33 protein-coding genes and 1 pseudogene (2 of these 34 running past the window's edge) are annotated in these 57,671 nt (G+C 65.7%); 27 read left to right on the top strand and 7 right to left on the bottom strand.

Translation table 11 applies throughout. From position 1 onward, the window contains the following. From METLW3_RS26525 to METLW3_RS0123715, 16 genes are all read left to right on the top strand, one after another. Positions 1-185, top strand: the end of a protein-coding gene (locus METLW3_RS26525; RefSeq protein WP_198022897.1) for a HAMP domain-containing sensor histidine kinase. It extends 568 nt beyond the left edge of the window; the window shows 185 of its 753 coding nt (coding positions 569-753); its start codon lies beyond the left edge, outside the window; its stop codon occupies positions 183-185. Between the two features lie 525 nt (positions 186-710). Beyond that, positions 711-2,984, top strand: coding sequence for a TonB-dependent siderophore receptor (locus tag METLW3_RS0123790; protein ID WP_024882224.1), 2,274 nt, complete (start codon positions 711-713; stop codon positions 2,982-2,984). 10 nt (positions 2,985-2,994) lie between these two features. Next, entirely contained in the window at positions 2,995-3,258 is a 264-nt protein-coding gene (locus METLW3_RS0123785) for a hypothetical protein (RefSeq protein ID WP_024882223.1), read from the top strand. Positions 3,259-3,260: 2 nt separating this feature from the next. Then, positions 3,261-3,545 carry a hypothetical protein gene (locus tag METLW3_RS0123780; protein ID WP_024882222.1) on the top strand — a complete coding sequence of 95 codons (285 nt, stop codon included), beginning with the start codon at positions 3,261-3,263 and terminating at the stop codon, positions 3,543-3,545. A gap of 9 nt (positions 3,546-3,554) precedes the next feature. Next, positions 3,555-5,216, top strand: coding sequence for a PepSY-associated TM helix domain-containing protein (locus METLW3_RS0123775; RefSeq protein WP_024882221.1), 1,662 nt, complete (start codon positions 3,555-3,557; stop codon positions 5,214-5,216). Next, a complete protein-coding gene (locus METLW3_RS0123770) occupies positions 5,209-5,418 on the top strand; it encodes an MbtH family protein (protein WP_024882220.1) in 210 nt (69 codons plus the stop codon). Before METLW3_RS0123775 ends, METLW3_RS0123770 begins: the two co-directional genes overlap by 8 nt. A gap of 56 nt (positions 5,419-5,474) precedes the next feature. Further along, positions 5,475-12,656, top strand: a complete 7,182-nt coding sequence (locus METLW3_RS0123765) for a non-ribosomal peptide synthetase (protein ID WP_245267498.1) — start codon at positions 5,475-5,477, stop codon at positions 12,654-12,656. Between the two features lie 47 nt (positions 12,657-12,703). Then, positions 12,704-13,999, top strand: coding sequence for an enterobactin transporter EntS (gene entS / locus METLW3_RS0123760; RefSeq protein ID WP_024882218.1), 1,296 nt, complete (start codon positions 12,704-12,706; stop codon positions 13,997-13,999). 122 nt (positions 14,000-14,121) lie between these two features. Then, on the top strand, positions 14,122-15,309 hold the full coding sequence (locus METLW3_RS0123755) for an isochorismate synthase (RefSeq protein WP_024882217.1): 1,188 nt from the start codon (positions 14,122-14,124) through the stop codon (positions 15,307-15,309). Beyond that, a complete protein-coding gene (locus METLW3_RS0123750; RefSeq protein WP_024882216.1) occupies positions 15,306-16,922 on the top strand; it encodes a (2,3-dihydroxybenzoyl)adenylate synthase in 1,617 nt (538 codons plus the stop codon). Before METLW3_RS0123755 ends, METLW3_RS0123750 begins: the two co-directional genes overlap by 4 nt. A gap of 20 nt (positions 16,923-16,942) precedes the next feature. After that, a complete protein-coding gene (locus METLW3_RS0123745; protein ID WP_024882215.1) occupies positions 16,943-17,812 on the top strand; it encodes an isochorismatase family protein in 870 nt (289 codons plus the stop codon). Positions 17,813-17,840: 28 nt separating this feature from the next. Next, positions 17,841-18,611 (top strand): 2,3-dihydro-2,3-dihydroxybenzoate dehydrogenase, encoded by a 771-nt coding sequence (gene dhbA / locus METLW3_RS0123740; protein ID WP_024882214.1) that lies wholly within the window; start codon positions 17,841-17,843, stop codon positions 18,609-18,611. Between the two features lie 763 nt (positions 18,612-19,374). Further along, positions 19,375-20,976, top strand: coding sequence for an efflux transporter outer membrane subunit (locus METLW3_RS0123730; RefSeq protein ID WP_051465613.1), 1,602 nt, complete (start codon positions 19,375-19,377; stop codon positions 20,974-20,976). A gap of 2 nt (positions 20,977-20,978) precedes the next feature. Next, positions 20,979-22,319 carry an efflux RND transporter periplasmic adaptor subunit gene (locus tag METLW3_RS0123725; protein ID WP_024882211.1) on the top strand — a complete coding sequence of 447 codons (1,341 nt, stop codon included), beginning with the start codon at positions 20,979-20,981 and terminating at the stop codon, positions 22,317-22,319. Between the two features lie 44 nt (positions 22,320-22,363). Then, the gene (locus METLW3_RS0123720; protein WP_024882210.1) at positions 22,364-25,486 is read left to right on the top strand and encodes a multidrug efflux RND transporter permease subunit; all 3,123 of its coding nucleotides are present in this window, start codon (positions 22,364-22,366) and stop codon (positions 25,484-25,486) included. Continuing rightward, on the top strand, positions 25,483-28,746 hold the full coding sequence (locus METLW3_RS0123715) for an efflux RND transporter permease subunit (RefSeq protein ID WP_024882209.1): 3,264 nt from the start codon (positions 25,483-25,485) through the stop codon (positions 28,744-28,746). Before METLW3_RS0123720 ends, METLW3_RS0123715 begins: the two co-directional genes overlap by 4 nt. A gap of 66 nt (positions 28,747-28,812) precedes the next feature. Here the strand turns inward: METLW3_RS0123715 and METLW3_RS29215 are convergent. Continuing rightward, positions 28,813-29,055, bottom strand: a pseudogene (locus METLW3_RS29215) (ATP-binding protein); the annotation flags it as partial. Between the two features lie 373 nt (positions 29,056-29,428). Between METLW3_RS29215 and METLW3_RS0123700 the strand changes: the two are divergent. The 4 genes from METLW3_RS0123700 to METLW3_RS0123685 are packed head-to-tail and all read left to right on the top strand — an operon-like array spanning position 29,429 to position 34,541. After that, the gene (locus tag METLW3_RS0123700; RefSeq protein ID WP_198022893.1) at positions 29,429-31,726 is read left to right on the top strand and encodes a TonB-dependent receptor; all 2,298 of its coding nucleotides are present in this window, start codon (positions 29,429-29,431) and stop codon (positions 31,724-31,726) included. A 22-nt stretch (positions 31,727-31,748) separates the two neighbouring features. Further along, positions 31,749-32,759: an ABC transporter substrate-binding protein gene (locus METLW3_RS0123695; RefSeq protein ID WP_024882206.1), complete on the top strand. Its 1,011-nt coding sequence runs from the start codon at positions 31,749-31,751 to the stop codon at positions 32,757-32,759. Further along, positions 32,728-33,762, top strand: coding sequence for an iron ABC transporter permease (locus METLW3_RS0123690; protein ID WP_024882205.1), 1,035 nt, complete (start codon positions 32,728-32,730; stop codon positions 33,760-33,762). Before METLW3_RS0123695 ends, METLW3_RS0123690 begins: the two co-directional genes overlap by 32 nt. Further along, positions 33,759-34,541 (top strand): ABC transporter ATP-binding protein, encoded by a 783-nt coding sequence (locus METLW3_RS0123685; protein ID WP_198022891.1) that lies wholly within the window; start codon positions 33,759-33,761, stop codon positions 34,539-34,541. The genes METLW3_RS0123690 and METLW3_RS0123685 overlap by 4 nt, the downstream gene beginning before the upstream one ends. Here METLW3_RS0123685 and METLW3_RS0123680 read toward each other — a convergent pair. Then, positions 34,520-35,488: an LLM class flavin-dependent oxidoreductase gene (locus METLW3_RS0123680; RefSeq protein WP_245267497.1), complete on the bottom strand. Its 969-nt coding sequence runs from the start codon at positions 35,486-35,488 to the stop codon at positions 34,520-34,522. The genes METLW3_RS0123685 and METLW3_RS0123680 overlap by 22 nt on opposite strands. Positions 35,489-35,731: 243 nt before the next feature. On the opposite strand from METLW3_RS0123680, the gene METLW3_RS0123670 reads away from it, so the two are divergent. Further along, positions 35,732-37,873: a DNA topoisomerase gene (locus METLW3_RS0123670; RefSeq protein WP_024882202.1), complete on the top strand. Its 2,142-nt coding sequence runs from the start codon at positions 35,732-35,734 to the stop codon at positions 37,871-37,873. 17 nt (positions 37,874-37,890) lie between these two features. Here the strand turns inward: METLW3_RS0123670 and METLW3_RS0123665 are convergent, their stop codons facing one another. The 3 genes from METLW3_RS0123665 to METLW3_RS0123655 form a co-directional block, all read right to left on the bottom strand. Further along, a complete protein-coding gene (locus METLW3_RS0123665; protein WP_024882201.1) occupies positions 37,891-38,388 on the bottom strand; it encodes an RES domain-containing protein in 498 nt (165 codons plus the stop codon). A gap of 8 nt (positions 38,389-38,396) precedes the next feature. After that, positions 38,397-38,747 (bottom strand): antitoxin Xre/MbcA/ParS toxin-binding domain-containing protein, encoded by a 351-nt coding sequence (locus METLW3_RS0123660; RefSeq protein ID WP_024882200.1) that lies wholly within the window; start codon positions 38,745-38,747, stop codon positions 38,397-38,399. Positions 38,748-38,832: 85 nt separating this feature from the next. Then, a complete protein-coding gene (locus METLW3_RS0123655) occupies positions 38,833-40,188 on the bottom strand; it encodes a glycosyltransferase family 4 protein (protein ID WP_024882199.1) in 1,356 nt (451 codons plus the stop codon). Between the two features lie 565 nt (positions 40,189-40,753). Between METLW3_RS0123655 and METLW3_RS0123650 the strand changes: the two genes are divergently transcribed. The 6 genes from METLW3_RS0123650 to METLW3_RS0123625 all read left to right on the top strand — a co-directional run bounded on the left by METLW3_RS0123650 (position 40,754) and on the right by METLW3_RS0123625 (position 54,294). Beyond that, positions 40,754-48,229, top strand: a complete 7,476-nt coding sequence (locus tag METLW3_RS0123650) for a type I polyketide synthase (RefSeq protein WP_024882198.1) — start codon at positions 40,754-40,756, stop codon at positions 48,227-48,229. A gap of 37 nt (positions 48,230-48,266) precedes the next feature. Further along, the gene (locus METLW3_RS0123645) at positions 48,267-49,520 is read left to right on the top strand and encodes a 3-oxoacyl-[acyl-carrier-protein] synthase III C-terminal domain-containing protein (RefSeq protein WP_051465609.1); all 1,254 of its coding nucleotides are present in this window, start codon (positions 48,267-48,269) and stop codon (positions 49,518-49,520) included. 11 nt (positions 49,521-49,531) lie between these two features. Beyond that, a complete protein-coding gene (locus METLW3_RS0123640; protein WP_024882196.1) occupies positions 49,532-51,256 on the top strand; it encodes a polyketide synthase dehydratase domain-containing protein in 1,725 nt (574 codons plus the stop codon). Positions 51,257-51,395: 139 nt separating this feature from the next. After that, positions 51,396-52,526 carry an ABC transporter permease gene (locus tag METLW3_RS0123635; protein ID WP_024882195.1) on the top strand — a complete coding sequence of 377 codons (1,131 nt, stop codon included), beginning with the start codon at positions 51,396-51,398 and terminating at the stop codon, positions 52,524-52,526. Then, positions 52,523-53,245, top strand: a complete 723-nt coding sequence (locus tag METLW3_RS0123630; protein WP_024882194.1) for an ABC transporter ATP-binding protein — start codon at positions 52,523-52,525, stop codon at positions 53,243-53,245. Before METLW3_RS0123635 ends, METLW3_RS0123630 begins: the two co-directional genes overlap by 4 nt. Then, entirely contained in the window at positions 53,242-54,294 is a 1,053-nt protein-coding gene (locus METLW3_RS0123625; RefSeq protein ID WP_024882193.1) for an efflux RND transporter periplasmic adaptor subunit, read from the top strand. The genes METLW3_RS0123630 and METLW3_RS0123625 overlap by 4 nt, the downstream gene beginning before the upstream one ends. Before the next feature lie 40 nt (positions 54,295-54,334). Here METLW3_RS0123625 and METLW3_RS0123620 read toward each other — a convergent pair whose 3' ends face one another. Further along, positions 54,335-55,732 (bottom strand): TolC family outer membrane protein, encoded by a 1,398-nt coding sequence (locus METLW3_RS0123620; protein ID WP_024882192.1) that lies wholly within the window; start codon positions 55,730-55,732, stop codon positions 54,335-54,337. A 218-nt stretch (positions 55,733-55,950) separates the two neighbouring features. Next, positions 55,951-57,671, bottom strand: the final stretch of a protein-coding gene (locus tag METLW3_RS0123615; RefSeq protein WP_024882191.1) for a type I polyketide synthase. Its footprint extends 9,355 nt past the window's final position; only the last 1,721 of its 11,076 coding nucleotides appear in the window; its start codon lies beyond the right edge, outside the window; the stop codon is at positions 55,951-55,953.

Below are 57,671 nucleotides of genomic sequence, written 5' to 3'. Positions count from 1 at the left end.
ACTCCACGCCGGGGGCAGGCCTCGGCTTCGCGATCGCTGAAGAGCTGATTCAGGCGCATTGCTGCCGCATTTGGATGGAGCCCACGGAGGGGGGCGGAGCGACCTTCAAAATATCGTTCGATTCATGCGGCGCTCAGGATGACGAGGCCCGGAACAAAGACGGCGCTCTGAAGATCGTTGGATAGATCAACTACCGGTTTCGACGTTCGGTCGCTCGACGCCGAGAGGATGTCGTGCGTCGTCGTGATCGCCTCTGCCGCTTCCGGCTTTGTGGGCTATCAGGAGGCGCGATGAGCGCCTCGAGGATCGATGCAGCCGGTGGGGCTTGCTCGATCGGGATCTCGCCGACCTCCTGACTGCTAAGTCGGTCGCGGCGGGGATTTTCCGGGCCGCCACGAGAGACGCTGGCGAGTCGCGTCGCAGACGCCTGCCGAGCTCGAGGATTGCGATTGTTTGGAAGCATAACAATTCCACTTTTAGCTACCGATACAGCATACGGTGTTGTTTTATATATATAAATCGCTATTTGCAAATGTTTCAATATAGGCGTCGCCGCGATTGACCTTCTATGCCGCAGTTAATACTATAAATATAGTAGCAATATATGAGCAAAAAAGGTATATATCGAAATGCGCAGCCCTCGCTTGCCCCGGACATCAAGTCGGTCTCAAGTAAAAACGTGGCCTGATAGCCGTATAGATGGGGGCAGATTGCTGGGCGCCGCCGCGCTTCTGCTTCTCGGCGCCGATGGCTCCGCACATGCGGAGCCGGGCGTCACGTCTTTGCCTGCTGTTGCAGTCGATGCGCCCAAAGAGAAGCCGCGGCCGGTCGTTCGCCAGAGCGCGGCCGCCGCGCATGTCGGGCGAGCGCGAGCACGTGCTGCGACAACGCCCGCGCAGAGGCGCGCGCCTTCGCCTTCCGTCGGCGCGACGCTATCTGCGGCGCCAGTGCTGGTTCCGGCTCCATCGCAAGCCGAGCTCGGCAATCTGCCGAAGGAATTTGCCGGCGGTCAGGCGGCGCGCGGCGCGCGTCTCGGCATGCTCGGCAATCGCGATTTTCTCGACACGCCCTTCAATGTGACGAGCTACACGTCGAAGCTCATCGAGAACCAGCAGGCGCGCACGCTCTCCGACGTGCTCGAGAATGATCCTTCCGTGCGCTTCACCGTCTCCTCCGGTCAGGTCCGCGAGAATTTCCGTATCCGCGGCTTTTCCGTTCTCGTCAGCGAGACGGCGCTCAACGGACTCTATGGCGTCGCGCCGGACGGCCGCGTGCCGACAGAGTTTCTCGAGCGCGTCGAAGTGCTGAAGGGGCCGGCTGCGCTGTTGAGCGGCATGGCTCCTTATGGCGCCGTCGGCGGATCGATCAATCTCGTCACCAAGCAGGCCGGCGACACGCCTGTGACGAGCGTCACCGCCGATTATACGTCGAACTCGCAATTCGGAACGCATATCGATGTCGGCAGGCGCTTCGGCCAGGACAACGCCTTCGGCGTTCGCTTCAATGGCGCCTATCGCGGCGGCGACACGACGCTCGATTATCAATCGCGCGAACGTGGGCTCGAGGCGCTCGCGCTGGACTATCGCGGCGAGAAGCTGCGCATCGCGCTCGACGCCTATTTCAACCAGGAGATCGCGCGCGGCGGCGTGCCGATGATGGCGAGCTTCACCGGAACCGGCGTCGCCGCCGCGCCGGATTCCAGCAACAATATTTTCCGCGGTCTCTCTGGTCGAATGAACAATTCCGGCGCCATGGGGCGCGTGGAATATGATCTCGCCGACAATGTCACTCTGTTCGCGAGCGCCGGCGCGATCGACGCGCGCTTCAACGGGCTGACGAACTCGACCGTCGCGACCAATGTCAATGTCCTCGGCCGCTACAGCGGAACCTCGATCGATCTGCGCGGCTATACCGACACGATTTCGTTTCAAGGCGGCCTGCGCGCCGACTTCCGCACTTTCGAAATCGGCCATCGATTGTCCTTGAGCGCGGCCAATCTCGAATCGAAGATCGGCTCGGCCTTTCAGCGCAGCTCGGCCTATGTGTCGAGCATCTACTTCCCCGTCACGCCGCTCATCGCGCGCGATCCGGGAGAAGCGCCGAAGTCGACCGATACGACGCTCTCGAGCATCGCCCTCGCCGATACGCTCTCCGCCTTCGACGATCGGGCGCAACTCATTCTCGGCCTCCGCGCGCAGCGTGTTCAGACGAAGAGCTACAATACGACGACGGGCGCCGAGACGACCTACTACGACGAGAGCGCGGTGACGCCCGCTTTCGGCCTCATCGTCAAGCCTTTGCCGATATCCATGTCGCTCTACGCCAATTATATCGAGGGCCTGACCCAGGGCGAGCGCGTCACCGATACGGCGGCGGCGAATTATAATCAGATGTTTCCGCCCTATAAGTCGCGACAGATCGAGACGGGCGTCAAATGGGACGCCGGATCGATCGCCAACACGCTGAGCTTCTACGAGATCGAGAAGCCGAGCCTCATCAAGAGCGGCAATGTCTACAATTCCGACGGACGCCAGAAAAACCAAGGCATAGAGTGGAACGTGTTCGGCGAGATCGTCGAGGGCGTGCGCATTCTCGGCGGCGCGGCCTATACGATCGGCGTGCTCACCAAGACGGCGAATGGCCAGCTCGACGGAAAGACTGCCTATGGCACGCCGAAATGGCAGGTCAATCTCGGCGGCGAATGGGATACGCCCTTTGTTCCCGGGCTCACGCTCGAAGGACGCGTCGTCTATACGAGCGCGCAATTCGTCAACTCCGCCAACACGCAGAAAATTCCCGAATGGGCGCGCCTCGACGCGGGCCTGCGCTATTCGACGCAGCTCTTCGACAAGAAGGTCACCTTCCGCGCCAATGCGAATAATCTGCTCGATCACAATTATTGGGCGGGATCCTATTTCGCGGACGGCATCGTCATTTTGAGCTCGCCGCGAACGGTTCTCCTATCCGCGACCGTCGATTTTTGAGGAGAGAGAAATGCCGGCGGCGCTCCTCCATTCATCGGCTTTCGCCCTCGTCGTCGCCGGCGCAGCTTGTCTCTATCTCGCCTCGCCGCGCCAATCGCTTTTGCGCCTTCGGTGGCGGAAGGCAGGCCTCTTTGCCGCGGCCTTTCTTCTCGCTGCTTGGATGGTCTGGCGGATTCGTCTCGAATCCTCGACCGCCTTCTTCGCGACGCTCGCCGCGCTGATGCCGCTGCTGATCGCACTGCCGAGCCTCGTCGCGCTGAGAGGGAGGAAATAGGCATGGCCGAGTTTCGCTCCGATTGGCTGAGCAAAAGCATCGCCGGCTCTTTGCTCGGCTTCACATTGGCGGTCGCTCTCGCCGGCCTCTTCGCCGTCGCCGGCCCCGGAGGCCTCGAGGCGCGCAACAAATATCAATTCGTCATGTGGCTCGTCGCGCCGATCTGGCTCGGCGTCGCGAGTTTCGTCTTTCTGTTTCGCAGCGGACGCGCAGCGTTTCTGTGGCTCGGCGGCGCCAATCTTCTCGCCTTCGGCGGACTCTATCTCTGTCGGCGACTTTTGTACTGAGGACGAGACATGCGCGGCGAGATCTTGCGGCTCTACAAGAGCGTTCACACATGGACCGGCATCGTGACCGGCATGCTGCTCTTCGTCTGCTTCTACGCCGGCGCGCTCACCATCTTCGCGGAGCCGCTCGCTCATTGGGCTTCGCCGCCGACCCGCGGCACCATTTCGACCGAGGACGCCGATCGCCTCATCGAGAAGACATTGGCGGCGCGGCCCGAGGCGGCCAAAGACTTCACGCTTCGTCTGGCGACGGCCAACGAGCCGGCCCGTCTGACTTGGCGCAAGAGCCGCAGCGACGATGTCGTCTGGTCGGCGACGCTCGGCGCGGATGGCGAATTGCGCATCGAGCGCTCGAACGCTTTTGGCGTCGGCGCCTTTGTGGACATGATCCATCGGACCGCCGGCCTTCCTCTCGATCGCGAAACGGGAACGACAGTGATGGGCGTCGTGAGCGCCGTCTACGCCGTCGCGCTCGTCTCGGGTCTCATCCTGGTTCTCCCCTCGCTAGCCAAGGATTTTCTGGCGCTACGACTCACCGCGAATTTGAAGCGAATGTGGCTCGATGCGCATAATCTCGTCGGCGTCGCGAGCTTCCCCTTCCATCTCGTCATCGCGTTGACGGCGGTCGTGTTCGGTCTGCACGAGCCGATCTATGACGCTTTGGATCATGTCGTCTATGACGGCAGGCTGCCGACGATCATGCGCGCGACCGGCCCTTTCGGAGGCGCAAAGCGCGACGAGCAGAAGGCGCCGATGAAGAAGGTCGTGGAATTGGCCGCGGCCGTCGAAGCCGTCTCGCCGCAGTTCTCGCCGATCAGCCTGCATTATCGCGATGCGGATACGCGTGGCGCGTTCGTGCGCGTCGTCGGAGAGGATCAGCGCTTTCTGTCGCGCGGCGGCGGCTTCGCCGTCGTGCGTGGCGCGACTGGGGAACTCGTCAATGTCGACTATCTTCCCGAGAAGCAGAGCGGCTGGACGGCCGCCGTGTCGCCATTCTTCGCGCTGCATTTCGGCAGCTATGGCGGCGAGCCCGTGCGCTGGGCCTATTTCTTTCTCGGTCTCGCCGGCGCCTTCCTGTTCTATTCCGGCAATCTCTTGTGGATCGAATCGCGTCGGCGGACCGCGCGCCGCCATGGGGAGCAGGTCGTGCAGACGACGGCCTCGCGCCTCATGGCGGCGGCGTCGATCGGCGTGTGTTTGGGATGCGTCTGCGCGCTCTCTTTCGCCATCGTCGCCACCAAATGGCTCTATGGCCATGTCGAGGACGTCGAGGCGTGGCGTCATGGGATTTATCACGCCGTCTTCTTCGGCGCTCTCGCCTTCGCGTTTCTGCGCGGCGCGGCGCGCGCTGGAATCGAGCTGGCCTATGTCGCGGCGGTCGGCGCTCTCTCGCTTCCCATCACCAGCGCGGTCGCTCTGGCGGCGCCCGGCCTCGGGCCTTGGGCGGCGGCCGATCCGATCAGCGTCGGCGTCGATATCGTCGCTTTGGGCGCAGCGCTCTGCTTTGCGGCTCTGGCGCGCGTGACGGCGCGCCGCGCCGAGCTGGGGCCGACAGACAGCGTCTGGTCGACGCGTCGGCAGGAGCTGGCCCCAGGCGCCCGGATTCCAGTTTCTTCGAGCAGATGCGCCGCTGCGGTCGGCGCCGGTGAAGGAGACGACATCCATGGATGACGCGCAGATCAATCCATTCGACGACGAGCGGCTGAGCTTCGTCGTTCTCGTCAACGCACGCGCGCAATACAGCCTGTGGCCGGATTTTTCCGCCGATCCGAAAGGATGGCGCCGTGTCTTCGGTCCGGGAACGCGCCTGCAATGCATGCAATATGTCGACGATCATTGGATCGACATGCGTCCGCGCGCAGAGGCCGGCTGACGCGCCTTTTCGCGCCTGTTTTGCTTCGTGACGTTTCGATTTTCAAAGGACAGATCGTGCTCGCAGACATCGCTCCAGAGCGGCCGCTCGCGGCTGCGCAGACGCTTCCGCTCGTCGCGGCGCAGCCCGGCATATGGATGGCGGAGCAGCTCGCCGCCGCCTCCAACGTTTATGTCGTCGCGCAATATGTCGAGCTGAAGGGCAGGCTGGACGTCGCCTGCTTCAGCGCCGCGGTCCGTCTCGGGCTCGCGGAGGCCGATCTCGTCCATGCGCGCTTCGTCGAGACGGAGGAGGGGCCTGCGCAGCTCGTGCCGAACAATGTGCAGCCGGCCGATCTGCCGGAGCCGGAGCTCGTCGATCTGACAGGCGAAGCCGATCCGGTCGGCGCCGCGCGGCGCCTGATGCGCGACGATCTGGAGACGCCTCGGACGCTCGCGGGCGAAGCGCCGCTCTACCGGCACATGTTGTTTCGTCTCGGCGCGGAGGGGTCGGCGGCCGGCGGCGGCGAACGCTGGTTCTGGTTTCAGCGCTATCACCATCTTTCGGTCGATGGATATGGCTTCACGGCGATAGCGCGACGCGTGAGCGAAATCTACACCGCGCTGCGCCGCGGGCTGGCGCCGTCTCCTTCGCCTTTCGTTTCCTTCGCCGAGGTGGTGAAGGAATATGCGGCCTATGACGGCTCGCCGGCGCAAACCGCCGATCGGCGATTTTGGGCAGAGCATGCGCGCGATCTGCCGCAGGCTGTCACTCTGTCGTCGCGGCGCGCGCCGGCGGACGGAAAATTCACGCTCCCCTTGCGCGAGCGGATCGTGCTCGATGCGCAAACGACCGCACTTCTGTCCGCACATGCGACGGCCGGGCGCGTTTCTGTCGGCGTGATGGCGATGGCTGCGGTCGCCCTCTATCTGCGCCGCATGACCGGCGCGGCGCGTCTCTCGGTGGGGGCGCATTTCATGCGGCGCATGGGCTCGGTCGCATTGCATGCGATCGGGCCGGTGGTGAATGTCCTGCCGCTGCAGATCGCGATAGACGCGGAAATGTGCTTCTTCGATGTCGCGGGCGCGCTGGGGCGCGAATTGGACATGGTGCGTCGCCGTCAGCGATATGAGGCCGAGCTGCTGCGGCGCGATCTCGGCTTCCTCGCCTCTGGACGCGCGCTCCATGGGCCGCTGCTGAATTTCAAAATGTTCGACTATCGCCTCGACTTCGCGGGTGTCGAAGGGATCACGCATCAGCTCGCTTCCGGCCCGGTCGAGGATATCGAATTCGACGTCTATCTCGCCGAGCGCGAGCTCATCGTCGATCTCGTCGCCAATGGCGCGCGTTACGGGGAGCGCGAGCTCGAGCTGCATGCACGGCGACTCGCGCGCTTCGCACGTCGGCTCGCCGAAAGCCCGCAGACTCCGATCGGCGAAATCGCGCTCATGACGGAGAGCGAAACGGCGCTGATCGCAGCGGCCAATGACACGCGGCGCGTCATTCCGCCGCTTTCTGTGTGCGACCTCTTGCACGCGCAGGCCGAGCGCACGCCGGACGCGCCTGCATTGATCGATCGCCGATATAGGCTGGCCTATCGCGAGATGCGCGGCCAGGTCGCGCGGCTGGCGCGGGAGCTGGCCGCGGCGGGAGTGGTTCGCGGTGATGGCGTCGCGGTGGCGCTTCCGCGCTCGGTCCATCTGAGCCTGGCGCTGATGGCGGCGCTCGAGGCCGGCGCCGCCTATCTGCCGCTCGACACGAGCTATCCAGACGAGCGGCTCGCTTACATGGTCGAGGATGCGGCGCCGCGGCTCATCGTCACCAATAGCGCGCTGCGCGGGCGCTTCGACACGATGGCTCCCGTGCTGATCTTCGACGCGCTGGCCGTCATCGAAGCGGATGCGCCGCCTGCGCGCGTCGCGTCGCCGTCGCCAGAAGATGCAGCCTATGTCATCTATACGTCGGGCTCGACGGGGAGGCCGAAGGGCGTCGTCGTGCCGCATGGGGCGGTGGTCAATCTCCTGCTCTGGCTGCAGCACGAATATCGCCTCGCCAGCGATGACGTCGTGCTGCAGAAGACGCCTTGCAGCTTCGATGTCTCGGTCGGCGAATTCTTCTGGCCGCTGACGTCCGGCGCGCGCCTCGTGATGGCGCCGCCGGACGTCGATCGCGATCCGGCGGAACTGCTGCGCGTCATTCGCGAGCATGGCGTCACCACGCTGAATTTCGTGCCCTCGCTGCTCTCGGCTTTCCTATCTGCCGTGCGGATGACGCCGCACGCCGAGCCGGAAAAGACCGCGCTGCGGCGCGTCTTCTGCATCGGCGAGCCGCTGTCGCGCGAGCTCGCCGAAGCTTTCGAGCGGACCTACGGCGCGCCGCTGCACAATGTCTACGGCCCGACCGAGGCGACGGTGGAGGTCACTTATCAGCCGGCTTTCGGCGCGGCGCTGGCGACGGCGGAAGGCGTTGGCGTGCCGGTCGGACGCCCGCTCTGGAATTGCGGCTTGCGCGTGCTGGACGCGCGGCTGCGTCCCGTCCCGATCGGCGTCGCCGGCGATCTCTATCTGACCGGCGCGCAGCTCGCCCAATATTATTGGCGGCGGCCGGCGCTCACGGCGAGCCGTTTCGTCGCCGATCCAGAGGGCGACGGCGAACGAATGTATCGCACCGGCGACATCGCTCGTTGGCTGCCGAGCGGCGTTCTCGATTTTCTCGGCCGCAATGACGATCAGCTCAAAATCCGCGGCCAGCGCATCGAATTGGGCGAAATCGAGAGCGCGCTCCTCGAGCAGCCCGGCGTCGGCGGGGCGGCGGCGGTCGCGCGGCTCTTCGGCGCGGGCGCGGCGGAGGGCGACGCGCGCCAGATCGTCGCCTATGTGACGCCGGATGCGCCGGAAGGCGCGCTCGATCCGGAGGCGCTGCGCGCCGCTCTGGCGCGTCGCCTGCCGGCTTATATGACGCCGGTCGCCATCATCGTGCTCGAGGCCTTCCCGCTCGGCGCGAGCGGCAAGCTCGATCGGAAGGCGCTGCCCGATCCGTCCGTGGACGCGTCGCCCGCGCGCCCGCCCGCGCCCGGACTGGAGACGCTGCTCGCGGAAATACTCGTCGAGGTCCTGCGCCTCGAGACGGTCGGCGCGCAGGATGATTTCTTCTTTCTCGGCGGCGACAGCATTTCCGCCATCGGCCTCTGCGCTGCGCTGCGCAAGCGCGGATATAGGCTGCGGCCGCGCGATGTTTTCGAGCTGCGTAGCGTCGCCGGAATGGCGGCCGTGCTGCGCCGAGCCGAGGAAGGCGCATCGATGCGCCTCGACGACGGCGTCGACGCCGCGACGGTCGAGGCGCTGCGGGCGCGCCATGGGGCAATAGCGGCCGTTCTGCCGGCGCTGCCGCTGCAAGAGGGGTTGCTGTTCCATGCCGGGCTCGGGGAGAGCGCGAGCCGCTACAACGCCGTCTCGCGGTTCACTCTCGACGGGCCGCTCGACATGGGTCGGCTGCGCGACGCGCTCGAGGCGCTGTTGCGCCGCCATCCGCAGCTCGCGGCGATTTTCGACGTCGAGCAGGGCAAAGCGTTCCAAATTCTGCCGCTCGTCGAGGGGCCGCAGGCGCCGCGCCGCTGGCCTTGGAGCGAGCGGCGGCTGGCGGACGTCGGTCCGCAGGAGCAGGCCGCCGCGCTCGAGAAAATCGAGCGCGAGGAACTGGCCCGCGACCTTCTGGCCGAGAGCGGCGGCCGCCGCATGCTGGCGCGCGCCGTGCTGGTTCGGCTGGCGGAAGAGCGCCATGCGCTTCTCCTCGTCTGCCATCATCTCATCGGCGACGGCTGGTCCTCCGGCGTGATGCTGCGCGATCTTCTCGACGCCTACGCCGGCGCCGCGCTCGCGCCGATCCTTCCCGACTATTCGAGCGTCGTCCGCCGCCTCGCCGCGCGCGATCCGGAGCCCGCCCGCGCCGCATGGCGGGAGGCGCTCGCCGGCGCCGCGCCGACCTTGCTGTTCGATCCCGCCGCCGCATTCGGCGAGACACGCGAATTGCCGCTCGCTCTGCGGCCTGGTCTGGCGAAGGAGCTGGAGGCGTTCGGACGCCGGCGCGGATCGACCCTCGCCACTCTCCTGCAGGGCGTTTTTGCAGCCTTTCTCGGCGCGATGACGGGTCGCAGCGACGTCGTTTTCGGCGCGCCGGTTTCCGGCCGCTCGGAGGCGGAGGCCGGGCTCGACGCGCATATCGGGCTCTTCACCAACACGCTGCCCGTGCGCGTGCGCCTGCGGCCCGATCAGCCGCTCGCCGTGCAGCTCGCCGAGCTTCAGAGCCGGCAGATCGCCCTCATGGAGCATGACGGGCTCGGCCTCGGCGAGATCCAGCGCCTCGCCGGCGCCTCGACGCTGTTCGACACTCTGCTCGTCGTCGAGAATTATCCGGATGACGCGCGGCTCTACGCCGAGGAATTCGCGGGCCTGCGCCTCGTCGGCGCGCGCAATCGCAGCTACGCGCATTATCCGCTGACGCTGATGGCGCTGCCCGGCCGCGAATTGGAGCTGCGGCTCGAATATCGCGAGGGAGTCGCCGAGCCGGAGCGTCTCGGCCGCCGCATCGTCCAGCTGCTCGAGCAGCTCGTCGATGCGCTGGAAACGCCTCTCGCGTCGCTCAGCCCGCTCACGCTGGACGAGCGCGAGACGATCGCGGCCGTCAATGACACCCGCGTCGAGACGCCGACGGCGACGCTCTGCAGCTTGCTCGAGGAGCAGGCGCTGCGTACGCCCGACGCGCTTGCGCTGATCGACGCCGATCATGAGCTGAGCTATGCACAGCTCCGTCGGCAGGTCGCGCGATTGGCGCGCGCGCTCGCCGAGGCCGGGGTTGGCCGCGGCGATCTCGTCGCGGTGGCTTTGCCGCGCTCGGCGCGGCTCTCCATCGCGCTGATGGCGGCGCAGCAGGCCGGCGCGGCCTATCTGCCGCTCGACACGAGCTATCCCGACGAGCGTCTCCACTTCATGGTCGAGGATGGAGCGCCGCGCCTCATCATCACGGACGAGGCGTCGCGACGCCGGTTCGAGTGGCTCGCGCCGCTGCTCGCCTTCGACCGCTCGCCGCAGATCGGCGAAGCGGAGGAGGCGGGCTTCGCCTCTCCCGCCACGCCCGACGATCCGGCCTATGTGATCTACACTTCCGGCTCGACGGGCCGGCCGAAGGGCGTCGTCGTCTCGCATCGCGCCATCGTCAACCGCCTGTTGTGGATGCAGCACGAATATGGCCTCGGCGCGGGCGACGTCGTGCTGCAGAAAACACCGTCGAGCTTCGACGTCTCGGTCTGGGAATTCTTCTGGCCGCTGATGGCCGGGGTCGCTCTGGTCATGGCGCCGCCAGAGGCGCATCGTGATCCGGCGGAGATTTTGCGGCTCATCCGCGCGCATCGGGTCACCACGCTGCATTTCGTCCCCTCCATGCTCGCCGCCTTCGTGGCGGCGACCGACGCCGCGCGCGCCGCCGAGGCCGAGAGTCTGCGCCGCGTGTTCTGCAGCGGCGAGGCGCTGTCGCGCGAGCTGGCGGAGGACTTCGAGGCGCTGTTCGGCGCGCCGCTGCACAATCTCTACGGGCCGACCGAGGCCGCCGTGGATGTGACCTATCAGCCGGCCTTCGGCGCGGCCCTCGCGGGCCTCGAGACGACGGGCGTTCCGATCGGCCGACCCGTTTGGAACACGGGCGTGCGCGTGCTCGACTCCTGGCTGCGGGAGACGCCGATCGGCGTCGCCGGCGATCTCTATCTGACCGGCGTCCAGCTCGCCGATGGCTATCTGCGACGGCCGTCGCTGACGGCGAGCCGCTTCGTCGCCGATCCGCAGGCCGTGGGCGAGCGAATGTATCGCACCGGGGATATCGTCCGCCGGCGGCCGGACGGCGCGCTCGATTATCTCGGTCGCGGCGACGATCAGATCAAGATTCGCGGTCAGCGCATCGAGCTCGGCGAGATCGAGAGCGTCCTCGCCGAGCAGCCCGGCGTGGAACAGGCGGCGGTCGTCGCGCGAGCCTCCGCGGCGGGCGGCCTCGCCGGCACCGATGAGCGGCGGCTCGTCGGCTATGTGGTCGCGGGCGTCGAGATCGACGTCGAGGCGCTGCGCCGCGCTGTGGCGCAGAGGCTTCCGGCGCATATGACGCCGACGGCTATTGTGCGCTTGCCGGAATTTCCGCTCTCCGCCAGCGGCAAGCTCGATCGCAAGGCGCTGCCGGAGCCGGAGGCCGCGCCGCGCCGCGACGGCCGCAAGCCGACGCCCGGCGTCGAGATCGCGCTCGCCGATCTCTTCGCCCGCGCGCTCGGCGTCGACCAGCTCGACGCGGACGATGATTTCTTCGCGCTCGGCGGCCATTCGCTGCTGGCGATGCGCCTCGCCGCGGATATTCAGCGCGAGATGAAGGTCTCTGTTTCCGTCGGCCAGCTGATGGCCGCGCCGAGCGTCGAGAGCCTGGCGCGCGAATTATTCGCGGAGCGGCGCGAGGAGGATCGCCGCGCCGGCTTCGCCGAGACGCTGTGTCTGCGCGCGGGCGAGGGGCCACCGCTCGTCTGCATCCATCCGGCCTCGGGCTTCTCCTGGCAGTTCGGCGTGCTGACGCGCTATCTGCGCAGCGATTGGCCGGTGATCGCGCTGCAATCGCCGCGGCCTTCGGGACCGATCGCCTCCTGCCGTAATATGGAGGAGGTCTGCGACCGGCATCTCGCGACGCTGCGCGAGATTCAGCCGCATGGTCCCTATCGGCTGCTCGGCTATTCGCTCGGCGGCGTCGTGGCGCAGGCCATTGCGGCGCGTCTTTCGGCCGAAGGGGAGGAGATCGCCTTTCTCGGCCTGCTCGACACCTATCCTTCGGAAATCCAGGATTGGAGCAAGCCGCTCGACGCGGCTGGCGAAGAGGAGATCGAGCGCGAGAAGGCGCTGTTCATGGACGCTTCGCAAGAGGCGCTCGATTCGACGCTCGCGCGTGAGAAGGCCGAGATGTTCGGCCATATCATGGCCAATTACGAGGACTCGGTCCGGCTGCTCGCCTCCGCGAGGACCCCTCGCTACGAGGGCGAAGCGACGCTCTTCGTCGCGCTGCGCACTCTGCCGGAGGGCATGGACGTCGAGGAGACCTGGCGGCCCTATGTCGGCGCGCTGAAATTCGTCGCCTTCGATTGTCCGCATACCGAAATCATCTCGCCGCGCATGCTGCGGGAGCTCGGCCCCGCGCTGAACGAGATTCTCGTCGCGATCGACGCGAAGCGAGGTCTCAAATGAGCGCTCTCGCACGCTTCTTCTGCCGATTCTCCAGCGATCGGACCAACATGACCCAACCTCGCATTTTGACCGATTTCAGCCTGCTGCGAGACAATCGCGATTTCCGCGCGGTGTTCGTGGCGCGGACGCTGTCGCTGTTCGCGCTCGGCCTGCTCACCGTCGCGGTTCCCGTGCAGGCGCTGCAGCTGACCGGCTCACCCGCCGCCGCCGGATTCGTCGTCGCTTTCGGCGGCGGTGCGGCCTTCGTCGGCCTCCTCACCGGCGGGGTGCTGGCGGATCGCCACGACCGCCGCAAGCTCATCCTCTTCGCGCGCGGAACCTGCGGCCTCGGCTTTGTCGCGCTCGCCCTCAACGGGCTTGCGGCCGCGCCCTCGCTCGCCGTCATCTATGCGCTCGCGGCCTGGGACGGCTTCTTCAGCGCATTGGGGGTGACGGCGCTGCTCGCCGCGACGCCGGCCATCGTCGGGCGCGAAAATCTCGCGGCCGCCGGCGCGCTCAACATGATCGCCATGCGGCTCGGCGGCGTCGCCTCGCCGGCGCTCGGCGGGCTGCTCATCATATCGGCGGGTGTCGGCTGGACCTACGCCTGCGCCGCGGCCGGCGTGCTGGCGACGCTGGCGCCGCTGCTGCGCCTGCCGCCGCTGCCGCCCAAGTCGCTGCCGTTGATGGGCGCGAGCCCGGAGACGCCAGCGCGCGCGCTGCTGTCGGGCGTGCGCTATCTTTTCGAAAATCGCATCGTCGGCGCCGTGGTCGCGGTGGGAACGCTGGCGAGCCTCGCCGGCGGCGTGCGCGTGCTGTTTCCGGCGCTCGCGAGCGCCTATGGGAACGGCCCGGCCGATGCGGGGCTCATGTATTCCGCCGTTCCGCTCGGCGCGATGCTCGGCGCGACGACGAGCGGCTTCGTCGCGCGCCTCGCGCGTCCAGGCCTCGCTCTGCTCGCCTGCGCCGCGGCCGCATTCGCGGCGCTGGCCGCGCTCGGCGCCGCCGGCGGACTGGTCCCGGCGCTGCTCGTCCTCGTCGTCTACGGCTATCTCGGCTCCATCGTCTCGCTGCTGCAATTCACGCTGGTGCAGAAGAACACGCCGGACCAGCTGCGTGGGCGCGTCAATGGACTCTGGACCGCGCAATTCATCGTCGGCGACGCGCTCGGCGCCCTCCTTCTCGGCCTGCTCGGGGGAATTCTTCCGCCCGCGCCGGCGGTGGGCGCCTTTGGCCTCGCCGCTCTTTTCTCCTTCTTGCCGATGGCGGCGGCCTTTGGCGCGTTGCGCCGATCGCCGGCCGAACCCGCCGCCGAAGGCGTGGCGATCGAAAAGGAAAAGCAGAGCCTCGCGCCCTCCGGCTGAGGCGCGACGCCCAGAACAAAAGAGGGACCGCTTTCTTCCCAAACGCGACGGCGTGCGCCGCCGCGGCCGGGACCGCGCGTCCCGCTCGACCGATTTTCATTCGTCCACAAAGGAGCGTTCCGATGGACGCGATTGTCGCAGAAAGGCCTTCCAGAGAGATTTCGGCGCAGGCTGAAAAGCCGTCGTTTCTGTTCAGCTCGCCCCATTTCGCCATAGAGGCCTATGGCGTTTTCGAGCGAATACGCACGCCCGCGGTCGGCGGCGGGGGCGCAGACAGCGTTCTGCAGGCGGCGGTCGACGCTGCGCTGGCGAGAGCGCGTCGCGCGGGACAGGATCATCCGATCGTCGTCGGCGCGATCCCCTTCGACTCGCGTCAGCCCTCCTTCCTCTTCGCGCCGAAGACGCATCGCATCAGCGCGCCGCGCATGGCGACGAGCGCGCCAGAGGCGAAGGCCAGTGTTCCCGCGCTCTGGTATCGCAGCGTGCCGGGCCAGAGCGGATTCGAGGAGGCCGTCGCCCAGGCCGTCGCCAATTTTCGCGACGGCCATGCGCGCAAGGCGGTGCTGTCGCGCATTCTCGAGATCGAATTCGCCGAGCGCGTCGACGCCGTCGCGATTCTCGAAATTCTGCGGCGCCAGAATCCCGCCGGCTATCATTTCCACGCGCCGCTGCCCGATGGCGGCGTTCTGCTCGGCGCGAGCCCCGAGCTGCTCATCCGCAAGATCGGCGGCTCCATCCGCTCCAATCCATTGGCGGGCTCGGCGAAGCGCGTCGCAGAGCCGGACGAGGACGCGCGCATCGGGCGCCGTCTCCTGCAATCGAGCAAGGACAATTTCGAGCACAGGCTCGTGATCGACGAAATCCGCCGTCTGCTCGAGCCCTTATGCGCCGAGCTGCGCATCCCGGACGAGCCGGCGCTGATGAACACGCCGACCATGTGGCACCTCTCGACCTCCATCTCCGGCGAGCTCGCCGACGGACGTCTCTCCGCGCTGCAGCTCGCGAGCCTGCTGCATCCGACGCCGGCCATATGTGGGTCGCCGACCGCGCAGGCGCGCATGCTGATCGAGCGGCTGGAGCCTTTCGATCGCGGATTCTTCGCCGGAATCGTCGGCTGGTGCGATGAGAGCGGCGACGGCGAATGGGCGATCGCCATTCGTTGCGGCACGGTGAACGAGATGGTCGTGCGCCTGTTCGCCGGAGCGGGGATCGTCGAGGCCTCCGACCCGCGCGCCGAATGGGCGGAGACCGAAGCCAAGCTCACCACCATGCTGCGCGCTTTCGGCGTCGAGCGGGGGATCGCGCAATGAGCGTCGACTTCACTCCCTGGCCCGAAGATCTCGCGCGCCGCTATCGCGAGAAGGGCTATTGGCGCGGCGAGCCTCTGACCGCTCTCCTCGCGAAGCGGCTGGAGATCGCCCCCGACGCCACGGCGATCATCTGCGGCGAGCGCCGCTTCAGCTATGCCGAGCTCGACGCCTGGTCGACGAGCCTCGCCATAGGTTTCTCGCGCCAGGGCCTGCGCGCGGGGGATACGGCGCTCGTTCAGCTCCCGAATGTCGCGGAATTCTATGCGGTGCTCTTCGCTCTGCTGAAAATCGGCGTTGCGCCGGTCAATGCGCTGTTCAGCCATAATCGCCTCGAGCTGTCGGCCTATGCGGATCAGATACGCCCCGCGCTGCTCATCGCCTGCGCGCGGCATCCGCTATTCGCCAATGGCGCTTATGTCGAAGCCTTGCAGATCGCTATTCCGGCGCTGCGCGTCGTGCAGATTCTCGGCGAGACGTCTTATGCAGAAAGCCTCGCGCCTTTCGCTGAGCGTCGCTACGACGTCTCGGCGCGAGAGCTGCGCGGCTCCACGCCGCAAGAGGTCGCCCTTCTGCAATTGTCGGGCGGCAGCACGGGAACGCCAAAGCTCATTCCGCGCACGCATGACGATTATTATTACAGCCTGCGCCGCAGCGCGGAGATCTGCGGCTTGACCGAGAACAGCCGCTATCTCTGCGCGCTGCCGGCGCCGCATAATTTTCCGCTCAGCTCGCCGGGCGCGCTCGGCGTGTTTCACATGGGCGGAACGGTCGTGCTGGCGCCGGACCCGAGCCCGTCCGTCTGCTTCGATCTCATCCGCCGCCATGGCGTCGACATCGCCGCCGTGGCGCCGCCGATCGCCATGCTCTGGCTGGAGGCCGCGGCCGACGAGGCGCCGCTTTCGAGCCTGCGCCTATTGCAGGTCGGCGGCGCGCGGCTCGGCGAAACGGTCGCACGGCGCATTCCCGCGACGCTCGGCTGCCGCTTGCAGCAAGTGTTCGGCATGGCCGAAGGGCTGGTGAACTATACGCGCCTCGATGATGACGAGGAGACGATCTTCACGACGCAGGGACGGCCTATGTGCGAGGACGATGAGGTGAAGATCGTCGATGCGCAGGGGGCGCCGGTCGGCGTCGGCGAGATCGGCGAATTGCTCACGCGCGGACCCTATACATTCCGCGGCTATCATCGCGCCGCCGAGGAGAACGCGCGCGCCTTCGACGCCGAGGGCTTCTATCGCTCCGGCGATCTCGTGCGCCTGACGGAGACGGGACATATTCAAGTCGTCGGGCGCAAGAAGGATCAGATCAACCGCGGCGGCGAGAAATTCGCGGCGGAGGAGCTCGAGAATCTGCTGCTGACGCACGCCCAAGTCGCCGACGCCGCGCTGGTCGCGACGCCCGACGCGCTGATGGGCGAGAAGAGCTGCGCCTGCGTCGTGGCGCGCGGCGACGTGCGGCCGCTCGCATTGCGCAAGCATTTGCGCGCGCTCGGCGTTGCGGAATTCAAGCTGCCGGACCGATTCGAATTTCTCGAGCGGCTGCCGGTCACGGCCGCCGGCAAGATCGACAAGCGCGCCTTGCGCGATCTCGTCTCGAGCAGACCCGCTTCCTGATGCGTGGAGAGGAAACGACAATGGCCATTCCCCGGCTTCCGACCTATTCGCTGCCGCGGCCCGAGGATTTTCCGAAGAACAAGGTCGGCTGGACTTTCGCGCCCGAGCGCGCCGTGCTGCTCATTCACGACATGCAGGATTATTTCCTGCATTTCTTCGGCGAGGAGAGCCCGCTTGTCACGCAGCTCGTCGCCAATGTCGCGGCGCTGCGCGCCTTCTGCAAGTCGCGCAGCGTTCCAATCGTCTACACGGCCCAGCCGATCGATCAGAGCCCGAAGGATCGCGGCCTGCTGAACGATATGTGGGGGCCGGGGCTGAACGCGCATCCGCAGCTGAAGGACATAGCCGCCGCGCTGGCGCCTGAAAGCGACGACACTGTGCTCGTCAAATGGCGTTACAGCGCGTTTCAGCGTTCGCCGCTCGAAGCGATGATGAGAGAGTGGGGGCGCGATCAGCTCGTGATCTGCGGCGTCTATGGGCATATCGGATGCCTGACGACGGCGCTCGATTCCTTCATGCGCGATTTCGAGACCTTCGTCGTCGGCGACGCCATCGCCGATTTCTCGCCCGAAGACCACGACATGACCTTGCGTTATGTCGCCGGCCGCTGCGGCGTCGTCGTCGCCGCGGATGCGCTGATCGGCGCACCGGCGCCGCGCCTCACGCGCGCGCAAGTCGAGGCGCGCGTGCGAACGCTCATCTCGCTCGACGGAGAGATTTTCGATCCCGACGAGAATCTCATGAATTACGGGCTCGATTCCATTCGCGTCATGACGCTGGTGACAGAGTGGCGCAAGCTCGGCGTCGAGATCGGCTTCGTCGATCTCGTCGACAATCCGACGCTCGACGGCTGGTGGGCGCTGATCGAGCGCAAGCTCACGGCGGCGTGATCATTCTCGTCACGAAAGGAGGGACGAGATGAATTCTGCGCAGAGCTTGCAGATGGGTTTCGACGGCAAGAGCGTCTGGGTGACGGGCGCGGGGCAGGGGATCGGCCTTTGCGCCGCGACGACATTCGTCGCGCTCGGCGCGAATGTCGTCGGGCTGGACAAAGCGTTCGCCGACGCGCGCTATCCCTTTCGCACGCTCGTCGTCGATATCGCCGATCACGCGCAGGCGGAGCGCGCCTGCGCGCATCTGCTGGACGAATCGGGACGGCTGGATGTGCTCGTCAACGCGGCGGGAATTCTGCGTCTCGGCGCCACGGAGGAGGTGAGCCTCGAGGATTGGCGCGCCTCTTTCGACGTCAATGTCTCGGGCGCTTTTCATCTGCTCCGCAACACGATCGCTCAGTTCAAGCGCCAGCGCTCCGGCGCCGTGGTGACGGTCGGCTCCAATGCGGCGCATGTTCCGCGCCTGTCGATGGCGGCCTATTGCGCCTCCAAGGCTGCGCTCGCCAGCCTGACGCATTGCGTCGCGCTGGAGCTGGCGCCCTATGGGGTGCGATGCAATCTCGTCTCTCCCGGCTCGACCGACACGCCCATGCAGCGCGCCATGTGGCGCGCGCCGGACGCCGAGCAGCGCGTCATCGCCGGCTCTCCGGAGGCGTTCAAGCTCGGCGTTCCGCTCGGCAAGATCGCGACGCCGCAGGAGATCGCCAATGTCATCGCCTTTCTGGCGTCGGATCTCGCGAGCCATATCGTCATGCAGGACATTGTCGTCGACGGCGGCGCCATACTGACGGCCTAGAGTGTTTTCGAACGAAGTGGGGCGGTTCGCGTGAAGAAAACACGACCGAACAAGGAGATATAGAGTCGCTTCCTCTATCGAGGCGGCCTCGATTCCGCGAAGGCAATTTATGTCTATCGCGTGTCTCGCATGGCCCGACGCTCGCGTCTGTGCGGCCGTCTACTGGTCTGCGCGACGAAATTGCAGGCGACGCCCGCGCCAAAAAGCTCGCGAAACATTTGCGGTCCCTTCTTCCGCGCCGCGCGCCGAATTGGCGTCGAGCGCGGCTGGCGTCAGAAAGCTCGGCGCCTTGCCCTGCTGCAGCCAGCGCCCAGGCTCTTCGCCACCGAAAAGGCCCCTTCGCCTCCCGAACCAGCCGAACAGCCTCTTGCTCGACCCCGAGCGCGCATCGGCGCTGTCATGCCGAGCGGCCGCGTCCGGGCGCAGCTGATGGACGCGGCGCTGGCCCAGCGGCTGTTCGCGGAACCCGGCGCCGAGCCTCGGAGCGGGGCGGTCTATCGAACCGGCGCGAAGCCAGTCCAATCGACAAGCGCAAATTCCGACGCCCGAACTCGATTTTTGCGGGCTGTCCAGCCATGAGACGGGATCGAAACGCCTGGAATCCCGGGGCGCTCGAATCATGTCCGCGCAAGACGGAGGGAAAGCGCGAAACCGGTCTGTGGATAAATTAAGTAATTTTAACTCGACCGTCCCTGTGGTCCTGTCTAGCTTCTGGCGGCGTGTTCAGGGGACGAAGGGCGGGTCGTCGGTGATCGAGTCGAGGATGAATTGGCGATCGACGCGATCGGTCGAGAGCGGCGTCAATGCGCTCTCCCCTCCGAAATGTCGAACGGCGCAGCGCCTGCGACGTCTCGCGGGCGCGGGCGCCGCCGGAGCGTTGATCGCCTCGCTCGCGGGATGCATGGCGGGGCCGGATTATGCGCCGCCGACGGACGTCGCTCCCGTCAAATTCAAAGAGAGCGATCGAAAGAGCACGGCCGCCGGCGCGCGTGAGCGCTGGAAGCCGATCTCGCCGCTCGACATCGCCGATCGCGGCGACTGGTGGCTCGTCTTCCAGGACGAGGATCTCACCAAGCTCGTCGCGCAGGTCGAAATCTCCAATCAGACGGTGGCGGCCGCCGCCGCGGCTTACGATCAGTCGCGTCAGCTCGTGCGGGAAGGCCAGGCCGGCCTCTTTCCGACGGTGACGACCGGCTACACGCCATCGAGAAGCCGCTCCGTCTCGAGCGGCTCGGTCGTCTATTCGAGCAATGTGTCGGTCGCGACCAATCTCGATTGGGAGATCGACGTCTGGGGCCGCATTCGCCGCACTGTGGAGGCCGACGCCGCCGCGGCGCAGGTCAGCGCCGCCGATCTCGCCAATGCGAAGCTTTCTGCGCAAATCCAGCTCGCCGTCGCCTATTTCAGCCTTCGCACTTCCGACGAGCTGCTGGCCTCGATCGAGAGCACGCTCGTGCTGTTTCGGCGCACGCGCGACATTCTGAAGAACCAATATACGATCGGCACCACCTCGCGCGCGGATTTCGTCACCGCCGACAATCAGGTGCTGTCGACCGAGGCGACCGCGATCAATGTCGGATTGCAGCGCGCGCAATATGAGCATGCGATCGCGGTTCTGATCGGGCGTAGCCCGTCGGAGCTTTCGATTCGCAAGCGCCGCTGGTCGGGCAAGACGCCGCCCGTCGCGCCCGCGGGCCTGCCCTCGGAGCTGCTGGAGCGCCGACCCGACATCGCTGCGGCGGAGCGGCGGCTGCAGCAGCAAAATGCGCTGATCGGCGTCGCGATCGCCAATTTCTATCCGCGCGTGAGCCTGTCTCCGGCGCTCGATTTCGCGGCCGCCAAGCCCTGGCCGGTGACGGCCGCGCATGAGGCCTGGTCGCTGGCCGGAAGCGCCACGCAGACTTTGTTCGACGGCGGCCTGCTCGACGCGCAGCGCAAGGCGGCCGAAGCGTCCTATCGTCAGGCGGTCGCGACCTATCGTCAGACCGTGCTCACCGCCTTTCAGCAGGTCGAGGACGATCTCGCGTCGATCCGCGCGCTCTCCGCGCAAGTCAAGCGACTGGATAAGGCGGTCGCCGAGGCGCGCGAGGCGGTCGACGTCTATTTCAACCAATATCGGGTCGGCACGGTCGCCTTCACATCGGTCGTCACCGCGCAGGCGACGCTGCTCTCCGGCATCGAATCGGCGTTGACGGCGCGGCAGAATCTGTTCGTCGCGACCGTCAATCTGATCGGGGCGCTCGGCGGCGGATGGGACGCCTCGCGTCTGCCCGCCATCGACGCGCTCTCCGCGATCGAGCCGCCGCTCCCGGTTCCCGCGAGCGCGCTTCCGGCCGCATTCGAGACCGCGCAGTCAGCGAGATGAAAATGGACGAGAAAGCTCTTCCCCTCGAGTCCGACGCGGCGCCGTCCGGCAGACGCAAGACCGCGAGTCTCGCCGGGCTCGCCGCCTTGCGTCGTTCGCGGATCTTTTATGGCGTAGCGGCATTGCTCGTCGTCGCGGCGTGCTACGCCGCCTATCGTGTAATCGGGACGAAGGAGTCGCCGCCGCCGCGGGCCGCGCGGCGCGCCCTCGGCGGACCGCAGCCGGTCGCCGTGGCCGATGCGGCGCGTCTCGATGTGAAGATCGTTCGCCATGGCCTCCTCGGAACTGTGACGCCGATCGCCAATGTCTCCGTCAAGACGCAGCTCAGCGGCTATCTGACCGACATAGGCTTCAAGGAAGGCCAGCTCGTTCAAAAAGGCGATTTTCTCGCGCAGATCGATCCGCGGCCCTATGAGGCGTCGAAGGCGCAATATGAGGGGCAGCTGCTCCGCGATCAGGGCCTCCTCGATCAGGCGCGCGACGATCTGCGCCGCTATCAATCGCTGAAGAAGCTCGATTCGATCGCGCGCCAGCAGGCCGACAATCAGAACTGGATCGTCAAGCAATATGAAGGCAGCGTCAAGGCAGATCAGGCTCTGGTCGATAATCAGAGCTTGAATTTGACCTATGCGCGCATCGTCTCGCCGATCCGCGGCCGCGTCGGCTTGAGGAAGATCGACGCGGGCAGCTATGTGTCGACGGGCGACGCCATCGCCCTCGTCGCGCAGATCGATCCGATCTCGGTGATCTTCGGCGTTCCCGAAGATTATATTCCGGAGATCGCGAGCGCGCAGAAGAAGCGCGGCGCGCTCGAGGTGACAGTCTTCGACCGCTCCGACACCAAGCAGATCGCGGTGGGGCGGCTGCAAACGCTCGACAATTCGATCGATACGACGACCGGAATGGTCAGCGGCCGCGCCGAGCTCGAGAACGCCGATGAAAAGCTCTATCCCAATCAATTCGTCAATGTTCACTTGCTGGTCGATATTCACGAGAAGGCGCTGGTCGTTCCGAAGACGGCGATCCGATCGGGCGCCTCCGGCCTCTTCGTCTATAAGGTAACGGATCAAAATCGCGTCGTGATGCAGCAGATCACGCCGTCCGCCGGCGAGCATTACGACGATTTCGCCGGATACAACAACGGCATGGTCGAGATCGCGCAAGGGCTGACCGAGGGCGAGCGCGTCGTCACCGACGGAGCCGATCGTCTGCGTGACGGCGCGGAGGTCAGGATCGTCGCCGGCGGCGACGGCGGGGCCGCGCCACCGCCAGAGAAGCGCCGTTCCGACCCAGAACGCGCGCGCGAGCGCCGCCCGCCGCGGCCGCCGTCGGAGACGCAGTGAGCGCGCTTCGACGCGCATCCTTTCGGCGAAGCCGGGGCTGAGACATGAATCCCTCGAAGATTTTCATCCTGCGTCCGGTCGCCACGACCCTGCTGATGGCGGCCATCCTGCTCGCGGGATTGTTCGCCTATCGGCAATTGCCGCTTTCCGCTCTGCCGGCCGTCGATTATCCGACGATCCAGGTGCAGACCTTCTATCCGGGCGCGAGTCCGGAGGTGATGACGTCCGCCGTGACCGCGCCGCTCGAGCGGCAGTTCGGCCAGATGCCCGGGCTGAAGCAGATGACCTCGGCGAGCTCCGCCGGCGCCTCGATGATCACATTGCAATTCGATCTCGCCTTGAGCCTCGACGTGGCCGAGCAGCAGGTGCAGGCGGCGATCAACGCCGGCGGCAATCTTCTGCCGCAAGATCTGCCGACGCCGCCGGTCTACGCCAAGATCAATCCGGCCGACGCGCCGATCATGACGCTCGCCGTCACATCGAAGTCGCTGCCGCTGATCGAGGTGGAGGACCTCATCGAGACGAGGCTCGCGCAAAAGCTCTCGCAGCTGCCGGGCGTGGGGCTCGTGGCGATGGGTCATGGCCAGCGTCGCGCGATCCGCGTCAGCTTCAATCCGACTGCGCTCGCCAAATATGGGCTGAACATCGACGATCTGCGCACCGTCATCGCCAACACCAACACCAATGCGCCAAAGGGCGGCTTCGACGGGCCGAAGCAATCCTCGACGATCAACGCCAATGATCAGATCGACGATCCGAAGCAATTCGGCAAGACCGTCATCGCCTTTCGCAACGGCAATCCGGTTCGCCTCTCCGATGTGGCGGAGGTGCGCAATGGTCCAGAGAATGACCGCATCGCGTCCTGGGCCAATTCCACTCCGGCGATCATCCTGGACATCCGCCGCCAGCCGGGCGCCAATGTCATCGAGGTCGTCGAGAACGTCAAAGCCATGCTGCCGCAGCTGCGGGCCTCGCTTCCCGCGGCGATCGACATATCGGTGCTGAGCGACCGCACGACCACGATCCGCGCTTCTGTCGAGGATGTCGAGTTCGAGCTCGTTCTCGCCGTTGCGCTCGTCGTCCTGGTGATCTTCGCCTTTCTGCGCAATCTGCCGGCGACGCTCATTCCGAGCCTGTCGGTCCCCTTGTCGCTCGTCGGCGCCTTCGTCGCCATGTATTTCTTCGGCTTCAGCCTCGACAATCTTTCGCTCATGGCGCTCACCATCTCGACCGGCTTCGTCGTGGACGACGCGATCGTCGTGATCGAGAACATTGCGCGGCACATGGAGGCGGGCGCCACGCCGCTGCAGGCGGCGCTGCGCGGCTCGGCGCAGATCGCCTTCACCATCGTCTCGCTCACTGTCTCGCTCGTCGCTGTGCTGGTCCCTCTGCTGTTCATGGGCGATATCGTCGGGCGGCTCTTTCACGAATTCGCCGTCACGCTGGCCGTGACCATCGTCATCTCCGCCTTCGTCGCTCTCTCGCTCGCGCCGATGCTCTGCGCCAAGCTGCTGCGTCACCGGCCCGACGCGCAACGCAGCCGCTTCGATCGCGCGGCGGAGCGCGCGATCGACGCAATGATCCGCGTCTATGGACGGGGGCTCGACATCGTGCTCGAGCATCAGCCGACGATGCTCGCCGTGACGGTGGGGACGTTGGCGCTCACCTGCCTGCTCTATGTCGTCATACCGAAGGGATTTTTTCCGCCGCAGGACACTGGCGCCATCCAGGCGATTTCCGAAGCCGCGCAGGACATTTCCTTCGCCGGCATGGTCGAGAAGCAACGGGCGCTCGGCGACGTGATCCTCCGCGATCCGGATGTGGAGACCGTCAGCTCCTCGGTCGGCGTCGATGGCGCGAACACGACGCTGAACGCCGGACGCTTCTCTATCTCGCTGAAGCCTCAGCCGCAGCGCAGGGCGAGCGTGACCGAGGTGATCGCGCGGCTCCAGGATGCGGCGTCCCAAATTCCCGGCGTGCAGCTCTATATGCAGCCGGTGCAGGATTTGACGATCGATTCGACGGCCAGCAAGGCCGCCTATCATTTCGTGCTCGAGAACGTCGATCTCGCTTCGTTGCGCGAGTGGACGCCCAAGCTCGTCGAGCGGCTGCGCGAGGCGCCCGAGCTCGCCAATGTCGCGAGCGATCTTCAGAGCCGCGGCAAGGCGCTCGACATTCTGATCGACCGCGCCACCGCGGCGCGATTCGGCGTCACCATGGCGGCGGTCGACAATATGCTCTACGACGCCTTCGGCCAGCGCATCGTCTCGACGATCTACATGCAATCGAACCAATATCGCGTCATTCTCGAGCTCGACCCGAAGTTTCATGCGTCGGACGCCGCGCTCGCCGGCCTCTATCTGCCGTCTTCCTCCTCCTCATCGAGCGGTCAGGTGCCACTCACCGCGATCATGCGCCTGCAAGAGCGCGACGGACCGCTCCAGATCACTCATCTCGGGCAATTTCCGGCGACGACGATTTCTTTCGATCTCGCGCCGGGCGTCTCGCTCGGCGCCGCGGTGCGGGCGATCGAGGCGGCGCAGGCGGAGATCGAGCTGCCGGAGAGCTTCACGCTCGCGATGCAGGGCGCCGCAGCGGCTTTCACGGCCTCGTCCACCAATGAGCTGCTGCTGATCCTGGCCGCGATCGTGACCATGTATATCGTTCTCGGCGTTCTCTACGAGAGCTTCGTACATCCGATCACCATTTTGTCGACGCTTCCGTCCGCCAGCGTCGGGGCGCTGCTCGCCTTGATGATCGCTGGCTATGATCTCGACGTCATGGGCGTCATCGGCATTATTCTGCTCATCGGCATCGTGAAGAAGAACGCCATCATGATGATCGACTTCGCGCTCGACGCGCAGCGCGTCGACGGGCTGGCTCCGCGAGAGGCGATCTATCGGGCGTGCCTGCTCCGCTTCCGTCCGATCCTGATGACGACGCTGGCCGCCATGCTCGGCGCCATCCCGCTCATGCTCGGCTCCGGCGTCGGCTCCGAGCTGCGTCAGCCACTCGGCGTCTCCATCGTCGGCGGCCTGCTCGTGAGCCAGATGCTCACTCTGTTCTCTACGCCGGTCGTCTATCTCTATTTCGATCGGCTGGCGTCTCGTTTCGCGCGGCTCGGCGGCGGAGACGAAGAGCGCGCGCAGGCGGAGGCGACCGAATGAATATTTCGGCGCCTTTCATCGAGCGGCCGATCGCGACCATATTGCTGACGATCGGCTTGACGCTCGCCGGCGCGCTCGCTTTCGTGCGCTTGCCGGTGGCGCCGCTGCCGCAGGTGGACATGCCGACGCTCTCGGTCTCCGCCTCGCTGCCGGGCGCCTCTCCGCAAACGGTCGCGACGAGTCTCGCCGGTCCTTTGGAGCGAAGGCTGGGCGCGATCGCCGATGTGTCCGAGATGACCTCGACGAGCAAGACTGGCCAGACCAGCATCGTGCTGCAATTCGGGCTCGACCGCGACATCAACGGCGCCGCCCGCGACGTTCAGGCGGCGATCAACGCCGCGGCGGCGGATCTTCCCACCGGGATCTCCTCGAACCCCACCTATCGCAAGTTCAACCCCGCCGATGCGCCGATCCTGATTCTCGCCCTTACGTCGAAATCGCTCTCCCGCGCGCAGCTCTATGACGCAGCGAGCAATGTGCTTCAGCAGCGGCTGTCGCAATTTCCCGGCGTCGGACAAGTCGCGATCAACGGCGGCGCTTCGCCGGCCGTGCGTGTCGAGCTCAATCCATCGGCGCTGTTCAAATATGGCGTCGGACTCGAGGATGTGCGAGCGGCTCTCGCTTCCGCCAACGCCAATAGTCCCAAGGGCGATATTATTCGCGGCGGCGCGCGACGGCAGGTCTACACGAATGATCAGGCGACGCGCGCGGATGACTATCTGCCGCTGATCGTCGCCTATCGCAACGGCAATCCCGTGCGCCTCGCCGATCTCGCGGAGGTGACGGATTCGGTCGCCGATGTGCGCAACGCGGCGATCGTGCTGGGCAAGCCTGCGATCGTATTGAGCATTTTCCGCCAGCCGGGGGCGAATATCCTCGAGACGGTCGATCAGATCAAGGCCCAGCTTCCCAAGCTCGCGGCGGCGATGCCGAGCGATGTCGAGATTATTCCGACCTCTGATCGCAGCACGACGATCCGCGCCTCTCTGCGAGACACCGAGCTCACGCTTTTCATCGCCGTCGCGCTCGTCATTGTCGTCGTGTTTCTGTTCATCGGCGAATGGCGCGCCGCGCTGGTGCCGGCCGTCGCCGTGCCAGTGTCGATCGCCGGCGCATTCGGGGCCATGTATCTTCTCGGCTACAGTCTCGACATTCTGTCGCTGATGGCTTTGACGATCGCGACGGGCTTCGTTGTCGACGACGCAATCGTCGTGCTCGAGAATATCGAGCGTCATCTCGAGGCGGGCTTGTCGCGGCGCGAGGCCGCGCTGCGCGGCGCGCGCGAGGTCGGCTTCACCGTCCTCTCGATCAGCCTGTCGCTGATCGCGGTCTTTCTGCCCTTGCTGATGATGGGCGGACTGCTCGGACGACTGTTTCGAGAATTTTCGGTCACGCTGTCGATCACGATTCTGGTCTCGCTCGTCGTCTCGTTGACAACGACTCCAATGCTCTGCTCCGTGATATTGCGCGCCGGACCGCGGCGCGACCGCCGTCCGAGCCGACCCTTCGCTCTGATCGCGCGCGGCTATGAGAGAAGCCTTGCCGCGGCTCTGCGTCATCGCGGCCCCGTCATGCTCTCGCTCGTCGCCGCGATCGCGATGACGGTCACTCTATTCGTCATCATTCCGAAAGGCTTTTTTCCGGAGCAGGACACGGGCCGCCTGCAAGGATCGATTCAGGCGGATCAGAGCGCGTCGTTTCAATCCATGAAGGAGAAGCTGGAAGAATTCATCGCAATTATCCAAAATGATCCGGCGGTGGAGGTGGTGGCGGGCAACACGGGGGCGGGCAGCGGAGGCGGGCCGCCCGGCTCCGTGAGCAGCGGTTCGGTCTTCGTCACGCTGAAGAAGCTCGCCGAACGCGACGTGACCTCCGCGCAGGTCATCGAGCGGCTGCGGCCCAAGCTGGGCCAAGTCGCGGGCGCGCGGCTCTTTCTCCAGCCGGTGCAGGATCTGCGCGCCGGCGGGCGGCCCGGCGGCGCGCTTTATCAATATACGCTTTTGGCCGACAGCTCGGCCGAGCTCTCCGAATGGGCGCCGAAGCTGATGCGCGCGCTGCAAGGCAGCAGCGTCGTCGTGGATGTGAATACGGATCAGCAGGAAAACGGCGTCGAGACTTATATCGACATCGACCGGGACACCATGTCTCGTCTCGGCCTCACGCCGGCGCAGATCGACAATACGCTCAATGACGCGTTCGGGCAGCGGCAAGTGTCGACGATCTACAGCGAGATCAACCAATATCGTGTCGTGATGGAGGTCGCGCCGCGCTATTGGCAGGACCCGCAGATTCTGCGCGAGATCTATGTGAGCACGGCGGCCAAGCCGGCGAGCGGCACGGCCTCCTCCGTGCTGCCGGCCGGCTCCGTCACCTCGGCGACGTCATTGGCGACCGCCAATCTTTCGCTCGACTCGGCCCGCAACGCCTCGACCAACGCCATCGCCAATTCCGGCCGCAGCGGCGCCTCGAGCGGCTCGGCGGTGAGCACCGCGGTCGAGACAATGACGCCGCTCGTCGCTTTCACGCGCATGAAGCGAGGCGCGACGCCGCTCGCGATCAATCATCAAGGACCTTTCGTCGCGGCGACGATCTCCTTCAATCTCGCGATCGGCGCGTCGCTCAGCGATGCTGTCGCCGAATTCGATCGGGTGAGCGCCGAGATCCGCATGCCTGCGAGCGTGCATCGTGGGATGGAAGGAATCGCTCGCGTTTTTCAATCGTCTCAGAGTGACATGCCTTTACTGATCGTGATGGCGCTGGCGGCGGTCTATATCGTGCTGGGCATGCTCTATGAGAGCTATCTGCATCCGATCACGATCCTTTCGACTCTGCCATCCGCCGGGGTCGGCGCGCTTCTCGCGCTGTTCGCCTTCGGCTCGGAGCTCGATGTCATCGCGCTGATCGGCCTGTTTCTGCTCATCGGCATCGTGAAGAAGAACGCGATCATGATGATCGACTTCGCGCTCGACGCCAAGCGTCAGAGAGGGTGGAGCGATCATGATGCGATCGTCGAGGCCTGCCGTCTGCGGTTCCGTCCGATCATGATGACGACGGCGGCGGCGCTGTTCGGCGCCATTCCGCTGGTGGCGAGCTTCGGCGATGGAGCGGAAATTCGCCGTCCGCTCGGCATCACGATCGTCGGCGGCCTCCTGCTCAGCCAATTGCTGACGCTGTACACGACGCCGGTGCTTTTTCTGACGTTCGCCGATCTGCGTGACCGGATCGCCCGTTTGCTGTCGGCGCGCGGAAGGCGAGCTTGAAAATGGCGGCTCGTCCGCCGCTTTCGTCGGGCGTCGCCGGCGGTCGGCTCTTGCCGTAGGGCAGTCTCACTGCGCCTTGGGGAAAAGCAGGCGGAAGGTCGCGCCGCCGTCCGGCGTGTCCTCCACCCAAATGCGGCCGCGCAGCTTTTCCATCAGCTCGCGCGCGATGGCGAGGCCGAGGCCGGAGCCGGGCGTCGTCTCGCTCTTACGCCAAAACGGCTCGAAAATCGCCTCGCGATCTTCGTGCGGCACGCCTTCCCCGTGATCGATCACGCTGACGACCGCGTCGGCGCCGACAATTCTGAGCACATGGGGCGCCGTCGCGACGGCGCCTGAAACTAGCTGCGCCTTTGGCGATTGCGTCGCGGTTGCGTCACAGAGGGAGTCGGGTCGCCCGATGACCCCTGGCGTCATCCGCAAAAGCCGCTCATCCGAGATCTGGCGTGGTTTCATTCGAATTCATCACGCTTTCGCCGATAATGCATTTAGCTCGAGCGTCGCCGATTGTTGTTTCGGCAAAGCGCCGCATTACGGAGCGAAGCGCCTCAAACAGCGGCAAGCTGTTGCAAATAAATCACAATTTTGGAAAAAATGTCCGCCGTCGTGGACGCCGTCGTCATTTTGGATATATAGAATAAATACATAGGTAGTGCGGGCTGAGGCGAAGGCTGGGGATATGATAATGAATCGAGGAATGCTGGCGCGTCCGCTGACGCCATCGTGGTTATATGGCGTTTCGCTGTTGGCGCTCGCCGCTTCCGCCGTCCCGGCGAAGAGCGAAGAAGCCCTGCCGCCTATCGAGATCGGGGCCGACGCCGCGCCGCGGAGCGACCGGGCCAAGGCCGCGGACGCTCCATTTCGCGCCGCCCGTCCCGGCGATGCGCTGAGCGGTCCAGCCGCCGACAATGCGCCGACGCCGAAGAGCTCGGTGACGATGGAGGGAATCAAGATACTCGGCGGTCCAGCGCAAGCGAGCTCCTATAAAGTGCTCGACATGATGCCGAGCGTGATCGAGGATTCGGCGGATCCCTATGGCCTCTCCTTCAATCGCAGCATCACCGTGCGCGGCGTTTCGGACTTCTTCCTCGCGCGCACCATCAATGGTCTGCCGATCCAGGGCATTGTCGGCGGCGCCGATCTGTTCGATCTCGACGATATCGGCCGCGTCGATCTCTATCGCGGGAGCATTCCCGCCAATCAGGGCTTCGGCTTCTCCAACGCCGCCGGCGTGCTCGATCTCAATTTGCTGCCGCCCAAGGAGAAGCTGAGCGGAACCATCTCGCAGGGCGCGGGCTCGAATGGTTTCCACCGCACCTTCGCGCGCATCGACTCCGGCCGGCTGCCGACGGGAACCTCCTTCTTCGTCTCGGGCTCCATTACCGACGCCGAGAAATGGAAGGGCGACGGCGACGCGCGGCGCAAGAACGTCGCCTTCGGTCTCACGCAACCGCTGGGCGACCAGCTCGAGGTCTCCGTCTATGGCGTGCATAATGATCAGAAGGCGAACGCCTATCTGCCGCTGACCTTTGTCCAGACGCAGAATCTCGCAGCGACCGCCTTCTTCGACTATAATACGGCCTTCACCGGAAAGTCGGGAATCGACGCGAGCTATTATGCTTTCAATCGCACGCGTTACGTCACCAATGCGATATTCGCGGAGATCGCCTATCGCATCGACCCGACGCAATCGATCGTTCTCAAGCCCTATTATTGGCGCAACACAGGATATCAGGAGACGACATCGGGAGCGAGCGTGCGCCTGTGGCCGATTAGCAATTATAATTTGGGCGGCACGATCGAATATAAGAAGCATCTGCCCTGGGACGCGGATTTCGCGCTCGGCTTTTGGAGCCAGTCGGCGGAGCCGGAGCCGCCGCCATTGCATCAGAAGCTCTATACAGTGACCCCGATCGGATCCCTGAATTTCTCGAGCTGGTCGTCGCTCGCGACGAGCGGCACGCATCAATTCTTCAGCCCCTACACGCAATATACGCAGACCTTCGACGCGACGACTGTTTCCGGCGGCGTGCGCCTGCACATAGAAAGCACGCCGCATCTGCAATATTTCAACGCCAAGGGCCTGCCGGACGTCACCTATTCGGACGTTTGGAGCTATCTTCCGACGCCCGACACGAATGGCGTTGCGCCTGCCGTCACCTATTCCGAATGGCTGCCCAATCTCGGCGTGCGGCATCGCCTCTCGGAGGAGTGGAGCGCCAATGCGAGCTATTCGCGCAAGGTCGCCCGCCCGGATTGGGGGCCGCAGGCGAGCTCCTTCCTCGGCGCCGAAGCCGCCTATCTCGCCAAGGGAATCACGCTTGCCTCGCTCATGGGCCGCATTCGGCCGGCGACCGTCGATGCAGTGGACGTCGGCCTGCGCTACGAGACCGGCGATTTGACGATCGCGCCGACCTTCTTCGGCTTCTGGACGCATAAGAAGGAAGTGCTCGTCTATGATCCCGCCGTCGGGCAGAACTATTATCAGAGCAACGCCGCGACGGTCGGCCGCGGCTTCGAGCTCGAGACGAGCTGGAAGGCGACCGACTGGCTGACGCTCACCGGCAGCGCCACAATCGCCTCAGAGACTTATGTGGTGAATATTCAGGCCGGCTCCTCATCCGTGATGCAGATCGGCGGCAAGCAGACGCCCTACACGCCGCGCTATCAGGCCAAGCTCGCGGCGACCTATCATCGCGACGGCTTCGAGATCACGCCTGTCGTTCGGTTCAACAGCACGCGCTATGGTCTCGCGGATAATTCGCAAGCTGTGAGCCCTTACGCCATCGTCGATGTCAACGCCTCCTATGAGTTCGGCACGAAGCTCGGCCTCACGCCGATGACCGTCTCGGCCGGCGTCACCAATCTCTTCGATCATCGCTACATCAGCGCGATCTCGGTGAATGAGACCAATCTGAGCAGCACTTCCTATTATGTCGGCGCGCCGCGGACGATCTTCGCCGGCGTCACGGCGTCTTTCTGAAAGCAATAGCGGAGGCGCGCCCATGTCGTCGCAGCTGGCTCGCATCCTCTGCATCGCTCTGGCGCTTTTGGCGTCGGTCGCGGCTGGCGAATGTCGAACGATCGTCGACATGGATGGGCGAAGCGTGACTCTGCCGGAGAAAGTCGCCCGCATCGTCACGGTGGGTCCCGTGCCGGTTCTGAACGGCTTTCTCTTCGCTTTCGGCCGGCAGCAGTCGATCGTGAATGGCCTGCCCCGCGAGCTGGCGCGGAAATATCAATTCATCTTCGCGCCGGACCTCGCAAAAAAGCCGATCCTGCAGAGCTCCTCGAGCGGTCTCGCGGTCGAGGACATCGTCGGGCTGCGGCCCGATCTCGTCCTGACGATGGATCGCAGCGCGACGGATAGGCTCTCGGCGCTCGGACTGCCGGCGGTCTTGCTGAATTGGCGCGAGCCGGAGGACATCAAGGCGCTGATGACGCTGCTGGGGGCTATTCTCGACGAGAAAAAAGCCGCTGAAGACTATGTTCGCTATTTCGACGAGGCGCTGGCGCGGATCCGAACGACGCTCGGCTCCGTCGACGAGACGAGGCGGCCTCGCGTGCTCTATGTGAACTACCGGCGTCTCACGCAGCCGCATCGAATCGCCGAATGGTGGATTCCGCACGCGGGGGGCCGCAGCGTCACCTCCGATGGACGTTCGGAGGAGAGCGTCACCTTCTCGCTCGAGCAATTGATCGCATGGAATCCGGAAGTGCTGATCGTCGCCGATCGCGGCGAGGCCGAGCTCGTCGCGGCCGAGCCGCGTCTGCGCGACGTTTCGGCCGTGCGAAGCGGCCGCGTGCATGTCGCGCCGGCGGGCGCGCACCTCTGGGCGAATCGAACGATCGAGCAGCCGCTCACCGTTCTCTGGGCTGCCTCGATCATTCATCCCGAGAAATTTTCGCGGACCATGCTCGAGAGTGAAATGTCTGCGTTCTACGAGCGATTTTTTCATGTCTCTCTCTCGAAAGAGCAGATCGATGAGATTTTGGCGGGCTCCGCCGGCCGCTGACGGCGAGGGGCGCGGGCTGCTGCTCGTCTCGGCGCTCGCGCTCGGCGCGCTGATCCTCGCTTCGCTCGCGCTCGGCCGCTATCCTCTGTCGCTCGGCGCCGTCGTGGAGACGCTCATCGGACGTGGCAATGGCTCGGAGAGCGGCGCGACGGCGGAGACCATTATTTTCATGGTGCGCCTTCCGCGCATCGCGACCGCGGTCATGGTCGGCGCCGGTCTCTCGATCGCCGGCGCGGCCTATCAGACCGTCTTCCGCAATCCCATGGCCTCGCCTTCGCTGCTGGGCGTCTCGGCCGGCGCCGGCTTCGGCGCCTCGCTCGCGCTGCTGCTTCATCTCCCGACGATCGCCGTGGAGGCGGCGGCTTTCGTCGGCGGCCTCGCCGCGGTCGGCGCGTCCTATCTCGCGGCGAGCCGAGTCAAAAGCCAGTCGCTCATCACGCTGGTCCTATGCGGCATGGTCATGTCGGCTCTGTTTCAGGCGCTGATCTCGCTGGTGAAATATGTCGCCGATCCGGTCGACACGCTCGCCACCATCACCTTCTGGCTGATGGGGAGCCTCGCCAAGGCCAATGGCGCGGATGCGGCGACGGCGGCCGCGCCGGTTGTGCTCGGCGGCGCCGTCCTGTTCGCATTGCGCTGGCGCATCAGCCTTCTCGCGCTCGGCGACCATGAGGCTGCGGCGCTCGGCGCCGATGTGGCGCGGCTACGCATCATTGTGATTCTCTGCGCGACGGCGATGACCGCGGCGACGGTCTGCGTCGCCGGCATCGTCGGATGGGTCGGCCTGCTCGTGCCGCATATCGCGCGCATGCTGTTCGGCATGGAGCCCGGCCGCGTCATGGTCGCGACGGCGACATTGGGCGCGCTCTTCGTGCTCGGCGTCGACGATGTCGCGCGCTCCGCCTCAATTATCGAGATTCCGCTCGGCGTCATGACCGCGGTGATCGGCGCGCCCTTCTTTCTTTTTCTCGTCATTCGCGCCCGCAGCGAGCAATGGTCGTGACGCCCGCGATCGCGATCGACAGTCTTTCGTTCCGTCGCGCGGAGCGGCTCGTGCTCGACGCGATCTCTTTCGCGCTCGGGGCCGGCGAGATGCTCGTGCTGCTCGGCCCCAACGGCGCCGGCAAGAGCACGCTCGTTCATTGCCTGCTCGGCCTCGCGGCTCCGCACGCCGGAAGCGTCCGCGTGCTGGGCGACGATCTCGGCCGCCTGGCGAGACGCGAGATCGCCAAGCGCATCGCCTATGTGCCGCAGGCCGGCCACAGCGCCTTCGCCTTCACAGTGGAGCAGATGGTTCTGATGGGCCGCTCCGCGCATATAGAGGGCGCTGGATCGCCCTCGCGCCGCGACCGCGAGGTCGTGCGGCGCGCGCTAGCCGACACGGGCGTCGAGCATTTGGCGAGCAAGCCCTTCACGCAGATTTCCGGCGGCGAGCGGCAGCTCGCGCTGATCGCGCGCGCCCTCGCGCAGGACACGCCGATCATCGTCATGGACGAGCCGACCTCGAGCCTCGATCTCGGAAATCAAGGCCGCGTGCTCGATCTGATGCGTAAGCTCGCAGCCGAAGGCAAGTGCGTCGTCATGACCACGCATCTGCCCGACCAAGCCTTCAATCTGAAGGCGCGCGTCGCGCTCTTGCGCGATGGCCGCTTGATCGCCGAAGGGCGCGCCGAGGCGGTCTGCGATCTCGGCTCGATGAGCCGGCTCTATGGCGCGCCGCTGCTGAGGCTCTCCGACACAGTGGACAGAGGCGTCGTCGGCTACGTGCCGGACCTCTCCTGAAGCGCCGCCTCGACCAGAGGCCGCGCTTCGCGTGCCAGCAGAGCGAGCGATTTCTCGAGCAGAGGCAGAGGCAGAAAGCCGAAGAAGGCGCTCAGCGCATTCACATAGGTGACGCCGAGCTCGTCGTGCAGCGCGAGAAAGGCCCGTGCGCAAGTCTGCGGCGAGCCGGCGATGACCATGTCGCGATAGAAATTCTCGGGCTCGAGATCCGCCTCGGTGACGACGCCTTTGCGATTGAAGAGGCCGAAGCCGCGCAGCCGCGTCGTCAGCCTCTCGATCGTCGGCCACAGCTCTTCCCGCGCGCTTTCGTCGGACTCGCTCACATAGACGAAACGTCCGAAAGGCGCGCGCGTGGGATCGCCGCCGGCTTCGACATAGGCCTTCAGCAGACGACGCTGATTGGCCATGCTGGTGATGCCGTGCAGAATGAGCGAATGTCCTTCGCGCGCCGCCCAGGCCGCGGTCTCATCCGTATATGTGCCCATATAGATCGGCGGATGCGGATGTTGCACGGGCTTGGGCTCGATGGAGAGCGCGCTTTCGCCGATCGTGATCTTCTCCTCGGTCCAGGCGCGTCGAATGAGCGCGAGATTGTCACGAAACAGCGTGTTCACATTCTCCGCCGGCACGCCATAGGCGTCGAGATATCGGCCATTGCCGCCGCGCGAGACGCCGAAATCGACGCGGCCGTCCGATAGGACATCGAGCGTCGCAATCTCTTCGGCGAGGCGAATGGGATGGTGAAGCGCCAGCAGCAGCACTGAGAAGCCGACGCGCAGGCGCTTTGTGCGGGCGAGGATCGCGGCGGCGAGCGCGATGGGCGAGTGACAGCGCCGCCCCTCGACCTCGATGATGCTGCCTTGGAAATGCTCCTCATTGATCCAGATCGCATCGAAGCCGAGCGCATCGACATGTTCGGCGAGCGCGAGCAATTGCGATGTCGACACGGATTCGAGGCCGCCGCCACAGCCCGAAAGACCAATGCGAAAGCGCTTCGGCGCTCGAACTCTTTCCTCGTGGCTCAATGACGCACCCTCGCTATCGCTATGTCAGCTCGATATATATCGGTGGAGCGGACGCCACAACGGATTTTGCGGACGTTCTCATCCATGGGCGCGGATGTGCTTTTGTTCTTTGTTCGTTCTCGAATATGCGCTACGCTGAAACTCTGTTCGATTCGGCATTGGCGCATGGCGACACTGATCATCACGGAAAAGGCCAGTCAGGCGAAGGATCTTCGCGCGGCTCTCGGCGCGCGCTTCGGGCAGATTCTGCCGGCCGAGGGCCATTTGCTTCGCTTGGCCGAGCCCGAGGAGATCAACCCCGTCTGGAAGCGCTGGTCCTGCGTCGTCCTCAAGCCGGACGGGCTCTATCCGACTCGCGAAGCCTCGCAAGGCAATAAGTCCGCGAAGCTCCGGGCCATAGCGACGGCGCTCTCCGCCTGCGACGATGTGATACTCGCGACCGACTGCGACCGCGAAGGGCAGCTGATCGGCCAGGAAATCCTCGACCATCTCGGCTATCGCGGGCGTGTGCGGCGGGCTCTGTTCACCGCCCAGGACCCGAAGACGCTGCAGCAGGCTTTCGCCCGGCTGAAGCCCAACGCCGACATGCGCCCGCTCTATGAGGCGGCGGTGGCGCGCCAGCAGGCCGATCAGATCTTCAACCTGTCGCTGACGCGGACGGCGACGAAGACATTGCTCTCTCCCGGCGTTCGCGGCGTGATCGGAATCGGCAGGGTCAAGACGCCGACCTTGGCGATCGTCTGCCTTCGCGAATTGGAGATCCGCAATTTCCGGCCGGAGGATTATTTCGAGGTCGTCGCCACCGCGACCGTCGAAGGCGGCAGCTTTTTGATGCGCCATGCTCCGGCGGTCAAGGCGCGGATCAAGACGCGCGCCGAGGCCGAGACGATCGCCAGAGCCGCCAGCGGCCATCAGGGGCCTCTCGGCGTCGCCGTCGATGAAAAGCGGCAGGCGCCGCCGCGTCTCTTCGATCTCCCATCCTTGCAGAAGACCTGCGGCCAGCGCTGGGGATGGACCGCCGACAAGACGCTGTCCGTAGCGCAGGCGCTCTATGATGGCGACGGCAAGAAGCTCATCACCTATCCGCGGGCGGAAGCGCGCTATCTGAGCGAAAATCAGATCGGCGACGCGCCGGCGATCGTCGCCGCGCTGACGCGCCTGCGCGGCTTCGCGCGGCTCGAGATCGCCGCTCCCGTGATCCGGCGCGGCAAGTCAGGCCATTTCTGCGACAAGGCGCTGGAGGGCGTCTCGCATCATGCGGTCGTGCCCAACGTCAATGTTCTCGACGATCTCGAAGTCCGCTTGGCGCGTCTCGACGAGGATGAGAAGCGCCTGTTCGCGCTCATCTGCCGCTCCTATCTGGCCGCCGTCATGCCCGATTACGAATATCGGCAGACCATCGTTACAATGGCGGTTCCGATCGCGGGCCGAAGCGCGGCCGAATTTCGCGCCGTCGGGCGGATTCCGCTGCGGCTCGGCTGGAAGGCGGTCTATCAGGCGATCGAGCCGGACGCCGAGACCGAGACCGAGGCCGAGCAGACGCTGCCCGCGCTCCGCGACGGCGAGCGCGCGACCCTGTCCGAGCCGCGCGTCGAAGCGAAGAGAACGCAGCCGCCGCCTCGATACAATGAAGGCACGCTCGTCGATGCGATGCAGAATGCATGGCGCTTCGTCGATGATGTCGCGCTTCGCGACCGGCTGAAGGAAGCCAAGGGGATCGGCACGCCCGCGACGCGGGCAGAGATCATCAAGGGATTGAAGCGGCAGAATCTGTTTACAGCGGATGGCAAGCTGGTGCTGCCGACGCCCGCCGGGCTGCAATTGTTCGAGCTGCTGCGTGGCGCCGCGCCCGCGCTGGTCGATCCCGCGACGACGGCTCTGTGGGAGATGCGCCTCGATGAGATTCTCGTCGGCAAGGCGGATTATCACGCTGTCATCGATGGCGTCGCCACCGCCGCGCGGGAGCTGATCGACGCTCTGGTCGAAAAATCGAATGGGAAAGTCGAGCTGACGACCTCGGCGCCGGCGCGTCGATCGGGGCGCAGCCGTCGCAGCGGACCGGCCGACGCTCGCGCCGCGGCGCCAAAGAGCGCGAGCGCGAGTCCGCGGCGTCGTGCGTCGAAGGCGAAATCACCCGCATCGCAGGAGAGCGGCGGCGAAGAGCGCGCCGGTCGCGCCAAAGCGCCAACCGAGAAAATGGTCGCCTATGCGCAAAATCTCTCGCGGGCCAAGAAAGTGAAATTGCCCGAAGGCTATCGGCAGGACTTCGACGCCTGCCGCAAGTTTCTCGACGAGCATGCGAGATAGCGCCAGCTTCTTTCGCGTCACCTCGACAGCCGACCCTCGTCGTCGATCGGCGACAGATAGGACGGAGGGGCGTTTCCCCACGACCAGAGCACGAGGTTGAGATCGTCCTCGCTCGTTCCCGGGGCGAAGCTGCGAACCAGCAGCCCGCAATAGCCAGCGCCGATCAGCCGCCGGGCGAAGCTCTGTGTTCTCGCTTCGCCGCTCGCGCGCATCTCGTCGCGCCAGATCGAAGCCGCGAGCGCGGTCGCGTCCATGCCTTCGCTCGCGAGCGCCTTCGCATCCCGCGCATCGAAAATGCGCTCGAGATCGGCGTCGTAGGACACGAGCGTGGTGGGCTGCAGACTGCCGACCTGATTGGCCTCCCGAATGGCCGTCATGATGGAGAGGCAGCAATACAGCGCGGGAACGCCTTTGGGATTGAAGCGACCGCCATGCAGAGCGGCCCCGTAGCCCGAGAGCGGCTCGCGCGCATAGACGGGATTGAGCGCTCGATAGAGCTTGCCCCTATAGGTGATGGCCGCGCTCAGGCGTGGACGCCCGCATCGACGGCGTCGATATAATCGAGCACCTCGTCCGCCCGGCCGCTTTTGACGAGCTGCATGGCGGTGAAGCCGGAAAAGCCGGCGAGCGGTTCCGAGCGGTACCAGGCATAGGCCAGAAGCGCCGAGCCGAAGCGCGACTCGACCTTGTTGAGGACCTCGACCATCTCCCGCAGGCGACGCTGCGTCTTATCGGAGCGAAGCCGGCTGGCGCGCTGCACGGCGTCCTTGCCCAGGCCGGCGGTGCGGGCGATCTCCTCGCTCGAGGTGCGGAGCATGTCCGCGATCTTGCGGGGCGCGAAAATCCCATCATCCGCATATCGAGCCAGGCTCATGGTTCCGCCTCCGCTGGCCGCCGAATATTATGACGCAATATAGCGTCATAATGGGCGGCGTTCAATGGGCGTGCTTTCGCCCTTTCTAGAGGCTCGTCGCGTCCTCGTGGAGAATTTGCGGCGCGGCCTGCTCTCGCAGGCCGATATGCGCGAGAAATCCGTCGACCATATTCTCGGTCGAGAAGCGCGCGGCGACGCGGGGCGCATTGTCGGCGAGCTCGGCATGCAGGGCGTCGTCGGTCAGCAGGCGTTCGAGCTGGCGCGCGAGATCGCCGCTGTCCCAGCATCGAAAGATCAATCCGCCGGCGCGGCCGCCATCGGCCACCACCTCGGCGACGCCGCCATAATCCGGAACGACCGCCGGAGCGCCGAGGCTCATCGCCTCGGCGACGACCAGCCCGAAGGGCTCGCCATTGATGGAGGGGCACACGGCGCACCGACAATGCGCGAAAAGAGCGTCGCGCGTCGCTGTCGACACGGCGCCCGAATGGTGGAGATCAATGCCGAGATGCGTCACAATGTCGTGGATCGCGGTGCGATAGGCGAGGCCCTTCGCCGTTGCGCCGCAGATGACCAGCTGGAAGCGGAGACCGCGGGCGAGAAGGATCTTCGCCGCATAGAGAAGAAGGTCGATGCCCTTCTCGCTCTCTTGGCGGCCGACGAAGGCGAGGATCGGAAGATCGCGCCGCAGACGCGGAAAGCTTTCCGTCAGAACCGAGAAATCGGGAGCCGGCCCTTCCTTCGGCGGCTCGATCCCGCAATAGAGAATCTCGAGACGAGAGCCGTCGAGACGAAGATCGTCGACGAGGCGGGACGCATAATGCCGGCTGAGGACGATCGCCGGCCAGCGCGCGTTTCGCACCGCCTCGTCCGCGCGGCGCCGATAAATATCCATCACGCCGCAGGCCTCCGCGAGGCTCGCGAATTCCTCGTCGCCCTGGAACGTCACCAGATAGTCGAACGGCTTGCGCGTGTGCTTTTGCGCCTCTAGCGCCAGCGAGCCGATCGAGCCGAAGCCCATTTTGACATGGGTGACGCCGTCCTGCTCGATGAAGCGCGCGAGCCTCTTCGCCAGAGCGACATCGGTCTGCTCGTAGCAAAACAGCGAGCGGACCAGATTGCGCATGAGATTTTCGACGAAGCCCGGAACGCCCTGGGCGACGGCGCGCCGCAATTTCCGCGGCAGTCGAAAGGCGATGCGCCCGATGATGCGATCCATGAATTCCGAAGGGCGCGAGAATTGATAGCGCGTGCCGTGGCACAACATTCTCTGCTCGACTCCAGCGGCGAGAAGCTCGGGCGTCTCTTCGAGCATCCAATAGACGACGACCTCGTAACCGCGGCGGCGGAGCGCATTGGCGAGCGTGGCGTCATGGACCGTCGAGCCGAGATAGGAGCCGCTTCCTATGGTGACGATCGCGAATTTGGGACGTGACGTCACGGGGCCGACCTTTCCTCGATGAATTATTGAAATCGACCGGGGCGACGCTTCGCTGCGGCGCGCAAACAGGCGACGGACTCGTCGTCCGCTCCGCATCATCATCATTATCGGAAACCAAGATGTGCGCCAAGTCACAGCAGCTTCGTCCAAATATGCGCATGGTCCGGCTCGGCCCGTCGGCTTCGACGTCTCCAGCGGAAGGAATATCGATCTTCGGATCGGCTTCGGCGAGCGTTTTTGCCCTGTGCCGTAAAGGGATGGCGTAGAGCTTGCTTTTGGGGAGACATCGATGAGCGACTGTGCCGGCGACGAGAAACGAGCCGGCGCGATCTGCATCAGGGCGACGCAGATCGAATTGGATCGCAGATCATGAGGTCGGAGGGAGTTTTGCTCTCCGGCTTTTCGAAGCCGTATATTTAAGCATACTGCCCTGTTTCTGGGTGCGGCGCACAAATTTGGTGTTGCTTTCCAGGAAAGCGCAACTATCAGCTTCGATGTTTGAAGAAATAACGCCTTTGCAATGGTGCTTGTTGCGTCCGCGGGCGCGAATGGGTGGGGCTGAGACATGGAGCGAGTAGCGGCTGTTTCTCCCAGTCGATGCAGAAACGCCGAAATTATCGTCGCGGTCAGCAGGGCCGGCGGCTCCGGGCTTCTCGACATTGGAGCGGACGCCGATCACGACGAGCTCCGCGCGACGCTCACGCGCCTTCACGACAAGGCGGCTGCCGGACGATGGGGGCTGCGTTGGGACGCACAGTTCTCGAGCGTGGCGAGCGTCGCGGAGCTCGAGCGACTGGTGGACGGAAGCGTCGATGTTCTCGTCGTCGCCGGGGTCTCGCGTGACGAGGCCGCGGCGATCCGTGCGAGCGCGACGCGATTCGCCCGCTTCGTCGCTCTCGAGGCCTATGATCTCGAAAGCGCGCTGGCGGCGCAGGATGCGGGCTATGACGGCGTCGTCGTCAAGGGCGCGGAGGCCGGCGGCCGGATCGGCAAATCCTCGTCTTTCATACTGTTGCAGGAATTTTCCGGCGCGCTTCGCATCCCCTTCTGGGTCGAGGGCGGCATAGGGCCGCGCAGCGCCGCGGCGGCGGCGCTCGCCGGCGCGGCGGGCGTCGTGCTCTCCGAGCAGCTCTGGCTCACCGAGGAAGGGCCTTATGGGGCGCCGGCTCTCGCCGCTTCATGGAGCCGGCTGGACGGCGGTGAGACGGTCGTCATCGGCGACGGCTCCTCAATGGTGCGGCTTTCGAGCCGGCACGGAAGGGAGAAGCTGCGCGCGCTGGAGCGCGCTGTCGCGGAGGGCGAGGATTGGCGGGCGCTGCTGCGCCGGGCGTCGCAGGGCGAAGACCCTGTTCTGCCATTGGGTCAGGACATCGCCTTCGCGGGCGGATTCGCGCGCCGCTATGGCTCGACCGGGCGCGCCGTCGCCGCGATCGCCGAGACGCTGGCGACTGCCGCGCCGGGCGTCGACGGGCTTTTCGCCGAAGGCTCCGATCTCGCGACCATTCTCGGCGTGCGCTATCCCATCGCCCAGGGGCCGATGACGCGGGTGAGCGATGTCGCGCCTTTCGCGCGCGCCGTGGCGGATGGCGGCGGTCTGCCCTTTCTCGCTCTGTCGGTGCTGCGTGGGCCGCAGGCGCGCGCGCTGCTCACGCAGACGAAGGCGCTCATGGGCGAGACGCCCTGGGGCGTCGGCATGCTGGGCTTTACGCCGCTGGAGCTGCGCCAGGAGCAGATCGAAGCCATTTCCGAAACCAAGCCGCCTTTCGCGATCATCGCCGGCGGACGTCCGAGCCAGGCGCGCGATCTCGAGGCGCTGGGCGTCTCGACCTATCTGCATGTTCCCTCGCCCGGCCTGCTGCAGGGTTTCTTGAAGGAGGGCGCGCGAAAATTCATCTTCGAGGGCGGCGAATGCGGCGGCCATACCGGCCCGCGCACGAGCTTCGTCCTATGGGAATCCGTGATCGAGATTCTTGCCGACGCCAAGATCGACGATCCGCGCTCGGTGCAGATTCTCTTCGCCGGCGGCGTGCATGACGCCCTATCGGCGGCGATGGTCTCCTGCCTCGCTGCGCCGCTCGCGGCGCGCGGCATGAAGATCGGCGTGCTGATGGGCACGGCCTATCTCTTCACCCGCGAGGCGGTGAGCGCCGGCGCGATCCTCGAGGAGTTCCAGAATCGCGCGCTGCGCTGCGAGGAGACGGCGCTTCTGCAATCGGGCGTCGGCCTCTACACGCGCTGCGCCGCGACGCCCTTCTGCGACGAGTTCGACGCGACGCGCCGGCGCCTCATTCGCGAGGGGAAGTCGGACGAGGAGATATTGGTGGCGCTGGAGCTGCTCAATGTCGGCCGTCTGCGCATCGCATCCAAGGGCCTAGCGCATAAGGGCGAGCAGAAGGGTCTCGACGAGACCGGCGGCTATGTCGAGCTGGATGTCGAAGCGCAGCGGCGCGAAGGCCTCTATATGATGGGCGAGGTCGCGCGCCTGCGTCGCGACACGCTCTCGATCGCCGAGTTGCACGAAGAGGTTTCGCAAGGCTCCGCCGAGCTGCTCGCGAAGCGGCGCGCCATGGCCGAGGCGGCGAGCGCGCGCGCCACGAGAGAAAAGGGCGAGGACATCGCCATCGTCGGCATGGCCTGCGTCATGCCCGGCGCGAAGGATGCGCGCGCCTTCTGGCGCAATATCGTCCAATCCGTCTGCATGTTCCGCGAGGTCTCCGAGGATCGCTGGCGTCCGAGCGATTTCTTCGACACGGCCCGCGCGCCGGATCGCGTCTATTCGAAATGGGGCGCCTTCCTCGACGAGATCGCCTTCGATCCGACCGCCTATGGCATTCCACCGGCGAGCCTGCCGTCGATCGAGCCGGTGCAGCTGCTGGCGCTGCATGTCGCGACGCAAGCGCTGGCGGACGCGGGCTTCGATCGCCGGCCTTTCCCCAAGGACCGCACGGCGACGATCTTCGCCAGCGGCGCGATGAACGAGCTCGGAACGCTCTACGTCTTCCGCACGCTGCTCTCGCATTATCTGCCGAAGGTCGCCGGCCTCTCCGAGGAGACGCGCGCGCATATCGTCTCCTCTCTCCATGGAAAGGAGCTGCCGCAATGGACGCCGGACTCTTTCCCCGGCTTTCTGGCCAATGTGGCGGCGGGCCGCGTCTCCAATCGCCTCGATCTGCGCGGCGCCAATTTCACCGTCGATGCGGCCTGCTCCTCCTCGCTCGCCGCGCTCGACGCCGGCATTCGCGAGCTGCAGTCGCATGACGCCGACGTGGCCCTGGTCGGCGGCATAGACGGCGCCAATGGCTGCATGGCCTTCATGTCCTTCGCCCAGACTCATGCGCTGTCGCCGACCGGCGTCTGCCGCCCCTTCTCGGATGCGGCGGACGGCATTGTGCTCGGCGAAGGCGTCGCGGCGATCGTGCTGAAACGCCTCTGCGACGCGGAGCGGGACGGCGATCACATCTATGCGGTGGTCAAGGGCGTCGGCAGCTCGAGCGACGGCCGCAATCGCAGCCTGACCGCGCCGGACAATAGAGGCCAGGCGCTGGCGCTGCAGCGCGCCTATGAGAAAGCCGGCGTCAGTCCGGCGAGCGTCGCGCTCATCGAGGCGCATGGCACTGGCACGGCCGTCGGCGACAAATGCGAGATCAAGTCGATGACCCAGGTGTTCGGCGAGGATGGCGCGGCGCGTCAGTCCTGCGCGGTCGGCTCGGTCAAATCGATGATCGGCCATACCAAGGTGACGGCCGGCCTCGCGGCGATCATCAAAGCGTCCTTGGCGTTGAAACATCGCGTGCTGCCGCCGACGCTCGGCGTCGACAAGCCCAGCTCGCGCGTCGATTTCGCGCAGACGCCCTTCTATGTGAACACAAGCGCGCGGCCATGGCTCGCGCGCTCGCCCGATGAGCCGCGGCGCTGCGGCGTTAGCGCCTTTGGTTTCGGCGGCACCAATTTCCACGCCATCCTCGAGGAATATGACGGCGGCTATCGCGAAAGCGACGTCGAGAATTTCACGCCGCGCGCCGCCGAGCTCATCCTAGTGACGCGCGCCGACGGCGCCGAGGTCGAGCGCGCGGCGCAGAGCCTCCTCGAGCGGCTCGTCCATCCAGACCTGCTCTCGCTCGGGCAGCTCGCCTATTCGCTGCATCTCGACGAGCAGGCGATCCGTCTGCCCGCGGGCGAGCCGGTAAGCCGGCTGGCGATCGTCGCGACCTCGGTCGAGGATCTGCGATCGAAGCTCGAATTCTTCCTGCGCCAAGGCAAGGGCAAGCGCACGATCAAAGCGCCGCAAGGGATCTATTTCCACGATCGCGGCGCGGAGGCGCCCGGCGGCGGCGTCTGCATGCTGTTTCCCGGACAGGGTTCGCAGAAGCTGGACATGCTGAGCGATCTCGTCATGTCGCGCCCGTCGAGCTACGGCGTCTTCGAGCGCGCGGATCTGGCTCTCGCGGGCGCGCTGCCGCAGCGGCTCTCGCAATATATCTACCCGCTCCCGAGCTTTGCCGAGGAGGAGCGCGAGCGGCGCAAAGCCGAGCTCGACGACACGCGCGTCGCGCAGCCGGCGCTCGGTCTCGCCGATCTCACCGCCTATGATCTTCTCGCCGAATTCGGCCTCGCGCCCGATTTCGTCGCCGGCCATTCCTATGGCGAATATGTCGCGCTCTGCGTCGCCGGCGCGATCTCGCGCGACGATCTGCTGCGTCTGTCGCAGATCCGCGGCCTGATTTCGGCCGAGGCCGCGGCGGCGGATGGCGGGACAATGGCCGCCGTCGCCGCCGACGAGGCGCGCGTTGCGCAAGCGATCCGCGCGCTCGGCCTCGAGGTCGCGATCGCCAATCTCAACGCGCCCGATCAGACGATCGTCGCAGGCGGCGGCGCGGCGATCGACAAAGCGGTCGAAGCCTTCCGCGAGCAGGGTCTGCGCGCCAAGCGCCTGCCGGTGACGGCGGCCTTTCATTGCGCCGCCATGGCGCCGGCGCAGGCGCGCCTCGCCGCCGAATTGTCGAAAACTGCCTTCACGGCGCCGAAACTGGCCGTCTACAGCAATACGACCGCCGCTCCCTATCCGAGCGAGGCGCGGGAGATAGAGGCGCTGCTGGGCCGCCATATCGCCGAGCCATTGCGCTTCGTCGAGGAGATCGAGCGCCTCTACGAGGCCGGCGCGCGCGTCTTCATCGAGGCGGGGCCGGGAATGGTTCTGAGCGGCCTCGTCGACCGCATTCTCGGCAAACGGGAGCATGTAACGCTCGCCGTCGACGCGCCGGAGCGTCCGGGATGGCTGCAATTTGGCCATTTGCTCGCCCAGGCGATCACGCTCGGCCGGCCGGTGGATGTGGCGCAATGGTTCCGTCATCGCGGCTTCGCGGTGATCGGTCTACAAGCTCTTTTCGAAAGGGCCGAGGCCGCGGCCAATCCGCCGGCCTCCGTTTGGCGCGTCAGCGGCGGCAAGGCGGTCCCTTGGCGCCTCCCCGCCCCGACGACGGCGGAGAAACAGCCGGCGCCGGAGCCGATCCGCATTCCGAGCGAGAAGCCGCCCGCGCCAGTCGCCGCCAATGGCGCGAGCGGACCCCGAAAGCCCATCGAATCGAATGGCGTCGCCGCGACGCCGATCCTGCAACGAAGGAGAGTGTCCGTGAACGACCGCGAGTCGAAATCCGGCGATCCCGCGCCCGTCGCGGCGAGCCCACGCGGCTCGCCGCCGACGATGGCGCGGATGCGCAGCGAGTTGACGCAACTCATCGAATTGCAGCGCGAGCAGCAAGTGACGCTGCAGCGCTTCATCGCCTTGCAGGAACGGCTCCTATCCGCCGACGCCGGCTCCGACGCTTACTTCGAGCAGGCGTTGGAGCAGGCGCCGGAGCCCGCCCGGTTCGAAGCGCCGCAGCACGCCGAACCGGCGCCGTCCGCGCCGCATCGGCTGCTGACGCCGAGCGTGCCGGTGCCCGTGCTGCCCGAGGCGGTTCTCGCTGCGGTCAATGGAGCCGCCGCCAATGGAGCCGCCATCGTCTCCGCTGCGCCCATCGCCGAGGCGCCGCCGCGCATCAATGGAGCCGCGGCCCCGAAAGCCGAGGGCGCGTCGATCGAAATGCCGCCGACCGCGCAATTTAAGGCCGAGCTTCTCGCCACCATGATCGAGCGCACCGGCTATTCGGCGGAAATGCTGGATTTCGACGCGCATATGGAGGCCGATCTCGGCGTCGACTCCATCAAGCGGATCGAGATTTTCAATCAGCTCAAGGATCGCTTCCCCTTCATGGAGGGGCAGGATGAAGAGACGATCTTCGACGAGCTCGCCGGCCTCAAGACATTGAACGCCGTCGTCGAATGGTACGACGGCCTGCATGCGCGCCGCGCGGAAACGGAAGGAACCAAACCGGCAAAAAAATCTCCGGCTCCGTCGTCTCTGTCCCCGCTGGGGACGGTGGAGTCCAATAATGAGACAGTGGGTTCCGAAGAAACGCTTCGCTATGTGCTCGGCCCCCTCGCCGCGCCGCGCGCCGCGCGGGCGTCGGAGATGGACGGCTATCCTTACGAGCGCGTGATCCTCGTCGTCGGCGAGGCGACGCCGGTCGCCGAGGCGCTCGACGCAGCGCTGAAGGCGCGCGGCTATCAGGTCTGGCGGGCGCTGCCCGGCGACGAGACCGCCCAGCTCGCGACCGACGCGATGACGATCGACTTCGCCGATCCCGAAGGGGTGAAGGCGCTCGCGACGCGTCTCGCCGAGGGCCGCCATCGCGTCGGCGCGCTGTTCAACCTCGCCGGGCTCGACGCCGAGGGCGTCTCGGATCGGCGCCGGCTCGCCTGCGCGCGCAATCTGTTTCAGCTGCTCAAGACTTTCGAAGGGGATTTGAAGGACAGCGCGGGCCGCGGCGGCGGCTGGCTCGTCAATGTGACGGCGCTCGACGGTCAATTCGGCCTGCGGCGACAGCAAAGGTTTTCCGCCGCTGCGGCGGGCTCGCTCGGCGTCGCCAAATCCGCCGCGCAGGAATGGCGGGATTTGCGCGTGCGCTGCATCGATGTCGATCCGCATCTCGCTGCGGACAAGATCGCGCGAGAGCTGATGATCGAGGCCGGCCTGCGCGCCTCGCCACTCGAGATCGGTCTCACCGAGGACGGGCGCTGGACGCTCGATCTCGCCCAGGCGAGCGCCGCGGCGGCCGAGATCGAGAGCCTGCGCCTCGATCCCGAGGCCGTCGTTCTCGCGACCGGCGGCGCCTATGGCATCACCGCCGATATAGCGAGAGCGGTCGCCTCCGCCTATCGTCCGCGACTCGTCCTCGTCGGACGCAGCCCCGCGCCGGCGGCGGAGCCCGAGGAGACGCGGCGACTTTCCGCGAGCGAGCTGAAAGAGTTTCTGATCGGCAGGCTGCGCGCCGAAAATCCGAAGATCAAACCCGTCGAGATCGAGCGCGAATGGAAGCGCATGCTGAAGGATCGCCAGATCCTCGCCAATCTCGAGGCGATGATTTCTGCCGGCGCGCGCGTCGAATATCATTCGCTCGACATCACCGACGCCGACGCTTTCGGCCGGCTCATCGACGATGTCTATGCGCGCTTCGGCCGCATAGACGGCGTGCTGCATGGCGCCGGCGTGCTCGACGATCGCCTCATTCGCGAAAAGACGCTCGACTCCTTCGATCGCGTCTTCGCGACCAAGGCGACGCCGGCCTTCACGCTGATCGAGAAGCTGCGTCCCGAAGAGCTGCGCTTCCTGCTCTTCTTCTCGTCGATCGCGGGGCGTTTCGGCAACGCCGGCCAGAGCGACTATAGCGCGGCCAATGAGGTGCTGAACAAGCTCGCCTCGAGGCTGAGCCTCGAATGGCCGACAACGCATGTCGTCGCGATCAATTGGGGGCCGTGGAACGGCGGCATGGTCACTGACGAATTGCGCCGGCTCTACGAGTCCAAGGACATTCGCACGCTCGAGATCGAGCAGGGGCGGCAGGAATGCCTGGACGAGCTGGCGCGCGGCGCAACCGGAAATCCGGAGATCGTCGTCGCGGCGAGCATGCAGAAAATAGCGCAATTGGCGCTGCGCCAGTAAGGCGTCGAAGCGGGCGGGTCGAAGAGGGGGTTGAGAAATGTCTTTTGCACTTACCGAGCGCTTGACGCGCGCCAGCGTTAAAAATGCTTGTTGTCTCACCGATTTCGTTCCGGTGCGCATGGCCGATCCGACGCCGCAGGGGCTGACGCTGGAGCTCAGCGCCTATGGATTCGCGCGCGCCTTCTGCTCGCGCAACGGCCTTACCGACAAAGAGGCGTTTTTCGCCAAGCATCAGGAGATCAGGCAGAAATTCTCGAACTACGGCCTGTCTCCCGCTGTCGTGAAAGCGCGGCAGCTCGTCTTTTTTCCGCGTCTGAAGGACATCGTCTTCGCCGACGGCGAATTCTCCGTCAACGAGCCGGAAGAAGACTATATGCGGCTCTTCGACAATTACCGCGATCTCAATCCGAAGGATTTGAAGGCGCGCCACGAGAGCTACGCCCACGTCGCGGATGATTGCCTCGAGAAAATGTACGCCGACGCTTTCGAGGCGCCGGACGATCTCATCCATGTCACCTGCTCGGGCTATCTCGCGCCGAGCCCGGTCGAGCGCATGACCGCGAAAAAGGGCTGGCTGCGCACGACGGTCACGCACAGCTATCATATGGGCTGCTACGGCGCCTTTCCGGCCATACGCATGGCGCATGGCTTTCTCGCCTCCTCCCATATGGGCGTCACGCCGCCCAAGGAGCGCGTCGATATCGTGCATACGGAGATTCTCTCCGCGCATCGCGACGCCGAGGAGCTCACCGCGCAGAACATCATCACCATGACGCTGTTCGCGGACGGCTTCATCAAATACTCCGCCGTCACCGAGGATTATCTGAGGAACCAAGGTCTCTCCGGCCTCAAAGTGCTCGCTTATAACGAGCATCTCCTTCCCGACTCCGCCGACGACATGACCTGGGTGCCGGGTCCGACGCGCTTCCATATGAGCCTGTCGATCATGGTGCCGGTGGTCATCAAGGCCGCGGTCAAAGGCTTTGTCGAGGATCTTCTGCATCGCGCCGGGCTCGATTTCGAGCGCGAGCGCAGCCGGCTCTATTTCGCCATTCATCCGGGCGGACCCAAGATCGTCGAGCATATCCAGTCGGAGCTGAAGCTCGACGACGATCAGGTGGCGATGAGCAAGAATGTGTTCTTCGAGAATGGCAATATGTCCTCGGCCACCGTGCCGCATATTCTGAAGGCGATCGTCGAGGAGCGCTCCATTCCCACCGGCGCGCATGTCGTGGCGCTGGGCTTCGGCCCCGGTCTCACCGCGACCGGCCTCGTGCTCGAGAAGATCTGAGCGCGGATCGCATGGACGCCGTGCTCGAAGCGCAGGATCGGACAGTGTCGAGGCGCCGCGGCGCGCTGCCTTTCGTCGGACGCGTCATCGCCGCGACGCCCGGCGAGAGCGTCCTCGTCGAGCGCATCCTGCATCTCGACGAGGACCTCTATCTCGCCGACCACGCCTTTGTTCACGCGCCCGGCGTCAAGCCGCTCTCGGCCTGCCTGCCCGTGCTGCCGATGATGATGAGCATAGAGGTGATGGCGGAGGTCGCCGCCTGTGTCGTTCCGGGACAGGGGCTCATCGGCGTCGAGGAGATCAAGGCGACGAGATGGATCGATCTCGTCGATGTCGAGGCCACGATTCTGACGATCGAAGCCCGTCTCGACCGCTACGACCCGCAGCGCGAGGCCACTTTCGTGCGCGCGGCCATTCGCGCGGAAGGTCAGAGCGGGCCGTCGGTCGAGGCGACTCTGCTGTTCGGCCGCCATTATCTGCTGGAGCTGTTCCCGGATTTCGGCGCGCTCGACGCGGGAACGGCGCTCAGGGTCGACGCCGCGAGCCTCTACGCCGAGCGGCATTTGTTCCATGGCCCGGCCTTCCGCTGCCTCTTCGGCGAGGTTTTCGTCGAGGATCGGCGCATCGCCGGCCATTTGCGCATCCCCTCGCCAGCCGGCCTGTTTCGCTCCACAGCGGAGCTTCAGCTGCTGCTGCAGCCCTGCGTGCTGGACGCCATCTGCCAAATGGTCGGCGTCTATGCGATGCAGCGCGATCGCTATGCTTTTCCCGTGGGGCTCGGCAAGCTCGAGCTCTACCGGCCGACGCCGCCCGCGGGAACGCTCGTCCCCGTGCGCATCGAGCTTCGGAAAACGGACGGCAAGACCATTCACGCCGATGTCGAGGCGGAGGATGGCGAAGGCGGCGTCTGGATGCGCATCGCGGATCTGCGCTGCTGGAAATTCCAATGGGAGCGGCGTCTCGTCGATTACCGCCGCGCGCCCGGACAATTTCTGCTCGGCCGCCCCGCGCCGGTCGGCGACACGGCCGACGGCCCGCTGGTCCTCCACCTCGCCGAGCCCGATCTCGGCAAATTCGATCCGCGAATGCTCGCGCGCGATTGCCTCGGCCTCGAGGAGGCCGCCGTCTATGAGAGTCACGCCCGTTTTCCGGCGCGCCAGCGCCAATGGCTGCTCGGCCGCGCGGTCGCCAAGGATTGCGCCCGGCGCTGGATCAGCAACCGTACGGGGGCCGAAATGGCGCATCCGGCCGCGATCCTCGTCCGATCCGATCCGGCCGGCCGCCCCTATGTCGCCGGCGCGGACGGGCGCGAGGCCCTGCCCCATGTCAGCATCGCCCATTGCGAAGATCGGGCGATCGCCGCCGCCCATAGCGGGCGCGTCGGCGTCGACATAGAGCGGATCGCCGATCGGGACGACGGATTTCTCGCCGCCGTCGCCGGCCCTGACGAGCGCGAGAAGGTGAAGGCGCTCGGAGCGGCCCGCCGCGCCGAATGGATCACCCGGCTCTGGGGAGCGAAGGAGGCGGTGGGAAAGCTGCTCGGCTCCGGCGTCGACGGAAGGCTGAAATCGCTCGAAGCGGTCGATTTTTCGCCAGACGGGAGCGTTCGAATCCAGGATCGGGAAACCATGTTCGCCTATGCTGTCGAGACTATAGAAAGCGATGGCTTTATAATAGCTTGTGCGACGGAGGACGCCCCTCTTCCGCCCCGAGGCGAGGAATGCGCCTCGGCTTGAGTATTTTCCGAGGGCGCCGCAATGTCCCCTAGGGGCGGCTGGCGGCGAGGTGGAAAGGGTCGATGTGTCCGGCGATACCCTATTTGCGTTGAAAAGTCGGGCTGAGAGCGTCTCGGCCGCCGCGTCGAAAGGCGCGCGCATGACTTTGCTCATCGCATGGCGAAATCTCGTCCACGACCGCATCCGCTTCGCGATCACCCTCACCGGCATCGCATTCTCGACGATATTGATGGGCATTCAGCTCGGCATGCTGCTGAATTTCGTCCATACGATCTCGACCGTCGTCGATCACGCGGGCGCCGATCTCTGGATCACGGCGGAAGGCGTGCCCAGCGTCGATCTCGCGACGCCTCTGCAGGAGCGGCGGCGCTTTCAGGCGATGTCGGTGGAGGGGGTCGCGGCGGCCGAGCCCTATATGCTCCACTTCGGCTTTTTGAAGCGCCCGGACGGCGTTCGGCAGATTGTCATCGTCATCGGCATCGATCCTGACGCGACGATGGGCCTGCCCTTCGCCATGGTCGAGGGGCCGAGCGCGAAAGAGGCGCTGGCGGAGCCGGACGGCGCGGTGATCGATCGCCTCTACGCCGATAAGCTCGGCATTCGCACGCTCGGCGAGACGGTCGAGATCAACAGCCACAGAATTCGCGTGGTCGGCTTCACGGACGGCATAAGGACCTTCACCCAGGCGCCTTATGTCTTCATGTCGCTGGCCAAGGCGCGATCCTTCTTCTATGCGCCGGACAATGACATCGCCTATGTGCTGGTGCGCGTCGCCGAGGGCCATAAGCCCGAGGCCGTGGCCGAGGCGCTCGCCGCGCGCATGTCGGAGGTCGAGGTGCTGACGGCGGGACAGCTCGCCTGGCGCAGCCAATATTATTGGCTCGTGACCACGGGCGCTGGCATCACGCTGGTCAGCTCGACTCTGCTGGCGCTGCTCGTCGGCGTCGTCATCGTCGCGCAGACGCTCTACGCCAGCACGATGGATCGCCTGCCGGAATACGCCGTCATTCGCGCCATGGGCGGCCCGCGCTCCTATCTCTATCGCATCATCGTGCAGCAGGCCGTGCTCGGCGGCGTGTTCGGCGCGGCGATCGGACTCGCTGTCATTGCGGTCGTCGTCGTCTTCACCCGCCATCTCAGCTCCGCGCCGGAGGTTCCGCTCTGGCTCGCCTTCGGAATCGTCGTGGCGACGATGCTGATGTGCGTCGCCGCCTCGATCGGCTCGATCGGCAAGGTGATGACGGTCGATCCGGTGAAGGTGTTCCGATGATGCAGCCCATTTTGAGCGCGCGCGGCCTCGTTCACAATTTCGGCGAAGGGCCGAGCGCCGTCCAGGTTCTGAAGAATATCGACATCGATATTCTTCCGGGCGAGGTCCTGCTTCTCGTGGGTCCCTCCGGCAGCGGCAAGACGACGCTCGTCCATATACTCGGCCATCTGCTGCGCCCGACCGCCGGCAAGATCACCATATGCGGCAAATCCACCGAGACTTTGGACGAAGATCGGCTGGCGGAGCTGCGCCTTCAACATTTCGGCTTCATCTTTCAGGCGCATAATCTGTTCCCGATGCTGACGGCGACGGAGAATGTGATGGTCGCGCTCGATCTCATGGGCGTCGAGAAGGATGTCGCGCGCGTCCGGGCGCATGAGCTGCTCGGCAGCGTCGGCCTCGGTCATCGCATCGACGCCTTTCCGTCGGAGCTCAGCATCGGACAGAAGCAGCGCGTGGCGATCGCGCGCGCGCTCGCCGCCGATCCGGAGATACTCATCGCCGACGAGCCGACGGCGGCGCTCGATTCCGAGAATGGTCTGAAGGCGATGGAGCTTCTGCAGGCGCTCGCGCGCAACAGCCGCCGCGCGGTCGTCATCGTCACGCATGACTTTCGTATTTTTCAGTTCGCGAATCGCGTCTTGCATCTGGAGGACGGCCGCATCGTCGATAAGCCTCCAGAGTCGTCCCATTCCTTCGGCGCAGGGAGCGCGTCATGAAACTCGATCGGCCGTCGCCGGCCATTCTTCTTCTCGTCGGCCTCGCCGCCGTATCGTCCACGATGAGCGGCCGCGCGGAGCAGGCGCTTTCCTCGAGCACCAAGCTCGTCTCGCAACATCGGGTCGCCGCCGCGCCCGGCGTCGTCGAGCCCAACAGCAAGGAGCGCGAGATCTCCGCGCAGATCGTCGGCGTGATCAAGGAATTCAAGGTCGACGAGAATGACGAGGTGACGGCGGGGCAAGTCATCGCCGTCATCGACAACGCCGAGCAGAGCGCGCGCGTCGCCTCCGCTCAGGCGCAGCTCGCGCTCCGTCAGGCCGAGCTCGACCGCATTCTGCATGGCGCGCGCGCCGAGGAGCTGCGCGAGGCCGAGGCCGCTCTCTCGGAAGCCGACGCCGGGCTCAAATATGCGCGTCGCGACTATGAGCGTCGGCAGCCGCTGGCCAAGCGGGGCGTCTCGCCGCAGGCGATGCTCGATCAGGCGAAGGCCAATCTCGACGCCAGCGAGGCGCGCCGCACCGTCGCCGCCCAGCGACTCGCGCAATTGCAGACGGGCGCCCGCTCCGAGGACGTCGACGCCGCGCGCGCGCGGCTGCGGCTCGCCGATGCGGAGCTGGCCTCGGCGAAGGCGATCTTCGACAAGACTTTCATTCGATCGCCGGTGGCGGGAACCGTCTTGCGCCGCACCCATGAGGTGGGCGAGACCGTCACCAATGTGCCGCCGACGACGGTCGCCATTGTCGGCGATTTGCGTGGCCTCAAAGTGCGCGCCGAGGTGGACGAGACCGACATCGGCAAGGTGACGCCGGATCAGCGCGTCGAAGTGGTCAGCGACGCCTATCCTGGTCGCAAGTTCCAGGGCCGCGTGAGCTGGGTGTCGTCCCGAATGGGCTCGAAGATCGTGCAGACCGGACGTCCCGGCGACCGCATCGATACAAAGGTCCTGCAGGTGCTCGTCGATCTCGACGACGAGGCCAAGCTGCCCGTCGGGCTCAGAGTGGACGCCTATCTCTTCGGCGAGCTCGTCGCCGCCAAGCCGTCTCGTTGAGGGAGCCGTCCCTAATCGGGACGTTCTTCGCGATGGCTCTTTAGGGCGTATCCACGCCGAAGAATTTGCCACGCACTTTCTCGAAGTGCTGCTCGGCGTCGTAATGCTCGACGTCCAGATTCAACGCCGCCCGGTTCAGCCTGCCGATCGAGGCCAGCGCCGCATAGGAGGCGACGACGACGTCATGCTGTGAGACGACGACATTCACCCGCGCATGGAGCAGGCTCTGCTGCGCGTTGAGAACGTCGAGCGTCGTGCGCAGGCCGACCTTCGCCTCCTCGCGCACGCCGTTGAGCGCCAGTTCCGCCGCTTTCACCGTGGCGTGGTCTGACTTCATCTGCAGCTTGGCGGCCTCCAGCGAGGCGTAGCTGCCGACGACATTGGCGCGCGCGTCGCCCATCTGCATATCCACGCCGAAGCGGGCCTGGCCCACCTGCTCCTTCGCCTGGCGCACCGAGGCGAAATCGGCGCCGCCCTGATAGAGCGGAACGCGGAAGTTCACATTGACGCCGTAGCTGAATTGCCGCCATCCGGGCAGGCCCAGGAAGAAGTCGTTCTGCTGCGAGAGCTGGCCGCTCACCGAGGCGGATGGAAGAAGATCCGCTTCCGCGGCATGGACGGCGAATTGCGCCGCATCGACCTGATGATGCGCCGCCTCCACGCCGGGGTGACCGCCCGTGGCGATGACGACGGCGTCCTCGACGCTGCGCGGCAGCAGCTTTTCCACCGAGCCCGCGGGCTGAAGCCGCTTGGGCTCCTCGCCGACGATGCGATGATAGCTGGCCGCGCTCCTCTTCAGCCGCGCTTGCGCGCCATAGAGATCGGAGCGCGCCTGCGACACGGCCGCTTCCGCCTGGGCGACGTCGGTCTCGGTCAGATAGCCGGCGGCCGCGCTCTCCCGCGTGTTGGCGAGCTGCAGCTCCAGCACGCGAATATTGTTCTGACGCAGCGACAAGATCGCCGTGTCGCGCAGCACATCCATATAAGCGGTCGCGGCGTTCTGAAGGACCGCCTGCTCGATCAGCCGCAGATTGGCGCGCGCCGAGAGAACGGTGGATTCGGCTTTCTTCACATTGTTGAGCGTGCGGCCGCCGTCGAAAAGCGTCTGCGAGACATTGACGGTCACCGCCTGCGGATTGCCGTCATGGTCATTATGCAGATAGATGCGCTCATGCATGAAGGGCAGCCGAATCGTCGGCACCAGCAATTCGGTCCGCATGGCGCCGAGGCCGGCGATCACCGAGGCGTTGGGCCGCAGGCCGCTCCAGGCTTTGGCGACGCTCTCGTCATGCACGCGCACGCCGGCGCGTTGCTGGTTGAGATCGGGATTATAGGCATAGGCGCTCGCCAGAGCCGATGGCAAAGTCTCGGCGCGGGCGGGCGCGAGTATCGCGCCGACCGCCGTCAGGCCGATGATCATGCACGCATGTATTTTCATCCGTGCTAGCCGCCCTTCGGAGCGCGAATTACAAATATGACACGAGCGTAAAGCTCGGAGTGGCCGAATTAACGGCCTGTTAACGGTACTAGCTTTCGAGACACGCTCTGTCAAGGAAAGCTAGTCTCGGCGATTGCCTGCAAGCTCAGAAAATTGCTCATAAAAGCTCCTTCGCTGTCGCGCTGTGCCGCTGTGGGCCATGCGAGGCGTGGGGCCGCTCATGACGGCGGCGCCGCAAGCTCCTTTTCCGATTTTGCGGGCGTATCTGTTCGAGCTTCCGAATCAGTCGTGGTCGCCTCGACCGCGCCGCCTTCCGCCGTTTGGCTGCCGAGATATTCGGCCAGCGCGCGGACGGTCGGATGATCGAAGACGACAGTCGAGGGAATGGAGACCGAGGCGCCGAATTGCCCGAGCAGGCGATTGCGCAGCTCCACGGCCATCAGCGAATCCATCCCCAGCTCGAGGAAGCGGCTGTCCGGCGCGGGCGGCTGCGCGAGACCGAGAATATGCTGCAATTGCCCTTGCAGATGCTCGGTCAGGAAGTCGGCGCGCTGCTCCTCCGGCACTTTTTCGAGCTGCTTCAAAAAGGCGCCGTCGAAGGCCTGCGCCGCGGCGGCCTTGGGCAGCACATGCTCCAGCATGGGCGGGCGGGTCGGTCCCATCAGCTTGGCGATGCGCTGCCATTGGGCGCCGATGACGATGGCCTGCGCCGCGCCATGCCGGATCATCTCCGCCATGGCCGAGAGCGCCATCGCCGGCTTCAAGGGCGTCAGCCCTTGCCTTCCGAGATTGACGCGCGCGGCCTCGCTCGCCGCCATGCCGGCGTCGGCCCAAGGCCCGTAATTCACGCTCGCCGCAGGCAGACCCAGCGCATGGCGATGCGCCGCGAGGCCGTCGAGGAAGGCATTGGCCGCCGCATAATTCGCCTGCCCGGGCGAGCCGAGAACGGCGGAGGCCGAGGAGAACATCACGAAGAGTTCCGGCGCGTCGTCGAGCGTCAAATGATGCAGCAGCCAGGCGCCGAGCGCTTTCGGCGCGAGGGTCTTCAGCACTTTTTCCGGCGTCTGCTGCGGGATCAGCGCATCGTCCAGCACGCCGGCCAAATGGAAGACGCCGCCGAGCGGCGGTCCGTCGCGCCGCACGCCCTCGAGCAGAGCGCGAAGGCTCGCCTCGTCGCCGACATCGGCCGTGATGGCGTCGACCCGGCAATCATATTGCGCCGCGATCGCCGCGATCGTCTCTTTCGCGCTGTCGTCCGGCGGCCGGCGGCTCGTGAGCACGAGACGTCCGGCGCCCTGCTGCGCCAGAAATTCCGCCATGCGCAGGCCGAGCGCGCCGAGGCCGCCGGTGACGAGATAGCTTCTGTCGCGGCGGGGCTTGGGCGCCTCCGGCACGGTGAGCACGATCTTGCCGATATGACGGGCCTGCTGCATGCAGCGGAAGGCCGTTTTCGCCTCGGTGATCGGATAGGCCATGAAAGGCAGCGTCTGCAATTCGCCGCAGCGAAGATCCGCGGCGAGAGAATCCAGCATTCGCTTGATGCGCGGAAGATCATCGCGCATCACATCGTCCAGCGCCAATATGTGATAGGCGATGTCGGGCCGCGCCGCGGCCATCGCCTCGGCTGTCCAAATGTCGCGCTTGGCGATCTCGATGAAGCGGCCGCCCTGCGCCGTCGCGCGCACAGTGGCGGCGACGAAGCCTTCGCTGGTCAGGCTGTTCAGCACGATATCGACGCCGGCGCCGCCGGTGTCCGCCAATATCTCATCGGCGAAATTCAGCGTGCGCGAATCGTAGATATATTCGACGCCGAGATCGCGCAGCGTCTGCTGCTTGGGCGCGCTCGCCGTGGCGTAGACGATCGCTCCCGCCTTTTGCGCGAGCTGCACGGCCGCGAGGCCGACGCCGCCGGAGGCCGCATGGATCAGCACGCGCTCGC

Origin of the sequence: Methylosinus sp. LW3, assembly GCF_000527115.1 — a bacterium.
In the GTDB taxonomy this organism is placed as follows: Bacteria; Pseudomonadota; Alphaproteobacteria; order Rhizobiales; family Beijerinckiaceae; genus Methylosinus.
Note: the sequence above shows the minus strand (reverse complement) of the source record. Positions and strands in the feature narration are given on the sequence as shown.

What these genes read in the sequence shown, in the direction of transcription:
- METLW3_RS0123785 (WP_024882223.1), top strand. Translation starts at nt 2,995, where the DNA reads ATGCCGGCGGCGCTCCTCCATTCATCGGCTTTCGCCCTCGTCGTCGCC.
- METLW3_RS0123780 (WP_024882222.1), top strand. Translation starts at nt 3,261, where the DNA reads ATGGCCGAGTTTCGCTCCGATTGGCTGAGCAAAAGCATCGCCGGCTCT.
- METLW3_RS0123775 (WP_024882221.1), top strand. Translation starts at nt 3,555, where the DNA reads ATGCGCGGCGAGATCTTGCGGCTCTACAAGAGCGTTCACACATGGACC.
- METLW3_RS0123770 (WP_024882220.1), top strand. Translation starts at nt 5,209, where the DNA reads ATGGATGACGCGCAGATCAATCCATTCGACGACGAGCGGCTGAGCTTC.
- entS (WP_024882218.1), top strand. Translation starts at nt 12,704, where the DNA reads ATGACCCAACCTCGCATTTTGACCGATTTCAGCCTGCTGCGAGACAAT.
- METLW3_RS0123755 (WP_024882217.1), top strand. Translation starts at nt 14,122, where the DNA reads ATGGACGCGATTGTCGCAGAAAGGCCTTCCAGAGAGATTTCGGCGCAG.
- METLW3_RS0123750 (WP_024882216.1), top strand. Translation starts at nt 15,306, where the DNA reads ATGAGCGTCGACTTCACTCCCTGGCCCGAAGATCTCGCGCGCCGCTAT.
- METLW3_RS0123745 (WP_024882215.1), top strand. Translation starts at nt 16,943, where the DNA reads ATGGCCATTCCCCGGCTTCCGACCTATTCGCTGCCGCGGCCCGAGGAT.
- dhbA (WP_024882214.1), top strand. Translation starts at nt 17,841, where the DNA reads ATGAATTCTGCGCAGAGCTTGCAGATGGGTTTCGACGGCAAGAGCGTC.
- METLW3_RS0123730 (WP_051465613.1), top strand. Translation starts at nt 19,375, where the DNA reads ATGAATTGGCGATCGACGCGATCGGTCGAGAGCGGCGTCAATGCGCTC.
- METLW3_RS0123725 (WP_024882211.1), top strand. Translation starts at nt 20,979, where the DNA reads ATGGACGAGAAAGCTCTTCCCCTCGAGTCCGACGCGGCGCCGTCCGGC.
- METLW3_RS0123720 (WP_024882210.1), top strand. Translation starts at nt 22,364, where the DNA reads ATGAATCCCTCGAAGATTTTCATCCTGCGTCCGGTCGCCACGACCCTG.
- METLW3_RS0123715 (WP_024882209.1), top strand. Translation starts at nt 25,483, where the DNA reads ATGAATATTTCGGCGCCTTTCATCGAGCGGCCGATCGCGACCATATTG.
- METLW3_RS0123700 (WP_198022893.1), top strand. Translation starts at nt 29,429, where the DNA reads ATGAATCGAGGAATGCTGGCGCGTCCGCTGACGCCATCGTGGTTATAT.
- METLW3_RS0123695 (WP_024882206.1), top strand. Translation starts at nt 31,749, where the DNA reads ATGTCGTCGCAGCTGGCTCGCATCCTCTGCATCGCTCTGGCGCTTTTG.
- METLW3_RS0123690 (WP_024882205.1), top strand. Translation starts at nt 32,728, where the DNA reads ATGAGATTTTGGCGGGCTCCGCCGGCCGCTGACGGCGAGGGGCGCGGG.
- METLW3_RS0123670 (WP_024882202.1), top strand. Translation starts at nt 35,732, where the DNA reads ATGGCGACACTGATCATCACGGAAAAGGCCAGTCAGGCGAAGGATCTT.
- METLW3_RS0123660 (WP_024882200.1), bottom strand. Translation starts at nt 38,747, where the DNA reads ATGAGCCTGGCTCGATATGCGGATGATGGGATTTTCGCGCCCCGCAAG.
- METLW3_RS0123650 (WP_024882198.1), top strand. Translation starts at nt 40,754, where the DNA reads ATGGAGCGAGTAGCGGCTGTTTCTCCCAGTCGATGCAGAAACGCCGAA.
- METLW3_RS0123645 (WP_051465609.1), top strand. Translation starts at nt 48,267, where the DNA reads ATGTCTTTTGCACTTACCGAGCGCTTGACGCGCGCCAGCGTTAAAAAT.
- METLW3_RS0123640 (WP_024882196.1), top strand. Translation starts at nt 49,532, where the DNA reads ATGGACGCCGTGCTCGAAGCGCAGGATCGGACAGTGTCGAGGCGCCGC.
- METLW3_RS0123635 (WP_024882195.1), top strand. Translation starts at nt 51,396, where the DNA reads ATGACTTTGCTCATCGCATGGCGAAATCTCGTCCACGACCGCATCCGC.
- METLW3_RS0123630 (WP_024882194.1), top strand. Translation starts at nt 52,523, where the DNA reads ATGATGCAGCCCATTTTGAGCGCGCGCGGCCTCGTTCACAATTTCGGC.
- METLW3_RS0123625 (WP_024882193.1), top strand. Translation starts at nt 53,242, where the DNA reads ATGAAACTCGATCGGCCGTCGCCGGCCATTCTTCTTCTCGTCGGCCTC.
- METLW3_RS0123620 (WP_024882192.1), bottom strand. Translation starts at nt 55,732, where the DNA reads ATGAAAATACATGCGTGCATGATCATCGGCCTGACGGCGGTCGGCGCG.